53 protein-coding genes, 6 tRNA genes, 1 other RNA gene and 1 riboswitch (2 of these 61 cut by a window edge) are annotated in these 57,671 nt (G+C 46.4%); of the genes, 15 read left to right on the top strand and 45 right to left on the bottom strand.

Annotated elements, in window-relative coordinates:
• Nucleotides 1–46: the 3' end of a PilZ domain-containing protein gene (locus tag HNR50_RS03445; protein ID WP_184743776.1), read on the top strand. Its footprint begins 320 nt before the window's first position; only the last 46 of its 366 coding nucleotides appear in the window; its start codon lies beyond the left edge, outside the window; it ends in the stop codon at nucleotides 44–46.
• Here HNR50_RS03445 and HNR50_RS03450 read toward each other — a convergent pair whose 3' ends face one another.
• Together HNR50_RS03450 and HNR50_RS03455 are read right to left on the bottom strand one after the other, a co-directional pair.
• Nucleotides 47–712 (bottom strand): Crp/Fnr family transcriptional regulator, encoded by a 666-nt coding sequence (locus tag HNR50_RS03450; protein ID WP_184743779.1) that lies wholly within the window; start codon nucleotides 710–712, stop codon nucleotides 47–49.
• Entirely contained in the window at nucleotides 709–1,668 is a 960-nt protein-coding gene (locus HNR50_RS03455; RefSeq protein WP_184743782.1) for a cyclic nucleotide-binding domain-containing protein, read from the bottom strand. Before HNR50_RS03455 ends, HNR50_RS03450 begins: the two co-directional genes overlap by 4 nt.
• A 122-nt stretch (nucleotides 1,669–1,790) precedes the next feature.
• On the opposite strand from HNR50_RS03455, the gene HNR50_RS03460 reads away from it, so the two are divergent.
• The 5 genes from HNR50_RS03460 (at nucleotide 1,791) to HNR50_RS03480 (ending at nucleotide 7,630) form a co-directional block, all read left to right on the top strand.
• Nucleotides 1,791–2,615, top strand: coding sequence for a PHP domain-containing protein (locus HNR50_RS03460; RefSeq protein WP_184743784.1), 825 nt, complete (start codon nucleotides 1,791–1,793; stop codon nucleotides 2,613–2,615).
• Nucleotides 2,612–3,496, top strand: a complete 885-nt coding sequence (locus HNR50_RS03465) for a peptidoglycan DD-metalloendopeptidase family protein (protein ID WP_184743787.1) — start codon at nucleotides 2,612–2,614, stop codon at nucleotides 3,494–3,496. Before HNR50_RS03460 ends, HNR50_RS03465 begins: the two co-directional genes overlap by 4 nt.
• Entirely contained in the window at nucleotides 3,496–4,464 is a 969-nt protein-coding gene (locus HNR50_RS03470) for a hypothetical protein (RefSeq protein ID WP_184743790.1), read from the top strand. The genes HNR50_RS03465 and HNR50_RS03470 overlap by 1 nt, the downstream gene beginning before the upstream one ends.
• A gap of 169 nt (nucleotides 4,465–4,633) precedes the next feature.
• Nucleotides 4,634–7,156: a penicillin-binding protein 1A gene (locus HNR50_RS03475; RefSeq protein WP_184743793.1), complete on the top strand. Its 2,523-nt coding sequence runs from the start codon at nucleotides 4,634–4,636 to the stop codon at nucleotides 7,154–7,156.
• 81 nt (nucleotides 7,157–7,237) lie between these two features.
• Nucleotides 7,238–7,630: a ParB N-terminal domain-containing protein gene (locus HNR50_RS03480; RefSeq protein WP_184743796.1), complete on the top strand. Its 393-nt coding sequence runs from the start codon at nucleotides 7,238–7,240 to the stop codon at nucleotides 7,628–7,630.
• A 38-nt stretch (nucleotides 7,631–7,668) separates the two neighbouring features.
• Here the strand turns inward: HNR50_RS03480 and pyrB are convergent, their stop codons facing one another.
• From pyrB to HNR50_RS03500, 4 genes are read right to left on the bottom strand one after another with little or no spacing between them, the layout of a single operon-like run.
• Nucleotides 7,669–9,261: an aspartate carbamoyltransferase gene (gene pyrB / locus HNR50_RS03485; RefSeq protein ID WP_184743799.1), complete on the bottom strand. Its 1,593-nt coding sequence runs from the start codon at nucleotides 9,259–9,261 to the stop codon at nucleotides 7,669–7,671.
• Between the two features lie 14 nt (nucleotides 9,262–9,275).
• Nucleotides 9,276–10,811 carry a P83/100 family protein gene (locus tag HNR50_RS03490; RefSeq protein ID WP_184743802.1) on the bottom strand — a complete coding sequence of 512 codons (1,536 nt, stop codon included), beginning with the start codon at nucleotides 10,809–10,811 and terminating at the stop codon, nucleotides 9,276–9,278.
• Between the two features lie 22 nt (nucleotides 10,812–10,833).
• Entirely contained in the window at nucleotides 10,834–12,558 is a 1,725-nt protein-coding gene (locus HNR50_RS03495; protein ID WP_343060098.1) for an outer membrane protein assembly factor BamB family protein, read from the bottom strand.
• Complete coding sequence (locus tag HNR50_RS03500; RefSeq protein ID WP_184743808.1) at nucleotides 12,513–13,631, bottom strand: class I SAM-dependent RNA methyltransferase; 1,119 nt, start codon at nucleotides 13,629–13,631, stop codon at nucleotides 12,513–12,515. Before HNR50_RS03500 ends, HNR50_RS03495 begins: the two co-directional genes overlap by 46 nt.
• Nucleotides 13,632–13,830: 199 nt before the next feature.
• On the opposite strand from HNR50_RS03500, the gene HNR50_RS03505 reads away from it, so the two are divergent.
• Entirely contained in the window at nucleotides 13,831–14,469 is a 639-nt protein-coding gene (locus HNR50_RS03505) for a redox-sensing transcriptional repressor Rex (RefSeq protein ID WP_246433754.1), read from the top strand.
• 24 nt (nucleotides 14,470–14,493) lie between these two features.
• Here HNR50_RS03505 and HNR50_RS03510 read toward each other — a convergent pair whose 3' ends face one another.
• Nucleotides 14,494–15,033, bottom strand: coding sequence for an O-acetyl-ADP-ribose deacetylase (locus HNR50_RS03510; RefSeq protein ID WP_184743810.1), 540 nt, complete (start codon nucleotides 15,031–15,033; stop codon nucleotides 14,494–14,496).
• A 106-nt stretch (nucleotides 15,034–15,139) separates the two neighbouring features.
• Between HNR50_RS03510 and HNR50_RS03515 the strand changes: the two genes are divergently transcribed.
• The 5 genes from HNR50_RS03515 to HNR50_RS03535 all read left to right on the top strand — a co-directional run bounded on the left by HNR50_RS03515 (nucleotide 15,140) and on the right by HNR50_RS03535 (nucleotide 19,904).
• The gene (locus HNR50_RS03515; protein ID WP_184743813.1) at nucleotides 15,140–15,934 is read left to right on the top strand and encodes a glycerophosphodiester phosphodiesterase family protein; all 795 of its coding nucleotides are present in this window, start codon (nucleotides 15,140–15,142) and stop codon (nucleotides 15,932–15,934) included.
• A 341-nt stretch (nucleotides 15,935–16,275) separates the two neighbouring features.
• Nucleotides 16,276–17,712 (top strand): IMP dehydrogenase, encoded by a 1,437-nt coding sequence (gene guaB / locus HNR50_RS03520; RefSeq protein ID WP_343060081.1) that lies wholly within the window; start codon nucleotides 16,276–16,278, stop codon nucleotides 17,710–17,712.
• A gap of 26 nt (nucleotides 17,713–17,738) precedes the next feature.
• Nucleotides 17,739–19,295, top strand: coding sequence for a glutamine-hydrolyzing GMP synthase (guaA, locus tag HNR50_RS03525; RefSeq protein WP_184743816.1), 1,557 nt, complete (start codon nucleotides 17,739–17,741; stop codon nucleotides 19,293–19,295).
• Between the two features lie 86 nt (nucleotides 19,296–19,381).
• Nucleotides 19,382–19,612, top strand: a complete 231-nt coding sequence (locus HNR50_RS03530) for a hypothetical protein (RefSeq protein WP_184743819.1) — start codon at nucleotides 19,382–19,384, stop codon at nucleotides 19,610–19,612.
• Complete coding sequence (locus HNR50_RS03535) at nucleotides 19,593–19,904, top strand: YbjQ family protein (RefSeq protein WP_184743824.1); 312 nt, start codon at nucleotides 19,593–19,595, stop codon at nucleotides 19,902–19,904. Before HNR50_RS03530 ends, HNR50_RS03535 begins: the two co-directional genes overlap by 20 nt.
• Here HNR50_RS03535 and HNR50_RS03540 read toward each other — a convergent pair.
• Genes HNR50_RS03540 through HNR50_RS03570 form a run of 7 tightly spaced genes read right to left on the bottom strand, consistent with a single transcriptional unit; the run spans nucleotide 19,877 to nucleotide 26,408 of the window.
• Nucleotides 19,877–20,494: a histidine phosphatase family protein gene (locus HNR50_RS03540; protein WP_184743827.1), complete on the bottom strand. Its 618-nt coding sequence runs from the start codon at nucleotides 20,492–20,494 to the stop codon at nucleotides 19,877–19,879. The genes HNR50_RS03535 and HNR50_RS03540 overlap by 28 nt on opposite strands.
• A complete protein-coding gene (gene cobS / locus HNR50_RS03545) occupies nucleotides 20,491–21,231 on the bottom strand; it encodes an adenosylcobinamide-GDP ribazoletransferase (protein ID WP_184743830.1) in 741 nt (246 codons plus the stop codon). The genes HNR50_RS03540 and cobS overlap by 4 nt, the downstream gene beginning before the upstream one ends.
• Nucleotides 21,228–22,292, bottom strand: a complete 1,065-nt coding sequence (cobT, locus tag HNR50_RS03550; protein WP_184743832.1) for a nicotinate-nucleotide--dimethylbenzimidazole phosphoribosyltransferase — start codon at nucleotides 22,290–22,292, stop codon at nucleotides 21,228–21,230. The genes cobS and cobT overlap by 4 nt, the downstream gene beginning before the upstream one ends.
• 54 nt (nucleotides 22,293–22,346) lie before the next feature.
• A complete protein-coding gene (gene cobU / locus HNR50_RS03555) occupies nucleotides 22,347–22,895 on the bottom strand; it encodes a bifunctional adenosylcobinamide kinase/adenosylcobinamide-phosphate guanylyltransferase (RefSeq protein ID WP_184743835.1) in 549 nt (182 codons plus the stop codon).
• The gene (locus HNR50_RS03560) at nucleotides 22,886–23,989 is read right to left on the bottom strand and encodes a pyridoxal phosphate-dependent aminotransferase (protein WP_184743836.1); all 1,104 of its coding nucleotides are present in this window, start codon (nucleotides 23,987–23,989) and stop codon (nucleotides 22,886–22,888) included. The genes cobU and HNR50_RS03560 overlap by 10 nt, the downstream gene beginning before the upstream one ends.
• A complete protein-coding gene (locus HNR50_RS03565; protein ID WP_184743838.1) occupies nucleotides 23,986–24,915 on the bottom strand; it encodes a cobalamin biosynthesis protein in 930 nt (309 codons plus the stop codon). Before HNR50_RS03565 ends, HNR50_RS03560 begins: the two co-directional genes overlap by 4 nt.
• Entirely contained in the window at nucleotides 24,912–26,408 is a 1,497-nt protein-coding gene (locus HNR50_RS03570) for a cobyric acid synthase (RefSeq protein WP_343060082.1), read from the bottom strand. The genes HNR50_RS03565 and HNR50_RS03570 overlap by 4 nt, the downstream gene beginning before the upstream one ends.
• Before the next feature lie 21 nt (nucleotides 26,409–26,429).
• A riboswitch (cobalamin riboswitch) is annotated at nucleotides 26,430–26,611 on the bottom strand.
• Between the two features lie 89 nt (nucleotides 26,612–26,700).
• On the opposite strand from HNR50_RS03570, the gene HNR50_RS03575 reads away from it, so the two are divergent.
• Nucleotides 26,701–27,078, top strand: a complete 378-nt coding sequence (locus HNR50_RS03575; protein WP_184743840.1) for a RidA family protein — start codon at nucleotides 26,701–26,703, stop codon at nucleotides 27,076–27,078.
• On the opposite strand, the gene HNR50_RS03580 is transcribed toward HNR50_RS03575, so the two are convergent.
• Nucleotides 27,071–28,207, bottom strand: a complete 1,137-nt coding sequence (locus HNR50_RS03580) for a PilZ domain-containing protein (protein ID WP_184743842.1) — start codon at nucleotides 28,205–28,207, stop codon at nucleotides 27,071–27,073. The genes HNR50_RS03575 and HNR50_RS03580 overlap by 8 nt on opposite strands.
• 104 nt (nucleotides 28,208–28,311) lie before the next feature.
• On the opposite strand from HNR50_RS03580, the gene HNR50_RS03585 reads away from it, so the two are divergent.
• Nucleotides 28,312–29,508, top strand: coding sequence for a hypothetical protein (locus HNR50_RS03585; protein ID WP_184743844.1), 1,197 nt, complete (start codon nucleotides 28,312–28,314; stop codon nucleotides 29,506–29,508).
• Here HNR50_RS03585 and HNR50_RS03590 read toward each other — a convergent pair.
• From HNR50_RS03590 to HNR50_RS03620, 7 genes are all read right to left on the bottom strand, one after another.
• Nucleotides 29,458–30,954 (bottom strand): hypothetical protein, encoded by a 1,497-nt coding sequence (locus tag HNR50_RS03590; protein ID WP_184743846.1) that lies wholly within the window; start codon nucleotides 30,952–30,954, stop codon nucleotides 29,458–29,460. The genes HNR50_RS03585 and HNR50_RS03590 overlap by 51 nt on opposite strands.
• A gap of 15 nt (nucleotides 30,955–30,969) precedes the next feature.
• Entirely contained in the window at nucleotides 30,970–32,193 is a 1,224-nt protein-coding gene (hutI, locus tag HNR50_RS03595; protein WP_184744469.1) for an imidazolonepropionase, read from the bottom strand.
• Nucleotides 32,193–33,863: a urocanate hydratase gene (gene hutU, locus HNR50_RS03600; RefSeq protein WP_184743848.1), complete on the bottom strand. Its 1,671-nt coding sequence runs from the start codon at nucleotides 33,861–33,863 to the stop codon at nucleotides 32,193–32,195. The genes hutI and hutU overlap by 1 nt, the downstream gene beginning before the upstream one ends.
• On the bottom strand, nucleotides 33,841–35,409 hold the full coding sequence (hutH, locus tag HNR50_RS03605; protein WP_184743849.1) for a histidine ammonia-lyase: 1,569 nt from the start codon (nucleotides 35,407–35,409) through the stop codon (nucleotides 33,841–33,843). The genes hutU and hutH overlap by 23 nt, the downstream gene beginning before the upstream one ends.
• 19 nt (nucleotides 35,410–35,428) lie before the next feature.
• A complete protein-coding gene (locus HNR50_RS03610; protein WP_184743851.1) occupies nucleotides 35,429–35,914 on the bottom strand; it encodes a MarR family winged helix-turn-helix transcriptional regulator in 486 nt (161 codons plus the stop codon).
• A 75-nt stretch (nucleotides 35,915–35,989) separates the two neighbouring features.
• Nucleotides 35,990–36,472, bottom strand: a complete 483-nt coding sequence (locus HNR50_RS03615) for a PaaI family thioesterase (protein ID WP_184743853.1) — start codon at nucleotides 36,470–36,472, stop codon at nucleotides 35,990–35,992.
• 85 nt (nucleotides 36,473–36,557) lie between these two features.
• The gene (locus tag HNR50_RS03620; RefSeq protein WP_184743855.1) at nucleotides 36,558–36,800 is read right to left on the bottom strand and encodes a hypothetical protein; all 243 of its coding nucleotides are present in this window, start codon (nucleotides 36,798–36,800) and stop codon (nucleotides 36,558–36,560) included.
• Nucleotides 36,801–37,008: 208 nt separating this feature from the next.
• Between HNR50_RS03620 and HNR50_RS03625 the strand changes: the two genes are divergently transcribed.
• Nucleotides 37,009–38,298, top strand: a complete 1,290-nt coding sequence (locus tag HNR50_RS03625) for a glycosyltransferase (RefSeq protein ID WP_184743857.1) — start codon at nucleotides 37,009–37,011, stop codon at nucleotides 38,296–38,298.
• On the opposite strand, the gene HNR50_RS03630 is transcribed toward HNR50_RS03625, so the two are convergent.
• The 23 genes from HNR50_RS03630 to HNR50_RS22680 form a co-directional block, all read right to left on the bottom strand.
• Nucleotides 38,287–40,740, bottom strand: coding sequence for a TIGR03936 family radical SAM-associated protein (locus HNR50_RS03630; protein WP_184743860.1), 2,454 nt, complete (start codon nucleotides 40,738–40,740; stop codon nucleotides 38,287–38,289). The genes HNR50_RS03625 and HNR50_RS03630 overlap by 12 nt on opposite strands.
• A gap of 2 nt (nucleotides 40,741–40,742) precedes the next feature.
• Nucleotides 40,743–42,056: a rod shape-determining protein RodA gene (gene rodA, locus HNR50_RS03635; protein WP_184743863.1), complete on the bottom strand. Its 1,314-nt coding sequence runs from the start codon at nucleotides 42,054–42,056 to the stop codon at nucleotides 40,743–40,745.
• Nucleotides 42,043–43,935 carry a penicillin-binding protein 2 gene (gene mrdA / locus HNR50_RS03640; RefSeq protein ID WP_184743866.1) on the bottom strand — a complete coding sequence of 631 codons (1,893 nt, stop codon included), beginning with the start codon at nucleotides 43,933–43,935 and terminating at the stop codon, nucleotides 42,043–42,045. Before mrdA ends, rodA begins: the two co-directional genes overlap by 14 nt.
• The gene (mreD, locus tag HNR50_RS03645; RefSeq protein WP_184743869.1) at nucleotides 43,932–44,435 is read right to left on the bottom strand and encodes a rod shape-determining protein MreD; all 504 of its coding nucleotides are present in this window, start codon (nucleotides 44,433–44,435) and stop codon (nucleotides 43,932–43,934) included. The genes mrdA and mreD overlap by 4 nt, the downstream gene beginning before the upstream one ends.
• Complete coding sequence (gene mreC / locus HNR50_RS03650) at nucleotides 44,428–45,291, bottom strand: rod shape-determining protein MreC (protein ID WP_184743873.1); 864 nt, start codon at nucleotides 45,289–45,291, stop codon at nucleotides 44,428–44,430. The genes mreD and mreC overlap by 8 nt, the downstream gene beginning before the upstream one ends.
• A gap of 12 nt (nucleotides 45,292–45,303) precedes the next feature.
• Nucleotides 45,304–46,338 (bottom strand): rod shape-determining protein, encoded by a 1,035-nt coding sequence (locus HNR50_RS03655; RefSeq protein WP_484592918.1) that lies wholly within the window; start codon nucleotides 46,336–46,338, stop codon nucleotides 45,304–45,306.
• A gap of 25 nt (nucleotides 46,339–46,363) precedes the next feature.
• Nucleotides 46,364–47,296, bottom strand: a complete 933-nt coding sequence (locus HNR50_RS03660; protein WP_184743876.1) for a tetratricopeptide repeat protein — start codon at nucleotides 47,294–47,296, stop codon at nucleotides 46,364–46,366.
• Nucleotides 47,297–47,314: 18 nt separating this feature from the next.
• An RNA gene (rnpB, locus tag HNR50_RS03665) (RNase P RNA component class A) lies at nucleotides 47,315–47,657 on the bottom strand.
• Between the two features lie 15 nt (nucleotides 47,658–47,672).
• A complete protein-coding gene (locus HNR50_RS03670; protein ID WP_184743879.1) occupies nucleotides 47,673–48,458 on the bottom strand; it encodes a zinc ribbon domain-containing protein in 786 nt (261 codons plus the stop codon).
• Between the two features lie 14 nt (nucleotides 48,459–48,472).
• Nucleotides 48,473–50,485: an RNA polymerase sigma factor RpoD gene (gene rpoD, locus HNR50_RS03675; protein WP_184743881.1), complete on the bottom strand. Its 2,013-nt coding sequence runs from the start codon at nucleotides 50,483–50,485 to the stop codon at nucleotides 48,473–48,475.
• 6 nt (nucleotides 50,486–50,491) lie between these two features.
• Nucleotides 50,492–52,246: a DNA primase gene (gene dnaG / locus HNR50_RS03680; RefSeq protein ID WP_184743884.1), complete on the bottom strand. Its 1,755-nt coding sequence runs from the start codon at nucleotides 52,244–52,246 to the stop codon at nucleotides 50,492–50,494.
• A gap of 6 nt (nucleotides 52,247–52,252) precedes the next feature.
• Entirely contained in the window at nucleotides 52,253–53,287 is a 1,035-nt protein-coding gene (mltG, locus tag HNR50_RS03685) for an endolytic transglycosylase MltG (protein WP_184743887.1), read from the bottom strand.
• On the bottom strand, nucleotides 53,284–53,490 hold the full coding sequence (locus HNR50_RS03690) for a hypothetical protein (protein WP_184743889.1): 207 nt from the start codon (nucleotides 53,488–53,490) through the stop codon (nucleotides 53,284–53,286). The genes mltG and HNR50_RS03690 overlap by 4 nt, the downstream gene beginning before the upstream one ends.
• 10 nt (nucleotides 53,491–53,500) lie before the next feature.
• Nucleotides 53,501–54,448, bottom strand: coding sequence for an MBL fold metallo-hydrolase (locus HNR50_RS03695; RefSeq protein ID WP_184743892.1), 948 nt, complete (start codon nucleotides 54,446–54,448; stop codon nucleotides 53,501–53,503).
• Between the two features lie 60 nt (nucleotides 54,449–54,508).
• Nucleotides 54,509–54,952 carry a YkgJ family cysteine cluster protein gene (locus tag HNR50_RS03700; protein ID WP_221439778.1) on the bottom strand — a complete coding sequence of 148 codons (444 nt, stop codon included), beginning with the start codon at nucleotides 54,950–54,952 and terminating at the stop codon, nucleotides 54,509–54,511.
• 106 nt (nucleotides 54,953–55,058) lie between these two features.
• Nucleotides 55,059–55,139, bottom strand: a tRNA-Tyr gene (locus tag HNR50_RS03705).
• 23 nt (nucleotides 55,140–55,162) lie between these two features.
• Nucleotides 55,163–55,236 (bottom strand) — tRNA-Thr (locus HNR50_RS03710).
• 145 nt (nucleotides 55,237–55,381) lie between these two features.
• Nucleotides 55,382–55,462: transfer RNA gene (locus HNR50_RS03715), tRNA-Tyr, on the bottom strand.
• A gap of 23 nt (nucleotides 55,463–55,485) precedes the next feature.
• Nucleotides 55,486–55,559, bottom strand: a tRNA-Thr gene (locus HNR50_RS03720).
• 146 nt (nucleotides 55,560–55,705) lie between these two features.
• Nucleotides 55,706–55,786, bottom strand: a tRNA-Tyr gene (locus HNR50_RS03725).
• A gap of 44 nt (nucleotides 55,787–55,830) precedes the next feature.
• Nucleotides 55,831–55,904 (bottom strand) — tRNA-Thr (locus tag HNR50_RS03730).
• A 76-nt stretch (nucleotides 55,905–55,980) separates the two neighbouring features.
• Nucleotides 55,981–56,769, bottom strand: coding sequence for a M24 family metallopeptidase (locus HNR50_RS03735; RefSeq protein WP_184743897.1), 789 nt, complete (start codon nucleotides 56,767–56,769; stop codon nucleotides 55,981–55,983).
• Nucleotides 56,723–57,671, bottom strand: the 3' portion of a protein-coding gene (locus tag HNR50_RS22680) for a glycogen/starch synthase (protein WP_184743900.1). It continues 566 nt past the right edge of the window; the window shows 949 of its 1,515 coding nt (coding positions 567–1,515); its start codon lies beyond the right edge, outside the window; its stop codon occupies nucleotides 56,723–56,725. The genes HNR50_RS03735 and HNR50_RS22680 overlap by 47 nt, the downstream gene beginning before the upstream one ends.

Below are 57,671 nucleotides of genomic sequence, written 5' to 3' on the forward strand. Positions count from 1 at the left end.
TCAGATAGCGAAAGAATTGCATTTTCTCAATAAAGACGATGCGTAATTATTCTTCTACAGCTTCCTGACGCCTTCTTTTCGAATCGACCTGTCTTCTGAACTCATTGATATTTTTAACGGTTATCCTGTCGTTATCTATCTCTATCTTTCTCTGAATTGAGAAATTATTCAAAACAGGCTGACATTCGTCAGGTGAAATTCCCGCCCAGTGCGCTATATCATCAATAGAATTGTTAAAGACGACTTTTCCGGAAGCTTCTACGTCTTCCGAGATGTAATTCCCCACCTCGAAAAGCATAAGGAACACATCCATGATTTTCGCATCTATATCATCAAGAGTGAGAATCATGAAACGCCTTTTCTGATCATAAAGCCGTTTGGTAAACAACCGGAGCAGCTTCATTGCCATTTGGGGATTTCCCTTCATCAGGATTTCAAAGTTCTCCTTGTTGAATTCAAGAAGCTTGCAAGGCTCGACAGCGATTATAGTTGCGCTTCTAGGGGCTTCCTCCAGTAGAGCCATCTCTCCGAAAAATTCACCGGGATTGAGAATATCCAGGGTTTTTTCAATATTACCGAAGATTTTGACTATTTTGACTTTCCCCGATTGAATGAGATAAAAGCTGTCTCCCGGTTCATACTCGCAGAAGATGATGTCACCGGGATTATACGTAACGGCAAAGCGCTCGAACATGGAAAGATCAAGTTTCATTTACCCTCTCCTTCCAGTTTCTGTAACGTTTCGGTAATCAGTATGTAAATCTGCTGGGAAGGGTCGCTCATCGATAGTGCTTTTTTGTAAAAACTGACAGCCTTCTCCGTATCCCTGTTCGATTTGTAGCATTCCCCGATATAGTATAGGGCTTCAGGAACGTACTGGCTCTGTCCGTTCTTTTTTATAAAATCCGTGAGCCGTATGGAAGCGTCGCTTCCTCTTCCCAGACGGAAAAGACAAATGCCGATCCTCATAGCCGATTCCTCAGCGTCCGGCGACCGGGATTCCTGTATTTTCGAGAAAAGTTGAAGAGCTTTTCTGAATTCCCCCGATTCATAGTATTCCATGGCTTCGGAAAAAGAAAAGATATCTCCGGAACCGGAAGAGACATCATCATCGGTTGAGGAAGGCGCTTCCGAATACATACTCTTACCGTAATCTATCTTCTGCTTAACATCATTGAGAAATTTTCCCCTGGGATAATGGATGAGATAGCGCTTGAAAGCCGCAACCGACTGCCGGTATTTCTGATTGTTATGATAATATATTCCAACGTTGTAAAGACCTTCTTCAGCATTTCTGTTATCACCGGTTGACAGGAGATTCTGAACCTGCCTGTGAATGCGTCTGAGCTGGGTTGAATAAACCTTCAGCATCTTCATAATTATTCGCGTATTATTGGATGCGACCTGCTCGAATTCCTCAACGGTAAAGGCGAGAACCGTCGAATCGACAAGTGCGAGAGCCTGTTCATCAGTTGTATAACCGCCCAAGGCCGATTTAACACCGAAAAGCTCTCCTGTACGTATCTGATCCTGATCTTCCTGGCCTGTCTGAATATCCTGATAATTCAAGCTTACAACACCGGACTTCAGAACATAAACATAACTGTTTCTGAACCCCTTCATGTATATGACATTACCGGCACGGAAATTAACAGCTCTTGGTGACACATTCGCTCCTGTAGAAATGACTCTTACTATAAAATGATAAGACTGCCGCATAGGCATGTCAACAACTATAAACCATTGCAATCTTGAATCAACAATAAAAAAAAGAGTATTCTCATTTTAATATGATAGATCTACACACTCATTCCACAGAATCGGATGGAACCAATACGCCTTCCGATCTGATGGACCTTGCGCGGGATAAGGGGATAACCACGATAGCTCTGACCGACCACGATACATGCGCCGGCCTGGAAGAAGCTGCCAACCGTGCAGAAGAGATAGGAATTCGCCTGATTCCGGGAATTGAGCTGGAAATAAGCTTCAAGCCCGGAGAATTCCATTTGCTTGGCCTCAATATCACGAAATGGAAAGAGGAAATGGTTCCGGCCCTCCATGGGATAATGAACCGAAGGCTCGAAAGGAACCTTAAAATGGTCAATCTGATAAACTCCGAAGGTATCGATCTCACTTACGAACAGGTTGTTGAAGAGGCGAAGGGACAGGTCATCGGACGCCCCCATTTCGCGTCCCTTCTTGTAAAAAAAGGGCTTGTCAAAAATACGGCCAAAGCCTTTGAAAAATATCTGGCTGTCGGAAGACCTTTTTATATTGAAAAAGAAGCTCTTTCCCTGAGAGAGGGTATAGACCTTATTAAAAGAGCAGGGGGACATCCTGTCATTGCCCACCCCATGTCGCTTTTTATTTCCTGGGGCAAATTACCGGAACGCCTGGCCAATTGGAAGGAAGAAGGTATCGAAGGAATTGAAGTCTGGCATTCCGGCGCCAAACCGAGAAAAAGCAAAAGACTGGAATTGATAGCCGATGATCTCGGACTTTTTAAAACCGGCGGCTCCGATTACCACGGAGATAACAGAAAAGACAGACCTCTTGGACTGGGAACAGGAGGAAAAGCGGTTCCTATTGATCCGGCCATACCTTTTTTGTGAAAAAAATATCCTTTCTCTTTCTCATATATATGCTTCCTCTTGCGCTCTTCGCCAATTATCCGGAAATCGGGCGTTTTCACAGATCTGATATCTACTATGCTCAGCTTCAGTATGAAATCGGAGAATATTATAAAAGATCTCAAGCCGGTCGTTCTTCTATTCCTTTGAATTTCTATACGTACATCGTTAAAGAGAAGGATTCTGTATTTTCCATCAGCTCCATACTCAACCTGAGTTATGACACCATAGTTTCGCTTAACGGTCTCGAGCATCCGGACGACCTGAAGGCTGGAGACATTCTTCTCATTCCCAATAGTCCGGGCGTTTTCGTTTCGGGGTTGCCGGAAACAGGACTGGAGGAAATTATCGCTCTGCGAAAGGAAACGGGCAGGAAGATATATATAACAAAAAGCGGAAGGAAGACTCCCTACTTATTCATGGCGGGATCCTATCTTTCGGGTAAGGAAAGAGCTTTCTTCCTGCGGACATTATTCAGAAAACCTCTTGCTGTAACAGTTGTAACTTCAGCATACGGTTACCGCATTCATCCCGTACTGGGCAACAGGCACTTTCACACAGGTATTGATTACCGGGCCGAGGAAGGAACAGATGTGCTGGCATCGGAAGACGGAGTGATTTCGGGAACAGGAATGTTGGGAAATTACGGTTTATATATTATAATTGATCATGAAGGGGGATACCAAACGGTATATAGCCACCTTAATAGAGTTAATGTTAAAGTTCATGATAGGGTTCTGTCAGGACAGGTCATTGCCGAGTCGGGCAATACGGGAATTTCCACAGGCCCCCATTTACATTTTGAAATAAGGAAAGAAGGCATCCCGGTAAATCCCGCACTCTTCTTTCCCGGAGAATTTTGATGAAAAAAAAGCTGATGGTGTTTTTCTCTACCATTCTCTCTCTTTCTCTCTGGGCGGAAAATGTTAACGGTCTGTTCGTTGGCGAACTCTCCCTTGCAGAAGAAAATACAGTGGAAATGGCACTCGAGGAAATAACCGCTGTCATTTTCGATAAGGAAACGTCCTTTCTCGAGGGAATTGAACTGAAAATTGAAGTGCCCAGAGAACTTCAGCAGTACAGAAATTCCTTTGCGGTCTATATGTATAAGAATGTTACGCCCGAGCCATCGGAAAACGGCCGTTTTTACAGGGGTACAAGGATATTTATGCGCATGCTTCCCGTTCAGAATAATATCTATCTGAGGATACCCGCTTTTGAAGATAATTCCATGGTTCAGAACGCCGATTCCATTTTGATTCCGGGATATACGCCGAGAGGAGAGTATCCGCTTCTCGCCACGATAATACCCATTATGAAAGGTATTCCCGGCAGCGCATTCGCGGAAAAATTCACCTTGACCTGCCGTCCGATCTATTCTCCCAAAGGTTCGTTGTCCCTCAAAGTGGGAAGCAGTCTTGAAGAGGGAGATGAGAGCTTCTCCGTTTCAATAGACGGGCAGCCCGTAAAATGGCCTTCAGGAGATTATATTCTCGACGAAGGGCTCCATGAGCTGATCGTTTCCAGTTCTACGGGAATGTCCAAAACAGCAAGCGTTGTTATAAATGCCGGAGAAAAGCAGTTCCTGGACCTCCAGTTCAATTATTCGGAACCCCAGATTCTGATTGACGCACCGGAGGGAATTGGAATCTATCTCGATGATGAGGAGCTAATCCGGAAAAATCCCGAGGATCCCATTACGGTGGATGCGGGAGAACACTCCATAGTCTTTGAGATCGGGGGATACCAGTACAGCCGGGATTTTACCGTTGTACCGGGCGATTCCCTGACAATTTCCCTTCAGATGGATGTTTTGATACATAAAAATTAAATGATTGGAATTTTGTACCGATTATATTAGTGTCGGCGACGGACATAGTGCCCCTCCCAGTTTACTATTCTGTCGTTGACGCCCTTTGGGTGGGCCGGATCTTCCGGCCCTTATTTCTTTGCCCCCATTCAGCTTGACAAAAAGCACCTGCCAACGTAATTTAACCTATATGAACTTTACAGGATCGAGAAAAATCATTCTCATTGCACTTCTCTCAATGATGGGAGTTGTATCTGCAGGACTGGGAATCAGCCTGGGCTTCGCGCTGGCTATCACAAGAAATACCATTAACACGGAAAATTTCGGAGTCTATCAGCCGGCGATGCCGTCGCAGCTCCTCGATATAAACGGAAACCTTATTACCGAACTTTTCGGTGATGAAAAACGGGATGTCGTGAGCATAACCGAGCTGCCCAAATCGCTGATGAAAGCCCTGATAACCAGAGAGGATTCAGCTTTTTTCCATCATAACGGATTCAATATAGTCGGTTTTTCAAGAGCCCTCTATAACAATGTGTTCGGAAGTTACACTTCCGGAGGAAGTACTCTGACGCAGCAGGTCGCAGGTCACCTCTATGCGGACAGGCGGGATAAATCCGTAACCAGAAAAATACGTGAGCTCTGGTGGGCCTGGCAGCTGGAACGACAGCTGTCCAAGTATGAGATTCTGGAAATCTATCTGAATAAAATGGACCTGGGACACGGGGTTTCCGGCGTCGAAGCGGGATCCCAGTATTTCTTTCAACATCCTGCAAGCGAGAATACCATTGCCGAAAATGTCATGCTGGTTATTCAATACGCCCTTCCCGGCTTGTATTCTCCGATCCGCCAGCCCGAAAGAGCAAAAGTTCAGCAGAGAAATATTCTCAACCAGGTTGTAAAAAACGGCTATGTAACCCAGGAGGAAGCTGACAACTCTTTTATCCTCTTCTGGGATAATTGGGACTGGTCACGGGACAACATTGCCACAGCATTCTTCGACAGAGAAGACCAGGCTCCCTGGTTCAGCGAATATGTCCGCGGAGAACTGGACAACATGCTTTACGGGACTCAGGACATGCTGAGAGACGGTTATACCGTTCACACGACCCTCAATCTTGATTATCAGAAAGACGCCGACGAAATAATCGAACGCAATCTCCAGAACTGGAACAGGATTTATAAGAGCCGACGGGGAACGCGAATGGATTACGTCGATGAGGAATTCGTTCCCATCTTCGATATGCTTTCTCTCGCTTTCAATATAGACAGCATCCGCGTGGCCGGATCGCAGGATATTAAAAACGCTGAAAACCTATACGAAGAGCAGATAGTTCCCACGCTCGATATAGTTTCCCAGATGTTCGGTCTGGACGGAGTTAAATCGGTTGTAGACTTCTCCTATGATAAAATTGATTCCCAGCTCGATAAATCGAGCATTGAAACAGCTCTTATAACTCTGGATAATGAAACCGGATATATACTGGCAATGATAGGGGGAAGCAAGTTCGAAAGAGGAAACCAGCTGAACAGAGCCCTTCAGGGTTCTCTGCAGCCAGGATCGACTTTCAAACCGGTTTTCTACTCCTATGCCATATCTTCCGGTTTGTTTACGACCGCTTCGAGGATATTTGACGGGCCGACGGTTTTTACAAGTCCCGACGGTCAGCCTTATACGCCTTTGAACTACCGGGGCGAATGGATGGGCAATGTTCTGCTGCGAACAGCTCTTGCCAACTCCATGAACGTACCTTCTATCAAAATAATGGAAGGTATCGGTTTCGATGCGGCTATTGAAAGAGCTTCCAGGCTTTATGGAATGACCGATCCCGTTCAGATAAGCGAAACATTTCCGAGAGTCTTCCCGCTGGCTCTCGGCGTTATCGCCATAGCTCCGGTCCATACGGCCAGAGCCTATGCAACATTCGCCAACCAGGGACGGGCTGTTGAGCCGATAGCGATCCGCTACGTTCTGGACCGCGACGGAAATGTAATTTCCAATCCGGAAAAAGAACTCAGAGAAAAGCAGAAAGAAATGGGAGATGAGAGACAGATTCTCTCGCCTCAGGCTGCCTATATTATGACAAATCTTATGGAAACTACTGTCAAGTCCGGAACTCTCCGATGGAGAAGCCATGAAGTCGGCGGTTATGACGGTATGCCTATGGCCGGTAAAACCGGAACGACCCAGAACTGGGAAGATGCCTGGGCAGCGGGATTCTCCCCCTACTACACGACAGTTATCTGGGCCGGCTTCGACAAGAAGGGCGTATCTCTCGGAACAGAGCTTACAGGATCAACGGCGACCGGTGTCGCCTGGGCTCAGTATATGAAAGCCATCCATCAGGGCCTTCCACTTAAAGATTTTTACAAACCGGAAACCGGAATTGTCGAGGTGGAAGTCGATGCCGACACAGGTCTGCTTCCCAGTGAATACAGTGAAGATACCATTACTGAAGTATTTATCGCCGGAACCGAACCGAAAGTGGTTGAGACTTATCACGAAAACAGAGCATACAGAAATACGTTCTATTCAGATAAAATGCTGACGACGATTTCCTATGAATCCTACGATGCCGGTCTTGACCTCACTATAGACGATCCATTTGCCAATAATGATTATGTACTGGAAGGACTCGATATTGATCTCGATTTCCTCAACGATACAGGTTCGGACACTGAGGAGGATTCTGAGAATTCTCTTCTCGATTAAAGAAGTAAACAGGCCGGTTTTTTTACTGAGACCGGCTCTTTACTTTCCATTACGGACGGACGGTTGTAAAGGAGGTTTTCTTTGCAGTTGGACATAAATAAAATTGTAATAAATAAAAGAGTCAGAAAAAATACGGGAGATTTAAGCCAGCTGGCGGAAAGTATGGAAAAATACGGCCAGATGCATCCCGTAATCGTCAATAAAAAGATGGAACTCATATCGGGGTACCGCCGAATGCAGTGCGCCCGTCAGCTCAACTGGAAAACGGTTTTCGCTATTGTCGTCGATATAAATTCCGAGCCGGAAAAACTGGCCATGGAGCTTGAGGAAAACCTCAGGCGTAAGGATTTTACGGAAGAAGAGAAAATTGAAGCCTTCAAGAAGCTTGCGAAACTGAGCCGACCGAATTTCTTCACCCGCCTGTTCAAGGCCATCGCTCTTTTTTTTAAAGGTTTATTCAAACCGGGCAGATAAAGAAAGAGGCTGCCTTCCGGCAGCCCCTGTTCATATGATTAAATATCCCAGATTTCGTGGTATTTGTGCGACGTATCGCAGAAACGGCAGATAAAAGTCGTTTCGCTGGAACGGTAGAAGTCGGTTGCGATATTTTCATGCTCCGAGGGGTGGGAAATACAATTCTCATTCTTACAGGAGATCTCATCAAAATTGTAGATTCTAGGCGGCATATGAAGCCTGTACTTCTTTTTAACCGATGAGTTCTCTATAATATTAAGCGTACATCCCGGCGCGATTGCCGCCAGCTTTTTCAATTCTTTTTCATCAAACGAAAGGACGTCGGGAAGAGAGATAATTCCCTTGAAATCATCGGGATCGGATGTGTGGAAAACACCGTGGGAACTCCTGCAGTTGAGACTGAGGATTCTTCTGATTCTGTCAATCAGATTCCAGATGTGGTCCAGTTCTTCACCTCTTCCGATATGATCGATTACGATGCCCTCTTCAACCGGTTTGATCCCCACCTTGTAACGGTCCTGAACTTTGCTTTTACGGGTGACGGGTATCTCTTCAATAAACTCTTTTTTGATTTTTGCAAAAGATTTTGCTGTTCCTTCAAAATCATTTCCGATCTTACCGGCAACCATTCCGATTTCAATGATTCGGGTAAAATACCCGTTCATTGACTGTTCGTCCCATCCGTTAAGAGGCGTTCTGTCGAGAAATCCCGGAATAACGGGATAAACCTTATGTCGGGGCAGCGGATGATAGAACTTGGTGCCTTCCGGCAGTTTGGACATGAACTCTTCGCGGAACGTGACGGCGGCTCTCAGGTATTTGGCTTTTTCCTTGACCTCGTCTCCCATTCTCTCGAGCTGGAGCCTTGTGAAGTACCAGATATCGGCTACAGATGACTGTTCGAAATAATCATCGATAGAATCAAAGCGCCGGACCTCGTAGTTATTGTCGATCATTCTCTGCTCATAATGTTCGGGCAGGGAAAGATCTTCAGGAGCGATAAGGTCGACCTTAACCTTCTTGAATACTTTCAGTCCGTCGACTTTTGAATGAACGGTCCTCCCGTGGAAGAGATCTCCTGTCAGGGCAATGTGAATTTCGCTATTATCCCAGCCCTTTTTTTCCAGAAAAGTGTATTCATCGAGAAATTCCTGTGTCGGATGCTCGTGCTTACCGTCCCCACCATTGAGAAAGGCAGGTTTGTCATAACCGATTTTCTTTGCGTATTCGCCGAGAAGCTCATCAAGCATGGAACAAACCCCTTCCTGGGCGGTTCTCATAATGAATACCGAGCGGTTGCTGTAGCCGAAAAGCATTTTGATAGTATCGCCGATACTTTCGCTTTTATTGAAGGATGATGTCTGGGCATCGAAGTTGTTGAGCTTCACATTGTGAAAGGCAGCGGCGTTCCGGAAAGATTCCTTGGTTCTTGTGCTGTTCTCAAAAAACATGAGATAAACACCGAGCTCCGGATCGTCAATCCTGAAATCGGAGGTGTCTCCCCCCTCGCGGATAAGTTGTTTCAGCTCTGCGGTTTTGCGGTACAGGTAGAGCTGCTCATCTACGGACAAATCATCAACCACGGATATAGTTCTCCCGTAGAAGTGGCTTTTTCCCTCTTTTTTCGGCATTGTTCCCTCGTAAATTATTTAATCTGATTAAGCGTTTCCAGAGTTTCCGCAGAAAGCTCTACAATACCTCCGTCAGATGTCTGAACATAAATGCTCGACCCCTGGATAAGGGGAGACATATAGGGTTCAACAGAAACAGCTGAAGTTGCTTTGAGGGTGAGTGTCGCATCAAAAAGACCTAATTTCAAGTCGTTTCCTTCGCTGATCACCGCAAAAAAATTATTTTTTGATTCCCAGAGTAGAGTGTCGGGAAATACCGTAACCGGGCTTTCGTTCGCGATCTCCAGAGTCGTCATATCGATCTCGACAAGCTTGACCGCGCCGGGACCGTTCTCCATACCTGCAACGGCAAACAGTTTTCCTCCCAATAACGTCAGAGTTCTGCCGCGTATGGAGTTGAGTTCCGACTCTTCCGTTACGACATAGTTGTCTATATCAACTTTGATCAGCCGCCCATAGGGAACGCCGTCTCCCGTATTCTCGATTTTAAGCATTATGACTTCGGTTCCCACTCCCGGGTCCCTGGAAGTGAAGACACTCTGAGCCGCTTCCTCTTCGTCTATCTGTTTGTTGGCATCGTCGGCAATGTCCTCGCGCATTTTCACGACTTCATCTTTCTCTTCTTCAAGGGCGGCTTTTTCCTCTTCGAGCTGGGTTTCCTGCTCTTCGATCTGTTCCTTCTGCTCTTCCAGTTCGGCGACCTGTTTCTCCTCTTCGGGAGTCAGAGTTTCCTTTTCCGTGCCGTCATCAGCTGTTTTTATATCTTCAATCGCCTCGTCCACCTGCTGTTTTTCTTCAGCCAGCTGCTCCTGTTCCTGCTCGATGGCTTTTTCTTCCTGAGCAATTTCCTCTTCTCTCAAGTCCACCATATCTTTGCGGGTATCGATGGCATCGTCTTTCTCTTCCCGCATGACTTCGATTACATCTTCCGATGTTATCTCACCCGTATCGATGGCTTTGCCCGTTTCCGTGCTGCGGCGTTCCGACAGAGGAATCACTATGGCCGATTTCCCGGCCCATTCGCTGTAATGAGTGGAAAGTCCGGCTTTTTCAGGGGTCAGATACTTTACGACCCCTTCTTTATAGACTCCCTGGTAATAGGGAAGATTCTGATAATAGGCAGCATTGTAGTATGTGATAAACTCCGCCAGGAGAAAAGCATCGTCGAAATCATAGGAATAGGCGCTCTGTAGATAGGAAGCGATGATATACCGGAGGTTCCGGATATGATCGACTGCTCCGTCGCGTCCAACGAAAAATATATCTCCGTCAAATCCTTCAGGTATTTCGGGTTGTACGGAATGAATTACCGAATATTTGTTGCCGATCGTAAAATTTCCGAAGCTGTCGGGATCGACCTGTACTCCGAGCTGAGTTCCCAGTCCGAGGATTTCCTCAAGGGTATTTATGAATTTATAAGGGCCGACATAATTGTAGAACTCGATTTTCTTATCGCCGTAGGATTGCACTTCGTCTCTGTCAACATCGATCGCAGTCAGAGAAACCGTAAAGATCAGTGTCAGAATTATCAGTAATGCCGGTTTTTTCATCATTCTCTCCTGTTATTCCCACCTACTTGAGGCGCGGGCCTCCGGTAAAGTTGTCAAATATTTCTCCAGCCCTTTTCCGTATTCCATAAGGCGCGTTACTGCTGTATATGGATGAAAGGACGTGCAAACCCGACTGATCGGGTATAATTCCATTGTAATAGACAATTTCCTCAAGTGTATCACATATAGTTAATAATACACCATCGTCATTGAAAAACCGCTCTTTTGCCGAGGCAATGGCCCTTGTCGCAGCACCGTCATAATCAAAACCGATCATTGCCAGAGCCCAGATGGCGGAAACGGCCGCAGAGGCACTATCCTCCTGATAGAGGTGGCTGATTATAAACCTTCTTGTCCGTATATCGCCGATATCCCCCAGTAAGTTCAGCGCTTTGATGCGGACAAGGGAACTGCTGTTGGAAACCAGAGAACCGTCGAAGGAAGCATAGCTGATCCCTTCTTCGGCCATATCGATAAGCAGGAGAGGCGCAAAGGGAAATTTTTCAATAAGCTGATTATCCCTTTGCAGCTTTTCAAATCTATCAATTATTTCCAGCCTTTTATCCAGTTCAGGCGATTGGGACATCATTTCGAAATAGAGATACCCCGGATAGCCTTCATAATATTCCTGAAGTCTTTTGAGGCTGGCTCCCGAGTCAACGGCGCCGTTTCTCAGAGGGCCGCCGCGATAACCCGCCCATCCCTGAGCCGAAGCGGGGGTCTTGTACGAGTAGACGATCCAGTTCTCACCGCCGCTGAAGAGATTCGCCGCGGCTCCCAGCAGCGGTGCCGTCATGGGAGTATCGCTTTCGATTTCTATCAATTCATCATCCATAAGCCGGTAGAGCTTTCTGTCGCGGCCGAAAAGATACAAAGCCCCCTTACTGTCGATTGAAGCGAATCCTTCCGTAGGCGGCCCCTGAAAACGGCTTTCCTCACTACCGTCGGGATTTAAGGCGATTACCATTCCGGAGGAATAGACTATGTGGATTCTATCGGGTGAACTGAGAAGAGAAACGGGATTACCCGATGGCAGTGTATCATTTTCCCAGATAAGATTTCCCCTGATGTCCAGGCAGAAAGCCTTTCTCTCCGAAGTTAATGCCAGGAGATAATCACTTCTGAGCGCCAGTATTTCCGCCCGGGCCGGCAGCGTATAGGACCACCCCCCGTTTCCGGTCGGTTTATATGAAAAAATGGTATTGTTATCTCCGGAAATATAAAGGGAACCGTCCTGGTCCACTACGGGAGATGTATAACTGTATGCGGCGGGTTTCTCCCACAGGACACGGCCTCTTCCGTTTATCTTGATCAGCCTGCCGTCCTCCATGGGAAGGATAACAGCACCCTCGGGAGATGCGGCGGGGGAACGGGACAGGGGACTGTTGAACTGTCTTTTCCAGCGGACAGTTCCCCCGGGTGTTACGGCGATCAGCTTCCGGCTCTCCGTGTAGAGATACACGGTAAAATCCGCGCCGACAAAAAGAACGTCGCTGAGCGGCTCGCCCGCGCGATAGGACCAGATGAGAGTTCCCGAATAGGGTTTGATAGCCTGAAGTGTATTGTCATCAGTCAGGACATATACGGTTCCCGCCGGGTCGGAAGCGGGAATACCCAGCACCGACCCGGTAACGGCAAAACGCCAGTTTAATTCGACCTGGGCGAAAAGGGAATGAAAGGCGAATAATAAGAGAAGTAGTCCTACTGTCCTTTTCTTTTTAATAGAGCAACAGCCTCCATATGAGATGTCTGGGGATAAAAATCGAAGAGTCGATAATCCTCCATCTCATAATTATCGGCAAGAATATCCTTTAAATCCCGCGCCATTGTAGCGGGATCGCAGGAAATGTACAGAATTTTTCCGGCATGGGATCGGGAGAGATATTTTCTCACCGGCCTGGATAAGCCTGTCCGGGGAGGATCGATAATGATCGTATCGGCTCCCGGAGATCCGGTGCTCCTTGAAGCCACCCACTTTTCAAGACTGAGAGGGTGAAAAGTGCAGTTACCCTTCAGATTCCTTTTAATATAAGGTGCCACATGACGGTTCAGTTCCACAGCCTCGATAGCTTCGACCTGATCTTCCAAAAGCGCGCTCATCAATCCGACACCGCTGTACAAATCCAGCAGACGGCCGTCCCTGACATGTTCGCGCAGATAATGCCCGAGAGCCGGAAGAATGGAAAGATTGCTCTGAAAGAAGAGGCTGCTGTTGAAATGAATCTCTCTGTCCAGAACAGTAACGGAAATATCCTTTCTGTCCGTTTCGGGAGAAAACCAGTCATCGGTACCGTAAACGGTGATGCGGTCCTCACCGACAGGATATGTGTGGTTTCTCAGAAAGAGATTAATACCTTCCGCGGCAACGGGACAGCTCTCGACAGGAATTATCCGATGACCCGATCTCTCGCGGAAACCCATAGTTCCCCGGGAATAATGAACCTGCACTCTATTTCTGTATCCTTTCTCTTTTGAAGGGGTTACAGATATTTTTTCCAGTTCCAGTCCGGCATTTCTGCTCAGGTGTTCAGAAGCAAAAGATTTTTTGGCTTTAAGCTGCGCTTCATAGGTCATATGCTGCATATTGCAGCCCCCGCAGATTCCGTAGTGGGGACAGAAAGGCTCCACCCGTTCAGCCGAGGGCTCAATGACACGGATAAGGTCCGCTTCGCTGAAACTCTTTTTTTCTTCGGTGATCCGGATTTCAACTTTTTCTCCGGGGAGCACATAAGGCACGAAAACGACTTTGCCTTCCACCCGGGAAAGCCCTTTCCCTCCGGGAATAAGCTTTTCTATCTCGACAGTCTTATTGTTTTGCATTGTATCCATTTTACAGGAATTGGATAAAGTATCACAGTAAAAATGTAATTTTAGTTTGCGGCAAGGATATTTTCATATCTATATACTTTGTTGCTTAAAATGAATTATAGAACTATAATCTATATATAAATATATATACATACTTCTGTTTTTGATATATATTGGCATCTATATATTAAAAAAGATAACAGGGAAGGTTATGCATAAACTAAATAAGAACGTTACTATGAGCTCGGCCAGTATTCCAACTATCCGGCGCTTACCTTCTTATCTTTATCTGGTCAGGAAAGCCAAAGAAGAAGGCATTGAAATCATTTCCGGTACAGTCATTGCCAATGAACTCGATCTCGAGCCGATTCAGGTTCGCAAGGATCTGGCTTCTACGGGTATCATCGGAAAGCCGAGAGTCGGCTATAAGGTAACAGATCTGATCGATGCCATTGAAAAATTCCTGAACTGGGATAAGAAGCACAACGCCATCCTCGTCGGAGCAGGTAACCTCGGATCCGCTCTGCTCGGTTACAAGGAATTCACTAAAAACGGTTTGAACTTTCTGGCCGCTTTTGATGTCGATGAGAAAAAAATCGGTACTTCCATCAACGGAACCAAAGTACACAACATAAGCGAGCTCGAAGCATTTGTAAGAAATGAAGATGTCCAGATCGCCGTACTGACTGTCAGATCGGGAATTGCCCAGGATGTGGCTGACCTGATCAGCGAAGCCGGAATTCAGACTATCTGGAACTTCACTAAAGTAAAACTAAAAGTTCCGAAAGATGTTTTACTTCTTAAAGAGGATCTGTCGTCCAGCTACGCAGTCCTTTCCGTTTACAGCTGACAAGCCGGTTTTAACCGGCTTTTTTTATTTTTCGAAAAGTCTGTCAGCGATCTCCACATACAGGGGAACATAAGATCGACTGAACAGAACCAGGATAATCTCCCTCAGTCCCCGATCGCCTGTTTTCAGAAAATCTCTGATAGTAATCAGAGCTGTTTCCTCTGCCTGATTCATGGGATATCCATAAACTCCCGCACTTATGGCCGGAAACGCCAGGGACTCGACTCCGTTCTTCTCCGCCAGCTCGAGGCTGGAGCGATAGGCCGATGCCAACAATGCCTCCTCTCCCGAATGTCCGCCTCTGTAAACCGGACCTACCGTATGTATGATATGATCAGCGGCTAGGTTATAAGCACCGGTTATCCTTGCCTCTCCTGTCGGGCATCCGCCTATTTTACGGCATTCTCCGAGAAGTTGAGGACCGGCTTTTCTGTGAATGGCTCCGTCGACACCACCTCCGCCCAATAGGCTGTTGTTCGCGGCGTTTACAATGGCATCGACCCTGATCTCTGTAATATCTCCCGTTACGATTTTTATCAGACAGCTTCCTGATTTCCATTCCATATCACCCTCCGGGTCTTTTTGAAAAAAATTCAAACGATTCTTTTGTTTAAAAACACAATTGGTATAATCCTATATATAAGAATATAATCCATCGGGAGGTTCTGCCGTGAAAGATTTCTTTTCCCCCAACCCCGTCGTGCTGGCCCATAGAGGCGATAGTGTGCGATATCCTGAAAATACCATGCCGGCTTTTGAAAGCGCCGTGGCCATGGGTGTCGATGTTATAGAGACCGATGTCCATCTGACAAAAGACGGAGAGGTCGTCATATGGCATGATGACTCTCTTGAGAGAATGAGCGGGGATCCGCGGAAAATCACAGACATGAACTGGAATGAAGTGCAGGAGATAAATGCGGCATATCAGTTTACTCCCGACAAGGGAAAGACCTTCCCTTACAGAGAGTCCCCGATTCCACCTGTGTTGCTGAAAGATCTTTTATCCCGGTTTCCGGAAATGAGATTCAATGTGGATTTAAAAGATAAAAAGAAGGAGCTGGCTGAACAGCACGGAAAGATTCTGGTGGAAACAGAGGCTTTATCCAGAGTGGTTACAGCATCATTCCACGGGAATGTTCTCGCTCATTTTCGCAAACGCTTTCCCCGGGCCCTTACATCCTGCACGTCCTTAGAAGTTATTAAATTCCTGGTCCTGTACCATACACGCCTCCTTTATTTCCCCCTGCCCTGTAAAATGAAAGTTCTGCAGGTTCCGGAGATCAGTGGAAAAATAACAGTTCTGACCCATGGCTTTATATCTGCTCTCCATAAAAGAGGGCTGAAGGTTCAAGTGTGGACAGTCAATGAACAGGATGAAATGCGCCGTTTTCTGAAGATGGGTGTTGACGGTATTTTTACAGACAGGCCGGCACTCCTTCTGGAAACTTTAAAAAAAGGAGAGTAATATCAGAATCTCCCCTTTACAAATCCACATAAATTTGTAAATATCCATTATGGAAAATAACAGATTGAAAAACATTGGACACTTCAATTTTGTAAACAAACCCTTAAGGGGTTATCTGCGTCTGTCCCTTTCCCGGAGACAGCGGTTTTCCGTCATTATGAAAAGACCCGCCTCCGTGCGGATTTTTTTTTACCCGAGTCATTTGCGCCCGACAGAGTGTTCTGCCGGGCTTTTTTTTTATTCCCAGTAAAATCAGACAGATTCCAGATATCTGCTGAAAGATAGAAATAGGGCTTTATGTACAAAAATCAATTTAAACACAGGAAAAAAGGAGTGAAAAAGTGTTAACAATTTCTGAAAAGTACAGTTACGACGATGTTCTACTGGAACCGGCATATTCCGATGTACTGCCGGGCGATGCCGATATCCGGACAAGACTGGCTGGTGATATTTATCTGAATATCCCGATTATTTCCGCAGCCATGGATACCGTAACTGAAAAGGAGATGGCTGTTGCACTGGCACTTCAGGGAGGAGCGGGAGTGATTCACAGAAATCTCTCCCCTCAGGATCAGGCGGCACAGGTCGGCGCGGTAAAGCGCTTTCTGAACTGGGTAATAGAGAACCCCATAACTGTTGAAAAAGGTCAGACCGTAGCCGATGTTCAGGTAATTATGGACCGATACGGCATTTCCGGGCTACCCGTTGTGTACAATGGCCTCCTTTGCGGGATTATTACAGGCCGTGACCTGAGGTTCTGCAGCGACCTCTCTCTCAAAGTAGAACAGTTGATGACAAAAAATCCTGTCGTTGAAAAAGGAAATGTCAATCCGGCATCAGCCCGGGAAAAATTCAATTCCCACAGAATCGAAAAACTACCGGTTGTAGACAATGAAGGTCATCTTACGGGACTGATTACCGTGAAGGATATAGAAAAACATGAGAATTTCCCCCTGGCCGCAATGGACAGCCACGGAAATCTGATTGTCGGAGCAGCCGTGTCACCTATGGATTACGATAAAAGGCTGCCTCTTCTTATGGAAAACAAGTGCGATTTTGTTGTCCTCGACACAGCGCACGGTCTCAGCAAGGCCGTACTGAAAGCAGTTGAAGGAATCAAAACAAAATACGGCATGACCGTAATCGGCGGAAATGTCGTCAATGCTTCGGGAACCAAAGCCCTGATCGAAGCGGGCAGCGATGCTGTTAAAATCGGTGTCGGTCCCGGCTCTATCTGCACGACGCGGATTGTAGCCGGCGTGGGAGCTCCTCAGTTTTCAGCCGTTTACGAGTCTGCCGAGGAAGCGGAAAAGCACAATATCCCCGTTATCGCCGACGGTGGAATAAAATTCTCCGGTGATATAACGAAGGCAATCGGAGCAGGAGCATCGACTGTTATGATCGGAAACCTCCTCGCCGGCCTGAAAGAATCTCCCGGAAAAGAAGTTCTTTACGAAGGCCGCATTTTCAAACAGTATCGGGGTATGGGCTCTGTAGGAGCCATAAAAGACGGCAGCGGCGACCGCTATCAGATGAAAGAAAACGATCAGCCCGTTCCCGAAGGGGTCGAAGGAAGAGTGCCCTACAAAGGAGAACTGGGCCCCTACCTTCAGCAGCTGACTACGGGACTGAAAAAAGGCATGGGATACTGCGGTTGCAAAGATATTGAGACATTGAGAAAATATAAGAAATTCATCAGAATTACCGGTGCCGGACTGCGGGAAAGCCACGCTCACGATGTGTCGATTTCCCAGGATGCGCCAAACTATTCAATTTGAAAGCAGAATAAAAGGATTGGAAAGAAATGGATAAGATACTGATTTTGGATTTCGGCGGCCAGACAAGCCAGCTGATCGGCAGAAGAATTAGAGACGCGGGTGTTTATGCCGAAATAATCCATGGAGATACGGAATTAACAGATCAGATACTGACATCGGATGTGAAGGGCCTCATACTATCGGGTTCTCCTTACTCTGTCTATGAAGAAGGTTCGCCCCGTCCCGATAAAAAAGTGTACTCGCTGGATATTCCCGTACTGGGCATATGCTACGGGCTGCAGGTCACGACCTGGGAAAACGGGGGAAAAGTAGCTCCTCTCCATACGAAAGAATACGGAAGGAGCGCTATCCGATACCGCAAAACCGATTGCCCCCTTCTCAAGGATATTCCCGATAACTTTGTCTCATGGATGAGTCATGGCGACAGTCTGGACGAGCTGGCTCCCGGTTTTGACCTTGTGGCCGAAAGCGAGCACGATCTGCCGGCAATTGTAGAGAATAGAGAGAAAGGTTTCTGGGGGCTCCAGTTTCACCCTGAAGTGACTCATTGCGAATACGGTTCCAGAATTCTGGAAAATTTCGCTGTCCATATCTGCGGCGCATCCAAAGGCTGGTCCATGGACAAGTACGTGGAGGACGCGGCTGAGCGGTTGAAGAAACAGGTCGGAAATGAAAAAGTGCTTCTGCTTATTTCCGGAGGAGTCGATTCCACAGTTGCCGGCGGGCTTCTGCTCAAGTCTCTCGATCCGAAAAACATCTATCTCATGTATATAGATACGGGAATGATGAGAAAGAACGAGACAGAAAAGGTATCTGAAAACCTGAAGAAGCTCGGTGCGGAAAATCTCTTAATCATCGATGCCCGGGACCGGTTTCTGGGACCTCTGGAAGGCATCAGCGATCCGGAAACCAAAAGGAAGAGCATCGGAGACACTTTCATTCGCGTTCAGGAAGAAGAAATTGCCAAGCATATCAGCGGCGATTACTTTCTGGCTCAGGGAACACTCTATACAGATCTTATTGAATCGGGCAAAGGTGTGGGAAATAAAGCCGGTGTCATCAAATCCCATCACAATGTGGGAACGCCGCTCGTCGAAGGGAAACGGAAAGAGGGAAAGATCGTCGAGCCGCTTGATATGCTCTATAAGGACGAAGTCAGACGGCTGGGCCTTCTGTTGGGGATCGAAGAAAAGATAGTCTATCGCCACCCCTTCCCGGGACCGGGACTGGGCATCAGAATTATCGGAGATGTCACTGAGGAGAAATGCGATATACTCAGAGAGGCCGATTCCATTTACATTGAAGAGCTGCACAAGCGGGGCCTTTACAGCCGGATTTGGCAGGCATTTGCCGTTCTGCTGCCGGTTCGTTCTGTGGGCGTAACTGGCGATGCGAGAGAATACGGATACGTGCTGGCTCTGAGAGCTGTCGTTTCCCACGACGGAATGACGGCCGATGTTTTCGATTTCCCCACAAAGGATCTTCTGGAAATATCGTCTCTCATCACCAATAAAGTAAAAGAGATAGGACGGGTCGTGTACGATATTTCTTCTAAGCCGCCCTCCACAATTGAGTGGGAATAGTGTTCAACTTCTGATTCGGAAGGGGTCCTGTAAGGGGGCTCCTTTTTTTTCTTTGCTTTTGGCAAAATGCTGTATAATTTAAAACTATGAAAGGAAAATATCTAATTACCATTATCATTTCAGCAGTATTTCTGGTTATAATCGGCGGATACTTCTCGCTCATCCTTTTCGGTCTTATCGAATCAGGACTGGGTGGTTTGTGGACTTTCATAGTCCTCCTTGTTGCAGCGGGGTTTCTGGGACTGATGATATACACCATGATAGAACGGCTGAAAGAGCAGAAAGAGGAGAATCCTGATGACTATCGTAAATACTGATTACATTACCGGCAAAGAACTGGAAACCCTGGGGCTTGTGAAAGGATCCATAGTACAGTCCAAAAATATCGGCCGGGATCTGATGAGCAGCTTCAAAACAATCGTAGGCGGAGAAATAAAATCCTACAGCGATATGCTGAATGAGGCCAGAGCCATTGCCACCAAAAGAATGGTCGAGGAAGCGGAAGCCATGGGAGCTGATGCGGTCGTCAACGCCCGGTACTCCTCGAGTGCCGTTATGCAGGGCGCCGCTGAGGTTATCGTTTACGGTACGGCCGTCAAATTCAAATAAACCAGTTCGGCGAACCGGGGATAGAGTTCCAATCGGGAAACCGATCCCCGGTCCATCCTGAAATTCCAGAACTTATCCGGTTCAATTCCCAGATAATTGAGCAGGAGGAGCACGAGGGGTCCCCTGTGGGAGACTATCATTATCTCATTTTTGTTTTTATCAGCTATAAGGGGATTGATGAAATTCACAGCTCTCAGAACTCTCGACTCAAGTTCGCTGAGACTCTCACCCCCCGGCGGTGAATTTTCAAAAGGATCTGAAATCCAGTTCCGCAGTATTTCGTTCTCTTCTGTCGAAGCTATCTGATCGTAACTTTTTCCTTCCCAGTTACCGAAGTCACTCTCTTCCAGACCCGGAACGATTCTGTATGGACAGTTCAGGACCTCACTGAGAATATGAGAGGACTGAAGAGCTCTTTTCATAGGAGAAGTCAGGATAATCCCGGATTTAAAAGATTCAGAACCGAAGGATTCAGCCATTTCAGCTATTTGCTGTACACCTTTTTCATCCAACGGTACATCGCTGCCCCGTCCGATATAGGTACCCCTGCCTTCGCACTCCCCATGGCGTATAAGATACAAAGATATCATAGGGGCAGCATGACCAGCAGAGTCAGCAGCTCTGTCCCTTCGGTCATGGCCCCGTAGGTATCGCCGGTCAGACCACCCAGTTTTCCCGTCAGAAATGCGGAAAAAACCAGGGTGAGAACTGTTGCGGAAGCCAGAGCCGCCGCACCGGCAATCCCGCCTATGGGGAGCACGATGAGAAGAGTCAGGATGAGTGCTACAATCAGTTCTTTCAGATATATATGCTTTTTGAAAAAAACCCCCAGACCGTCTTCTCTTGCCGAATCAAAATAAAAAATTGAAAAAACCGAAACCCATCGCCCCACGACGGGAGCAATAATCAAAGCCCGGTATTTATTGTCATCGTAAAACCCGAACAGTTCATTGAGAGTTGCTGTTTTGAGGAGAATAAAGGAAATGAGCGTCAGGACGCCGAAAGCTCCTATGCGGCTGTCTTTCATGATTTCCAGACGCCGCTCCTTTGTCGTTCCTCCCCAGACTCCGTCAGCCGTGTCGGCCAGACCGTCGAGATGAAGTCCCCCAGTGATAAAAATCCACCAGACCGTGACCAGAACAGCGCTGAGGAGTGGGGAAAACAGAAGCCCGGCCAGGAAAAATATACCGAAATTTGTCAGACCGATTATTAACCCGACCAGAGGGAAAAAGGAGATGGATCTGGCCACCTCCGCCATATCTTCACCCTCTTTCCAGGGAATGGGTATGACCGTCATGAATCTCAGCGCATAGATAATCTTTTTCATAACTCCGTTACATCGGTTACACCGGCCTGATCAAAAGTCCGGATCTCTTTTAAAGCCCGAACAGCCGCTTCACAGAGAGATATACCCAGTGCGGCTCCTGTGCCCTCACCCAGACGCAATCCCAGATCGAGCAGCGGTTTCTGCTTCATGAATCCGGCAGCATGGCCATACCCTCTTTCTGCGGAATGGTGAGAGAGGATGAGATAGGGGGAGATCTCCGGGCTCAGCTGATCCGCCAGAAGTGCCGCGGCAGTAGAAATAAAACCGTCTACGACGACAGGGATTCCTTTCGATGCGGCGGCTAACATTGCTCCCGCCATCCCCCCTATTTCAAACCCGCCGATTTTCGCCAGAACATCGATGGGATCTGTTTTATCGGGCTTGTTGACATCCAGAGCTTTTCTGATAACCTCGATCTTGCGTTTGATCGTCTCATCATCGATTCCTGCCCCGGGACCTGTCACTTCCTCCGGATCCGCCCCTGTATATAGCGCGTATATAGCGGAAGCCGGCGTGGTATTTCCGATTCCCATCTCTCCGACTCCAATAATATCCAGTCCTATACCAATCTCTTCGAGAACAGATTCTATACCGCCCTCCAGAGCTTTGACGGCCTCAAGTCTTGTCATGGCCGGTCCCCTGCTGATATTGGAAGCGCCCTTGCCGACCCGCTTATCCTTTACTGAATCTGGACGGTCGTAAGGTGTGGCAACCCCCATATCTATCAGAACCAGCCGTGCCCCGCTGTGGTTGGCAAGGGCATTGACCGCACCGCCACCCGATACAAAATTGAGAACCTGCTGGGCTGTTATTTCCATCGGAGCGCTGGCAATGTCTTCCTCAAATACGACGTGATGATCTCCGGCGAATGTGAATATTGCTTTGTTTTTAATTTCCGGCAAAGCCTGCCGCTGTATACCGGCAATGATTATAGACAGATCTTCCAGTCTGCCCAGACTTCCGGGAGGTTTTGTCAGTTTATACTGACGCTCTCTGGCTTTATCCATAGCCTTTTCGTCGAGAGGTTTAATGTCAGCCAGCGTTTTTTTGAGTAAATCCACAGGATCTCCTTTAATTTTGGTTGCTTTTCTCATTCCGTCTTCAACCGGAAGTACCTATTTCAATTGGAGCGGCAAACCCGCATTCATCATAAAGACTTTATCTGCAGCCGAGGCCAGTTTCTGATGAGCCATTCCGGCAATATCCTGAAACATCCTGGCCCACTGATGCTCAGAGACCAGTCCGTTTTCCACCTGGTTGGAAATAATTATCAGTTCATTTTCACATTGACTGAAGATATCGATAATTCTCTGAAGCTCCTGAAATACCACGTCCTGAGCTTCGCTTGCAGAACAGTTCTCTCCTCTGTCAAAAATCAGGTTTGTCATGAGAAGAGTGAGACAATCCAGAAGAACGACATTGCTCCCTCCGGCCAGCGGCTCAAGGGCTGCACTCACCTTTACCGGTTCCTCGATAGTCTCCCAGTGTGCCGGTCTATGGGCTCTGTGTCTGGCAATTCTTTCGACCATTTCACTGTCGAAGGGTCTGGCCGTAGCGATATAATACACAGGGACATTGTGCGTCTCTGAATACACCGCTGCTCTGTTTTCCGCAAATGATGTTTTTCCTGTTTTCGTTCCGCCAAGAACCAATACTATTCCCATATGCTCCGAGCCTCTCTCATGGCTTCAAGAAGCCTGTTGTTATTACGAGCGTTGTGAACTCCGATGCGGATGTGATCGGGAAGTCCGAAAGACGTACAGTCTCTGATCTGCATCAGCTGCGGCTCCAGCTTTTTCTGAAGCAGAGCGGCGTACCCTTCCATTCCTTCGGGAACGTATTCACGAGATCCGAGTTTTGCCATAAAGAAATTCGATTCCGTATGGTAAACTTTGAGTCCCATTTCAACCAGTTCATTTCTGAAGCGATCTGTTTCATTTCTAACTTTTTTCCAGGTGGACTTGTAATAGTCCCTTTCTTTGAGACAGGCGATTCCAGCTCTCTGGGCCGGTGCGCTGATACTCCATTCCGGCTGATAACGGGCGATTTCTCCGATCAGTTTCGGATCGCCGTGAATGTAGCCGAGCCTCAGACCGGGGATGCCATAATCCTTGGTCATGGAATTGAGTCTGAGGATATTGGTCGATGTGTCTCTGAAACGGATACTGTCCCTTGTGAACGCCACATAAGCCTCATCGATTATCACGATCGTACCGGATTCGACGGCAGCTGATTCGATTTTCTTCAGATCCTCATTAACGACATAAGTTCCGGTGGGATTATTGGGATTGCAGATCCAGAAAATTCCGGGGCGGTTCTCTTTGATTTTTGTTATGATGCGTTCAACCGGAGGACGGAAATCATCATCGGCCAGACTTGTAATCTCTTCGACAGAGCTCTTCCTGAGCTCTGAAATCTTCCTGTACTGACTGTAGGCAGGTCCCGAAATCAGGACATTTGATTTTTCATCGAGGAAAGCCTGACCGATAAGGTGGATCCCCTGCGATGTTCCATTAACGGCCAGAATCTCATCAGGTGTGCACCCTTCATAGTCGGCAATACTCTCACGCAGTTCTCTTGCCACGGAATCGGGATAACGGGTCAGATTGCAGCTTTTGACAGCTGAGAGGACTTTTTTATGAACCGGGAAGGGATTAATACTGACACTGAAGTCGGTTATCTCATCGGGGCTGATCCCCTTTTCCCGCAGTTTTGCGTAATCAAGACCGCCATGAGTTCCGTTTTTAGTTTTTTTCATACCAGGACCTCCAGTAAAGCCAGAAGAAATATCATATACATTCCGGCAGCTGTCACTATAATTCTAGTCGCTCTGCCAATGAATTGAAAATCAGCTTTCTCTTCACCGCCGACAAGTGTGTATTCCTCTCTTTTTTCAAGAGAAATTCCCAGAGAACCCGCCATAGCCGACATGGTCCATCCGGCGTTGGGGCTGCTTGTCTCACCGTGGGATTGTCTCATTGTCTTCCAGGCGTTTTTTCCCTTCTCTCCGTTTACGGCCGCTGCCGCTACAATCAGAAGCCCTGCCAGACGGGCCGGGATCCAGTTGAGTATATCATCGAACCGGGCAGCGAACTTTCCACCGGACTCATACTCCGCAGTTCGGTATCCGATCAGGGAATCGCAAGTATTGACAAATCTGTATGCCCAGGCTCCGGGAATGCCGGCAAATGCGAAATAAAAAAGAGGAGAAACAAAACTGTCTGTCAGATTTTCCGAAACCGATTCGATGACAGCACCGCAGACCTCCTCTTCCGATAAATTTTCGGTATCGCGGCTGACGAGATGATAGGAGGTCAGGCGGCGGGCGTCTTCGAGATCCCCCTCTTCCAGAGCCTTTTTTATCTGTCCGGCGGCTTTAACAAGGGCTTTGAGGGCAAAAACAGGCTTCAGCAGCAGGATGGAAACCAATACACCCGCCATCCCTTTAATAAAGGTATGTAAAAAGTAAGGGCCACACCAGAAAATGAAGCCGCCGCTCAAAACAAGAAAAACTCCCCATAAAAGAAGCGTCCTTTTCTCCCTGCCCGGCCTTCTGCTCCAGAGAAATTTTATATAATGTCCCATGTAGAGGACGGGGTGGAACCTGTCGGGATATTCTCCGAAAACAAGATCGAGAACAAAAGCCGAAAAGACAATGAGCTGCGCTGTATGAGATGCTGTCATAAACCGATAATCCTGTCGATAAGATCCATCTGGCAATTCTCTTCAATGATACCTGCCAGCCTGTCCAGATGTTCTTCCTGAACCTCATTCAACGACCGGGGAATCCCTGAAACAGTCCATCCGATAGACTCGAGCCAACGCCTCCGGAATCCCGGTTCATTGAAAACACCGTGAAAGTATGTTCCCCAGATTCTACCGTCCAGGGAAACCGCGCCGTCCTCTTCTCCGGTGTTCTTGATAAATAGCGGAAAAGCACCTTCTTTCAAAACCGATTCTCCCATATGAATTTCATACCCTGTTACCGGTTCATTGAAATTTTGGAGAAAACCTCTATCCGTAGCGGGATGCCCCTGTACTCTGACAGTCTTTTTTTCCCTGTTAAAATGAGTTTTGACGGGAAGCAGTTTCATTCCTTCCGTATCCCCCGGATCCCCTTCGAGTCCGAAGGGATCCGAAATGGACAGACCGAGCATCTGAAATCCTCCGCAGATACCGGTCACCGGAGTACCGGTCTCTGCCAGATCGATAATTTTACGCTCCATCCCCGTCTCCCTCATCCATTTCAAATCAGCGGCCGTTGTTTTACTGCCGGGAATAATAATGGCCGAAGGAAAACCGATTTCTCCCGGATGGTCCACAAGGCGAATGCCGACCCCCTTTTCCAGAAGAAGGGCATCAAAATCATCGTAATTTGACATGCGGGGAAGCTGTATGACAACGATATCCACCGGACCTCCGCCGAATCGCCGGTTCTTTTCCACAAAAACCGAATCTTCCTGTGCGAGACCGGGATCAGCCATCCAGGGAATGACGCCGACAGTTTTTCTTCCGCCGGTCAAATCCTCAAGCATTTTTAATCCCGGTTCAAGAAGAGAAACATCTCCCCGGAATTTGTTAATAAGAAATCCCTTTATTAAAGCCTTCTCATCGGCATCCAATAGTTCAACCGTGCCATAGAGGGAAGCGAAGACCCCGCCGCGGTCAATATCGGCGGCAAGCAGAACCGGGGCATTCAAATACTGCGCCACGGCCATATTGACGATTTCCGAATCTTTAAGATTAATTTCGGCAGGACTGCCGGCCCCTTCGCAAATGACGAGATCGTATCGGGATGTCAGGCTGTCAAGAGATTCCCGGACGTGGTTCCATAGCCTTTCTTTCGTTTTATAATAATCGGAGGCTTCCAGATCCTTCCAGGGTTTCCCCATGACTACGATCTGCGATTTCATAAAGCCGTGTGGCTTGATCAGAACAGGATTCATTTCAACAGAGGTCTCCAGCCTGGAGGCAGCGGCCTGAAGAGCCTGCGCCCGGCCGATTTCCAGCCCGTCGGGTGTGACAAATGAATTAAGTGCCATATTCTGGGCTTTGAACGGGGCGACGGAAAGCCCTCTGTTGTTGTAAATGCGGCACAGGGCAGCGACGATCAGGCTTTTTCCCACATCGGAGCCTGTGCCCTGAATCATCAGGGTTTTAGCTTTTCGATTTTTCACTACTCCCTCCACGAAGAGCAACAAAGACAGATTTAAGCAGCAGGTCTCCTGGCTTGCGGGACTTTGCCGAAGGCCTTCCCGGAACTGAATCCAGTGGCATCTTCTCCGGCACACACCCGTTTACAGTGGCGGGACCGCTCCGGAATTAAACCGGATTCCCTTTTAAGATCATCATTCTGATCACTGCTGGCTTACAATAGCATAGAAAAAGAAGGTCGAAAAGAGTTTTTTACCGAAGCCTCCTGTATTATACTGTCAGGTAAAGATCAGACATGAAGGACGGTACGTGACTATGAAGAAAATTATATCCACAGATGAGGCGCCCGCTGCAATCGGCCCCTATTCGCAGGCTGTTGAAGCAAATGGAACCATTTATATATCCGGCCAGATTCCGCTCGACCCGACAACAGGGAAAATGGTCGATGGAGGTATTGCCGAACAGACCGACCGTGTTCTAAAAAACATTCAGGCGATTCTGGAAGCTTCGGGCTTAAGTCTTGCTAATGTGGTTAAGTCCACAGTGCTTCTCAAGGACATCGGTGATTTCAAAGCGATGAATGAGGTATACGGTCGTTATTATAAAGAAAATCCCCCGGCCAGAGCGGCGTTTCAGGTAGGAGCCCTTCCTCTTGATGCATTGGTTGAAATCGAAACCATAGCTGTCAGGTAATTTTCTTGAGCTTGCTGATTAATCGGTAGGGAGTATCCTCGGCTTCTTCCTCACACATTCGATAGTAATCGTCTATATGGAGTTCCCGTTTCTTTCCTCCGAGTTTCCGTACCGATTTTATCAGTTTCTTCATTGATGCTCTGTCTTCTCTCGAAAGGCTTGAAAACTGAAGCCCGTATAAATACATATCACCGTTTTTTCTTTTCCACACGACATGACAGCCTACGGAATGAGAAACCTGATTCACGATAAAATGCAGACGGCACCTGGTGCCCGTATCAAGAACCATATTGGTTCCGACTGCGCAACCGCTTTTCGAGATATCGGAAAGCTTCACGGGCTGAGAATGTCCCCCCCATTCCAGGGCCAGATCAAAGGACATGATAAAACGCCGGCTCGATCGTCTTTCATCTCCTTCCCCTCCATCGTTATCGAAAGATGCGGCTTCCCTGAGCCTCTCAATAAGATGGTCGAGCCCCTCCTTCTGTACATCATCAACTTTTAAGAACATCAGCCCGTATCCGTAGTATTTCTCGGTTTCCCTGGCTATGCGCATAACTCTGGCATGGAGAGATATATGAAAACTGCCGCAGACGATAAGTACGGGAACTTCGACCCCGACATCAATCAGAAAATCGGCAAAGAGATAACAGCCTCCCCGGGAAATATCGGAAATGATAACATTACGGTCCATTCCCAGAAATTTCAAATATATATCGATCTCATAGCGCTGATCCTGCTCCCACCATCGCAGACGGGGATGAAAATAAGGCGCGATAAGATGACGGCGGAAAAAAAGAAGCGCTACGAAAAACAGGGCCCCGTTCATGGCCAGAACAAGGAGGGCCGAAGCGAAGGGATTAAAAAAAAGAGCCGCTATATTATATAGAATCATTATGAGGGCTGAAGAAATGAGAACCCACCAGCCCCACTTTTTCACCATCCAGATGGACAGGGCACAAACCGGATACAGAACCAGGATTATGATGTCATATAAAGGGAGTCGGCTGAGAATACTGCCGTAACCGACCAGAGGAACCATGCTTAATGCGGCATTAAAAACGAGAATCGCAACAGGTGAAATGAGAAACAGAACTGAAATAAGAACAATACTGAGTGGCTTTCTCATAATGACAACCCCTTTTCAGTTTGATTTTAACATAATGAAATCCAATTATCAAATATGATATGGGAATGACTTGAAAATCGATAAGCAGGTTTTACAATTTAAATATGGGATACAGATTTTATTCCTTTTTAATCTTTATCATGCTTCTGCCGTTGTCCGGTTGTTCAGTCATGATGCTCGATCCTCTTCCGGCGGATACAAGCCCGTCGGAAATACTGCTTGTCATAGAACAATCCCGATTCGCCGAACTTGAAGATTCGCTTAACCAGTATGCCCGGGATATCAGTGCCGAAGGCGGTTCTGTTGAAATTCGGACATTTCCCTCCAGCGGCGATCCCGCTTCATTGCGCGCTATGATATCAGACCGGGGAGATTCGATCAGCGGTTCTTTTTTTGTCGGGGATCTGCCGGCGGTGTGGTATGAACAGAACGCTTTCGGAAAACTGGAAGAGTTTCCCGTGGATCTTTACTATATGGATCTCGATGCGGTCTGGACTGACAGCGATGATGATGGTAAATATGACGATCACAGCCCTCTGGAAATAACCCACTATGTCTCAAGGATAACAGGCGATAACCGGGAACTCATTTCCTATTTCTCCAAACTGCACAATTACCGCACAGGTAATTACTCCTATCTGGGCGGCGCTTTCATTTTCAAAGATGAAGACTGGTTCGACACTTACCGCGGTTCCTCTTTCGGCCTGGATCGTATGTACGAGTCGGTACGAATCAGAGAGAAGGCTGCGGAAACACTCAAGGACGATTATCTTTATAACGTCGCCTATGAGGGGGCTGATTATGTCTACCAGTGGATACATGCGACACCCACGTCCCTTTATATCAGCGACGGCTCATCCTACAGCACTTTCCGTTACAGTGAGATTGAGCAGTACAATACAAAAGGGCGTTTTATTAATATGTTCAATTGCAAAGGTGCCCGATTTACCCAGGCCAATCTGGCTATGGCTTATCTTAACGGAACCGATACAGGCCTGGCCGTTACGGGATCTACGAAAGTCGGGGGCAATTACTATCCTCTGGAATTCCATCGGACGCTCACAGCCGGCAGCAGCTGGGGAAATGCCTATAAATCATGGTATAATTATTTCGGCAGGAGCGATGACGAATGGTTCCTCGGGATGATAATTCTTGGCGATCCGACTCTCCGGATAATCGACGCTGAAGTCGACCGTACAATCACGCGCAACTCCTTCAGCCAGCTCGTACCACCTGACGATGAAACGAAATCAAGACTGGGAGAGGTCCTTATCCTTTTTGATGATATTAATCTCGAATAATCTCTTTTTATTTAAATGATTGGACTCAAAACAATAAAGAGTCATTCTACCGGTCCGTTTATATATATAATCTCTGATAACCGTTCTGACGCTTTCCATAGCCAGTGGACCGCTGACTGATAAAATCAGTCCCGCGGCATTTCCCCGGCGCAGAGCTTTATAGAGAATCCGGCTTTTTCTGTACAATTTGTATGTACGGTAACTCTCTCTGAAACGGGGAAAACGCGTTGAAAACCATTCTCCCGCCAGTTCATCTCCAATATTCTTTGCCGTTATGAGAAAATCGAGGGAAATATTGTCGAGTAGAAAAGTGCCGAAAAGAATCCTGCTGTAAGCCAGGAGAGATATCATGTAAAAAGAATCAAACAGATCGACAAGTCTCAATCGGTGATAGAAGTTTTTGCTTCTGCTGTAGGGTCCGGCGATGGCTAGAAACATATGATAAAGCTGCTGCCTGTCGGATACACCTTTCGGGGCGGCCGGATTGTACTGACCGGCGGTACGGACCGGTATCTGCAGAAGCCGTTTCATGAAGTTTCTTTTTTTATTGAACCGGTATTCAACACCGTTAAAATCAAGATCTTTTTCAGGACTGATTCCGTATTTTTCGAGATATTGCTGATAAATCAGATAAGCCTCTTCAAATAGGGCTGAACGGTATATGCTGTTTTCCGGATCAATTAGTTTTTCGATTTCCGCTGCCTCTGTGCGGATTCTATCACGGGAGAATGACTCGAGTTTCTTTTCGAGAATCGCATTCCTTCCGCCGTAGAGAACCATAATGTAATAGAAGCTTTTCGTGAGTATGAGGGAATAATAATGGCGCCAGATTAATTCTGTAAAAAAGAGGGAAAAAAGTGAAGCGCCCATACTGATAAAAATGGAAGGGAGACCTATGAGGGGAATAAAAAGCAGCCTGATGATCTTTCCCGTAACGCGCCCCTTTCTGAAGACCCTGAGAAAAGGGATTTTTCTGTATATGAGCCCGTAGTATTCCCCTATTCTGTTAACCCGTAGAAACCAGGATATTCGGGTTCTGGATAATCTTTCGACTCGTCTGTTCCCTTTCCACAATTCCTCCAGATCATTCATAAGAAGAAAAGAGCATTTTATGAGATCCGATAAAGAGAAGGAAAATTTCAGCTTATCGTTTTTTTCCCTGCTGTAAGCTGTCTGCGCAATAAGAAGAATGGTCCTGAAATCGTCCCGTATATGATTGGAACTGACAAATGGTGTTTGAATCTTTTTTTTCAGAAATTCTTCAAAAACAGCGAAAGCTTCCCTCTCTTCCCCCTTTTCGGGAAAATCCTGACGAAGCTTTTGAAGGTGTTTCAGCCTGATTCTGCGGATTATAAGCTTTCCTATAAAGAAGCGGATAACAAGCGGAATAATTATGAGAGCAAAGAGAAAGGGGAGTACAAGTTTAAAGATAATTACGGGCTCCATACTGTCAGCAGTATGTCACACCTTTACCCCTTTTTTCCAGATGGCAGAAGGCTTGATTTTCCCCTGATTGTATAGGATTTCTCTGTAATCATCTGTCGGGAACATAATAAAATCAGCAAGCAGACCTTCTTTGAGGATGCCTCTGTCTCCAAGATCCAGAGCGGCTGCGGCGCGGCAGGTGATTGCGGCAAAAGTCTCCGCGCTTGACAGCTTTTCCGCTGCGCTGATTAGCGATGCCTGCATCAGCAGATCGCCCATAGGCGCAGAACCGGGATTCCAGTCAGTCGAGATTGCCAGCGAAGCCCCTTTATCGAGAAGTTTGCGGGCCGGCGCATAATTCATTCCCAAACCGATTGAACAGCCTGGCAGAGCGACAGCGACTGTTGTTGAAGCCGCGAGGAGATCAATATCCTCTTCGCTTATGCTCTCGAGATGATCTGCGCTGAGAGCATGGGCGGAAACAGCAATTGAACTGGTGCCGGAAGAAAACTGGTCGGCATGTACGGTCAGCTTAAACCCCATATCGGAAGCCTGCCTCAGAAAATAGGCGCCATCATCTTTTGAAAAAGCCCCCCGGTCGATAAAGATATCGGCCCTATCGGCGAGATTCTCTTTTTTCACATCGGGCAGAATCTCATGAAGGACATAATCGATATACTCTCTATCGGTTCCATCAAAATCAAAAGGCCTGATGTGGGCCGATAAAGCTGTGGGTATCAAATCTATCGGAAGTTCCCCATCAGCCCTGCCAATTACCCGGAGAACTTTCAGTTCACTTTCCCGGTCAAGACCGTAACCGCTTTTGACCTCGCAAGTCGTAACGCCTTCTCTCAGATGCCTGAGAGCCCGTTTCCGCAATCCCTCAAACAGTTCTCCGGAAGAAGCTTTCCTTGTGCCTCGGACAGAGACATTGATTCCGCCACCCTCTTCGGCAATTTCAAGATAGGTTTTTCCGGCTATTCTCGAAGCATAATCCCCGGCTCTCGATCCGCCCCAGCAGATATGTGTGTGTACATCAATCAGGCCGGGAAGGCAGACCGCATCGCCTTCGATAGTTTGAACCGCCGCCGAAGGGTAGTCTCTTTTAAGCTCATCGTAGGCTCCGACTGCCGAAATCCGGTCACCTTCAACCACCAGCGCTCCGTCGCGAATTATTTGCAGCTGAGAATCGGACACAGCCCCTTTCAGTGGAATCCCGTCCAATGTCAGAAGCTGAGAAAAAGGTCCGATAAGCGTCATCACCTTTTAACGCCCTGCGATTCCGCTGTTTGCAGAGCCAGATCGTACCCCGCATCGGCATGGCGGAAAATACCCATTGCCGGATCGTTATAAAGCACCCGTTTCAAGCATCGATCTGCCCTTTCCGTACCGTCTGCTACAATAACCATACCCGCGTGCTGGGAGTATCCTATACCCACACCGCCTCCGTGATGGAAGGAAACCCAGGTGGCACCTCCGCTGGTATTGGACATTAGATTGAGCAGAGGCCAGTCAGAAACAGCATCCGACCCGTCTTTCATACCTTCCGTTTCCCTATGGGGAGACGCAACGGATCCGCAATCCAGATGATCTCTTCCGATAACAATCGGCCCTTTCACTTTTCCGCTTCTTACAAGTTCATTGAAAATTAGACCGGCTTTCTCCCGCTCTCCCAGACCAAGCCAGCAGATTCGGCTTGGAAGCCCCTGCCAGGCCACTTTCTCCTCCGCCTGATCGAGCCAGTTGATGAGATGTTTGTTTTCGGGGAAAGCTTCTCTCAGCGCATCATCGGTCGCTTTGATATCGGCAGGATCGCCCGACAAAGCCACCCAGCGGAAGGGGCCTTTACCCTCACAGAACAGAGGTCTGATGTAAGCGGGCACAAATCCCGGGAAATCAAAAGCATCAGCCTCTCCCCCCTCTCTCGCAAACTCTCTCAGATTATTCCCGTAATCAAATGTTCTGGCTCCCCGCTTCTGCAGTTCAAGCATATAGCCCACGTGACGAGCCATACTTTTAATCGACCGTATGCGGTATTCGGAGGGATCCGATGACCGCAGAGCATCTGCCTCGGCCAGAGACAATCCGTTGGGAATATATCCGTTTACCGGATCGTGCGCCGAAGTCTGGTCTGTCAGAACATCGGGAGTGATATTATCGGCGATAAGCCTTTCCAGCATGTCTCCGACATCGCTGACAAGCCCGATAGAAAGGGCTTCACCCTTCTCTTTCGCTTCAAGAGCCCATTTCACGGCTTCTTCATAAGAGTCAGTCATTTTATCGACATAGCGCGTATCAAGTCTTTTCTTTATTCTTTCGGGATCGACATCAGCGCAGATACAAACCGCTCCCGCCATTGTCGCGGCGAGGGGCTGGGCGCCGCCCATTCCACCGGCTCCCCCTGTGACAAGCAGCCTTCCTTTCAGGTCTCCCCCGAAATACTTGGCGCCGCAGGAGGCGAAAGTTTCATAAGTCCCCTGAAGGATTCCCTGCGTTCCTATGTAAATCCAGCTCCCAGCGGTCATCTGGCCGTACATCATCAATCCCGCATCTTTCAGCTGATTGAAATGGTCCCAGTTAGCCCAGTGAGGAACAAGGTTACTGTTCGCAATAAGCACCCGGGGCGCTTCATCGTGGGTTCTGACAATGCCGACGGCTTTTCCCGATTGTACGAGAAGGCTTTCATCCTCTTCCAGTTCCAGGAGATGTTTAATGATTTTCTTCGCATCTTCCGGAGTTCTGGCCGCCTGTCCGGTTCCGCCGTATACGACCAGATCTTCCGGCTTTTCCGCAACTTCCCTGTCCAGGTTGTTGAGAAACATACGCAGGACAGCTTCAGTCTGCCAGCTTTTTGCGTGAAGTTCCGGTCCTCTGGGAGCTTTATACTCAGGATGTTTGGCATATTTTTCAATAAAGTCCGAATAATTCATTATTTCCTCCATGGATATCTATCTCGAAATCTTCCGATGCTTTTTCAGCCGTTTCCACAAGCTTTCCGCTGGCAATAATTTTTCTAGCAGCCTCCAGATCGTGGGCAAATACTCTGTCGACTTCCGCATGGTCTATCACTTCCCTGACGGCATGATGACAGCTTTCCAGCACAGGAGCTGATTTCAGAGGTCTCCTGTAATCGAAAGCCTGAGCGGCGCAAACAAGCTCGACAGCCAGTATCTTTTCAACATTGGTGATAACTTCGTTGACTCTCCGTCCGCTGATAGACCCCATGCTCACATGGTCTTCCTGTCCGAGAGAAGTCGGAACGCTGTCGGCGCTGGGCGGAAAACAGAGACTTTTGTTTTCCGTAACCAGAGCTGCGGATGTATACTGGGGTATCATAAAACCCGAGTTTATGCCCGTATGCTCCATTAGCAGTTTGGGCAGACCCTCGGTTGTCCCTTCCAGTAGCAGATAAGTTCTTCTGTCGGAGATATTACCCAGCTCGCTTGATGCCAGCGTCGAGTAATCAAGAGGAAGCGCCATAGGCTGGCCGTGGAAATTTCCACCGCTGATGGTCTCTTCCGGATTGAGGATGATGGGATTATCGGTAACGGAGTTCAGTTCCGTCGTCAGCTGTTCTTTCAGATGCTTCCAGGCATTTCGCGAAGCGCCGTGCACCTGCGGCATGCAACGGATAGAATAAGGGTCCTGAACCCTTTCGCAATGTTCGTGGGATTTAAGTATCTCCGAGCCGCGAAGCATATGTTCAAGACGGTCAGCCACATAAATGGTTCCCTCATAGGGACGGATCTGATGGAGCTCCTTCTGGAATGGCTTGGCCGAACCTAAAAGAGCTTCAAGAGACATGGCCCCGATAATATCGGCGCAGTCGAGGATATTTTTCATCCTCTGAAGCGCTTTGACCGCATGAGCGGCAATAAACTGGGTTCCGTTGATAAGCGCCAGGCCTTCTTTCGGCCCCAGAAGGACAGGACTGAGATTTTCTCTCTCGAACAACTCGGCTCCGGTAATGATCTCACCTTTATAATGGACTTTTCCCAAACCGATAAGAGGCAGAAAAAGATGAGCCAGAGGCGCGAGATCCCCCGAAGCTCCGACAGATCCCTGAGAGGGAACAACCGGGAAAGCCCTGTTCTCTATATGCCAGTTTATCCGTTCCAGAGTTTCCATCTGGATTCCCGAATACCCTTTTGACAGAGCGTGCATTTTCAGGACCAGCATAAGAGCAGATATTTCCTCATCGACATCATCGCCCATACCCACGCTATGGCTTTTTAAAATATTATATTGAAGAGTCTTTGTATCTTCTTCTGAAATGATCGTCGTGCAAAGGGGTCCGAATCCCGTATTCACCCCGTAGACGATTTTCCGGCTATTTACGATTGTCTGAACGTCATCACTGCATTTTCTGATCCGGGCTTCAGCTTTCTCAGAGATGACACCGCGGATCTTTCCTCCGGCCAGCTCGAGAGCCAGACCTGGACTGAGGAGATCCTCACCATAATGGAATTCTTTCATTCAAGAACTCTCCTTGCTATTACATTTTTAATTTATCCAATACAGAATCGCCGAAACTGAATTTGTTTAATTTCTGTTCCAGCTGATTAAAGCTTCTGACGACATCAAATCCTTCGCTTCCATCGTGAAACAGTTCAAACATACTCGATTCCAGAGTTTTCCACACGGGAATGAGTTCTGAGAGCAGCTCCTCGCCTTCACTTGTGAAACTAACAATTTTTCTCCGCCTGTCAAAACTGTCAGCTTCCATTGCGACAAGCCCTTTGCGATTCAAAAGAGAGACAATCTGACTCGCCCCGGGCTGGGAAACATTGAGTTCATCGGCAATTTCAGTTACAGAGAGAGAGCCTTTTTTATGGAGCAGAAAAAACAGGGGAAACCATGCGGGCTCGAAGCTGATATCAAGTTTTTCATATATTTTTCCGACTTCAGATAGAAAACGTTCACTTAATCTTTTCAATCTGGTTCCGAGTATCAGTATTCCCGTTTCCTCATAAAATCCCATAATCACCCCATTTTTGCATAAGCACTTATGTATTTTACATCCACACTTTTCTGCTGTAAAGAAAATAAGGGAAAATTACTCGTAAAAACTATCTATTCCGGGATAATTCATCTTGGCAACAGCAATTTTCTCAGGCAATGTGAAATAACTGGCCACTCCTTCGCTACAGAGATTTTCTTCACCGTCATAAAGAGAAACCTGAACATGGGCAATGTTTTTCTCCATCTCCTTAATGGATGCTCTCAGCGTAATGCGCCCTTTATCTATCATTACAGACTTCAGATACCTGACCTGAAGCTCCGATGTGAAACCGCCGGTTTTTAATTTGACAAATACAACCCAGCTGGCAATTTCATCGATCAGAGTAGCCTGAATTCCGCCATGGAGAATATTGAGAAAACCCTCGAACTTTCTGTCCGGGTTCCAATGGGATACAATCTCATCCCCCTCCTCGAGGAATTCCATTTTCAACCCATTATTATTGGAAGGGGAACAGCCGAAACAGCTGTATCCAGTAGACTGTTTCAGATCAACGAAAGGATTTATAATTTTTTTCATGAAAATATAATCTGAGATAAGACAGAACATGTCAACAGTGAAAAAAGAACCGCCCCCGGTAAAGGGGGCGGAAGAAAGGACAAATCTATGAAACCTTCTTCAACTTGTTGCGGCGGTGGAAATCTTCATTCCCATAGTGTTCCTGCAGCGAGTTTCCGATCAGGGAAAAAGCTTTTCCAAGACCGCCCAGTACGAAATTAGCTACAGGGCTTTTTTTTTCAGATTTACCCGTAACACCTTTATATGTTCTCAATTCCCGCATCTCTTCCAGAATTGTTTCATGCTTGCTATTAGCCATATCCATCAGTTCAATCCAGTTGTCAGCCATTATATTTCCTCCATGGCAGTTGCCCAATTGAAATTCTTCAGGTTATGTTAACCTGAACTACCCATCTACCCGTTTATGCGGGTTATGGATTAATTATATGAATTAACTTGCGGGAAGTCAATAGATTTCATTCACTTTTCTCCTTTTTTTTGCACAATAATCTCTTTTTGTGCTATTACTTGAGTAGTTGAAGTGAAGGAGTAAACTGTTGAAAAGTGAAAAAGAAGCTAAGAATATTCTGAAAATTGCCTATTTCTCCGATACTTTTTACCCACAGATAAATGGCGTTGTCTCTTCACTGATCAACCTGGCCCGTTCATTGGCGGACAAGGGTCATAAAATATACATCGTTGCTCCTAAAGTTGATAAGGATTTCGAGGAATTCTCCTATCCCGGCATCACGATTTTGCGCATATCGTCCGTAAAAGCGTCATTTTATGAGGATTTCCGCTGGGCTAAAATCATCAGTTTGAAAACCTATAAAGTTCTTAAGGATGCAGACATTGATGTAATCCATTTTGAAACCCCGATAGGGCTGGGAATTATGGCCATAAATATGGCCAGACTTCTCAATACGCCGCTTGTTGGCACTTATCATACATTCATTTCCGATCCCCGTTATATAAAACATTGGAAATTATTCAAACCAACTGTTCTGTTGCAGAATATCTCCTGGTTTTATTCAAATCAGTTTTACAATCGGACGGATCTGACAACAGCGCCGTCTCAGAGCACCATTGTGGAACTTAAGGAAAACGGATGTAATCCTCCCTTGATGAAAACAATATCGAACGGTATCGATCCGGCGATTTTTGATAACAGCCGATCTGACGAAGTTCGGAAGACATACGGACTAGAAGGTAAAACCATTCTCTATGTCGGCAGAATCGCCCATGAGAAGAGCATCGATATCCTGCTCACTGCTTTTTTTAAAGCGGCGGAGATCGACGGGGATATGAAAATCATGATTGTCGGACACGGACCGCAGATGGATGATATTAAAGAGATGATCGACAGGTCGCCCTATAAAAGCCGTATTATACTCACCGGAGCCATTCCTCATGACGAACTTGTCGTCAGCGGGATCTATGGCGCCTGCGAAGTTTTTGCCACAGCTTCGGAAACGGAAAATCAGCCGATGACGATACTCGAAGCCCAGGTCAACGGTTGTGTTTGTGTGGGGGTTGATGCGAGAGGCGTCCCCGGAATGATTGAAAACGGGCAGAGTGGAATTATTGTTGAAAAAGGTGATACGGAAGCAATGGCCAGAGCCTTCCTGACAATCCTCGGGTCAGAGGAAAAGTTGTCATCTATGAAAAATAAAACCCTTGAAAATGTGAAAGAGCATTTTCTCCCCTCTGTAGTGGAACAATGGGAAAGAGAGTACAGAGCTCTCATATCCGGTTTTAAAGGTCGTTATTTTAAAGATAAATTATTCTATCCCTTTAAGAAAGCGGGAGAACTTCTCTCCCGCCCGACAGAGATTTCACAGGAATAAGGATTTCCCCTCTTTTTCTTTTTTGTAAAGCTTCAGCCTGGTCAGCTCAACCCCCTCTTTGAGAGGATTTTCTCCCAGAATCAGCTCCAGCAGACGGATGATATTATTCATTTTTTTGTTATTCATTTGAGAAAGGAGCTCAATTGAATCGCCATTCATTTCAAAACGGTAATCATCTGCAACATTCTGCACTTCAGCTTGTTCTTTAAGCTTCTCATAGAGCTCAACAGGTGAAATATTCGATTCTGCCGTGTTCAATCTGTATAAACTCCCCCAGTATTGCGCCATGAGGGATTTATATTTCCTCCCTTCATCGGGAACCGGCAGCAGCTGACAGTCGGTAAACTCGAATCCCGCGGGGAGAACCTGATTCAGCCTGGATACCAGATCTGAGAGTTCCTCTCCATCGTAATGGATTTCAACTCCCATGACTTCGCCCTCCGAACTGATACCCAGAGTCAGAGGATGAGGGAATTCCATTTTTGGTTTCGGGTTGAATCCCTGTGTAAAGTTCATCAGGATACCGGCACGTTGAAAAGCCATTTCAAACATATGCATAACATTGAGGTGGCCTAGAAAAATCGCAGGACCGAATTTTCTGAATTTGAGGATAATCCGCCTGACCGGACCTTTCTCCCGAGCTGGAGGAATGGGTTCCGAAAGAAAGTCAAATCCTTCAGGATATCGCACCTTCTGATCTTTTGAGCAGACACCGCAATAGTCCCGGCAGGGATTGTCACAGGAATCAGTAAGATCATAACTCATGGCTCTGTTGTATTCTTTTTTGAACTGCTCCTTGCCGACGCCCATAGAGATGGTATCCCAGGGAAGCTCGGATTCGGGATCAAGCGGTGAGCAGATTTCTTTCTCGACATCCCAATCTGCTTCATCAATCACTTCTTTCCAGAGATCTCTTTTAAAATACTCATCCCAGGCATCAAGGCGGGCACCTTTTGCCCAGGCGGCTTCAATCAAATCTCCGGCGCGGCGGTCTCCCCGGGCCAGAATCCCCTCTACAAAAGAGACAAAAGGAGAATGAAAACCGAGTTTAATATTCCGGCCTTTCAACCCGTCCCGCAACCTTCTGATCTGCTCCATGGCAAACTCATCAGTGAATTGAGCCCCCCACTGAAAAGGAGTATGCGGTTTCGGTATAAAAGTCCCCACATTGACATTGAAGCGCATTTTTACCTGATCCTGAAGATTTGTCAGAAAATCAATTATGGGCTGAATCTCATCTTCACCCGAGGCGGTGGGAAGTCCGATCATAAAATAGAATTTCGCCTGCTTCCATCCCTGCTCTTTCGCTTCTTTGAGAATGGAGACAATCCTGTCGAGGGGAACTTCTTTATTCATCCCTCTCTGCCAATCCTCGCGAGGTGTTTCCACGGCAAAAGTAAGACTGCTTTTTCTCACTTCGGATATCTCTGCGAGCAAAGGTAAAGTCACGGAGTTCACACGCAGCGAGGGAAGCTGAAAAGACACTCCTCGATCTTTAAATCGCTCATTCAGGTTCCTCACCAGGGGGAGCAGGTTTTTATAATCTCCCGAGGAGAGGGAGGAGAGCGTAATTTTTCTATATCCGCATTTGTCAATAATATGCTCTGCTTCTTCGACAATGGTTTTATAATCTTTCTGCCGAAGCGGTCTGTAAAAATACCCGGCATGGCAGAAACGGCAGCCATTGGGGCATCCGCGCATGATTTCTATGACGCCATGGTCCTGAACCGTATCAACAGTTGGTACGGGAAGCATGCTTCCCTTGTCATAATCCCTTCCGAAGTCTCCCCAGACAGCCCGGGAAACCACATCAGATTTTCCTTCTGTCCAGACAGAAGCATCAGAGCGTAGGGCTTCGAAAAGATCGGAACGGCTTCCGCCCTTTTTTTTAATTTCCACAAGGCGGGGAAAAAGCGAAGCGATCTGATGCTCACCTTCACCGATAAACACTGCATCGAGAAAGGGAGCAAAGGGTAAGGGATTCGTCACGGCCGGCCCGCCCGCGATGATAAGCGGACTGTCCTCATCTCTTTCGTTGACTTTCAAAGGAATCTTTCCCAGCTCGAGAACGGTCAGCACATTGGTCGCAGACAATTCATAGCCGATGGAAAATCCAATAATATCAAAATCTTTCAGAGGAATACCCGTTTCAAGAGAGTAAAGGGGAATATCTTTGTCTCTCAGGATTTCCTCAAAATCGGGAGCCGGAGCGAATACCCGCTCGCATTGAACCCCCTCTATATTGTTAAAGTGATTGTAAAGGATTTTTATCGCGTTGTTAGACATTCCGATTTCATAGAGATCGGGAAAACAAATGGCCACTTTGAGGGGTTGATCCTCATCATAAAAACGGCTTCCGTATTCGCCGCCCACATATCTCCCGGGCTTCATAACGGATAATAGTTCCCGTCTTAATTCGCCGGAAGGATTTATTTTTTTCATATTTAATTCCTGTATCGTCTCTGGTAAATACTAAGTAGAATACCGATTCCCATCGAAGCAGTCCACAGGGAAGACCCCCCGTACGAGAGAAAGAACAAAGGAATTCCCGTAATAGGCATAACCCCGATAGCCATGCCGGTATTTATAATAACATGAAAGAATATCATGCCCACGATACCGCCGCCCAGAACGACTCCGAAGCGGTCATTGGATCTATCAATGATGATCAAACTGCGTACGAGCATTAATATATAAAGTGAGAACACGACAATTGCACCGACGAAACCCGCTTCTTCGGAAAAAATGGAAAAGATAAAGTCGCTGCTCTGCTGAGGTAGATAGCGGAGATGAGACTGGGTTCCCTGAAGGAACCCTCTGCCCCAGAGACCGCCCGCTCCTACGGCAGTTATAGACTGAATCATATTCCATCCCGCCCCCTGGGGATCGACCTGTGGATCGATAAAAATAATCAGTCTCATGATCTGATATCCCTTGAGAACCATTCTCCCGCCCATTGCGCCGAGTAGAGAAATGAAAAAAGAAGAGGAAAAATAGATAATCCAGTAGTAATATCCAGCTCTGAATAAAAGCTGTCCCGCTCCCGCCAGAGCCATTATTACAATCAGAGCTATGAGAACATACTTCATCGTGGCCATTTCGGTAAAAACCTTGACGAGCATAACTTCCTCCTGGATGATATATTCGCTCCAGGCGGGAAGAACTGTGAAATAGATAATGAGAGAACCGGTAATGACCAGATAGATAATATGTTTGAGCCGTGCACCTGCGAGAAATAACATGACGAGAAATATCGGCACATTGACGATTGCTGAACCGAAATCCGGCTGCGCGAGAGTCAGAAGCATCGGTATGGCAATAATAACCAATGCCTGAATGAATTTTTTAAGCGTATGTATGGTTTTGTAATTATTATCGAGAAAGGCTCCCAGATAAAAAATTACCGCGATTTTAGAGAACTCTGCGGGCTGTATGCCGAAAGGACCGACTCCCAGCCAGGAACGGGCTCCGTTGACATACCGGCCGAAGAAAAGTGTGAAAAGGAGCAGGATAACCATAACGAGATAGATGTAAAAGGAAACCATCTTGAACCTGGCATAATCATATAATGAAAAGAAGATAATAATTGCCAGACTGGAAACGACCCAGATTATCTGTTTTATCCATTCGTTGGAGACGCTGACACCGGAAGAGTTCACTCCGCTGGAATAGATAAAAAAGATGCCTATCAGCATTAAGGCCAGTGTCGTGGCAAAAAGGATAACATCAAATTTCAGAATATCTCTATTCCCCGCCATTATCATCCTCCTCCAAGTGAGCGTCCCAGGAATACCAGACACGTCTTTTCCGGAAATCACGGACAACTTCTTCATAGGTCTTGTTGCCGAATATCCCTTCATATATGATATCCGCCGCTTTCGGCGCCCACCATTCCCAATCGTTAGTCGCTTCAACCATAGTGAGAACGACAACTCTTTCTTCAGGATTATCCGTATCATAAGGTCCGTATGATGCGAACCAAGAGTGCCAGTTTTCGTCAGAACCGACTTCTCCCGTTCCCGTTTTACCGGCGATTTCCACCTGCTTGTTGAGGATGACAACATTAGATGTCCCGTCGGTAATAACGCCCCGCATATTTTCTTTAAGAGTCTGAAAGGTTTCGTAACGGATCGGCGATGTCCTGAGAACTTCCGGCTCCATTCTCTCCAATACTTCACCCGATAGAGGATCAATGACCTCTTTGAGAATATGCGGTTTGTAGGCAATGCCGTTATTGACTATCATGGCGATTTCATTGGCGACCTGAAGAGGTGTCGACGTCACGAACCCCTGGCCGATAGCTGCGTTGTAAGTATCTCCCAACTGCCATGAATTGTTATAGACACTCTGTTTCCAGGCTTTCGTCGGAATATTCCCCGAGACTTCTCCCGGCAGATCAATTTCCGTTGCCGCCGCCAATCCCAGGTACTGGGCATAGGTGGCGATGTTGTCTATTCCGAGAACTTCCATACCCATCGTCCCGAAATAAATATTGCAGGATTCCGCGAGGGCTTCTTTAAGATTCACGGGGCCGTGACCACTTTTCTTATGACAGTATGTGGTCCTGTTCCCTATTGTGATTTCTCCTTCGCAAGTGACAGTTTTTTCCGGATCAACGGCATCAAGATCGAGCAGCGCTGCAGATAAAACCAGCTTGAAAGTAGATGCGGGAGGATACTGGGACTGAATAGCCCTGTTTAAAAAAGGAAAGTCCGGGTCGAGGCTTAAAACACCGAAGTTAGTCGGTCCCGGAAGCGAAAAGAGATTGGGATTAAAGTAGGGATAAGACACAAGAGCCAGAACCTCTCCCGTAGACGGTTGCAGAACAACAACCGAACCCTTTCTCTTTCCCAGAGCTTTTTCCGCGAGCAGCTGGATATTCCGGTCTATGGTCAACCTGAGATTCATTCCATTCTCGGGTGGCTCTATCGAATCAGCCTGGTCTGTATTCCGCCCTTTGACATCGACTGTTTTGATTCGGCGGCCGTCTGTTCCTCTGAGAATGCGGTCGTACTGCTTCTCAATCCCGCTTTTCCCGAGGACGGAATCATAGGAATACCCCTCATTGTAGAGAACCTGTAACTCAGATGTCGTAATCCCGCCGATATACCCCAGTACATGTGAGATGGATCCCGTTTCGTTATACCATCGCAAAGGCTTGCTGGTCCAGGAAATACCGGGAAACTCATCTATATGCTCGGCAATATAAGCGACGTTATCAAAGGACACACCGGAGACAATTTCAACGGCCTGATACCGGTTGGAGGAACTGCGGGGAACTTTACGCATCAGTTCAGATGCCGAGACATTTATGATCGAACTGATCCGCTCAATCATTTCCTCTATGGATATGCCTTCCACTTCAGCAGGTGTCAGCGCCAGAGCGAAGGAATCGACATTCATTGCCAGAGGATAATCGTAGTTTCTGTCGTAAATTCTCCCTCTCTGGGCTGGTATGATATCGGAACGCTTACTTACGTCCCGCGCCTGTTTCTGATAAAAAAGGGTATTGATAACCTGCATGGAAAACAGATGAATCAGATAAGCCAGGAAAATTGAGGCGAAGAGAACTCCAACGCCGATGAGACGGAACCGGTTTACGTTGGAACCGGCACCGCTGCCCATAAATCCCTTCATAAGCCGCGCCTCCCGTCAAGGCGATCCTTGATTTTATGAGCTATAAAAAAAACAGGAGGCGTCAAAATCGTATTGTAAACGATTTCAATAAGAAAAAAACGGGAAAAAACACTGTGTACAGGTACCGATAGATTAAACAGCGAAATAACACCGAAAGCCAGGAGTCGATTCAGAACTGTAGCAATGAGAACAAAAGCCATTGGCATAACAATGCGGTCCAGGATAACCAATCCGTTGAAAGAACTGTAAACTGAGCCGATTATAGTCTTGATGATACTGTGGAACCCCAGAGGGGAAATACTGACGGCATCTTCTACCAGCCCCGTTGCAAATCCGCAAACAGTCCCGTGGAGTCCGCCATTGTAAAAAGATGTAAAAACAAGATAGATCAGATACAGGTTGGGAATAACCTCATATATGGCGATATAGCGGAACAGGGTAGATTGAATAATGATTATCCCGAATAAAAAAGCCGAGCTTATTAAAAGTCTTTTAATCATTTTCCTGTCCGGTTATTACAAACACATATTCAAGCTTGGAAAAATCGATGACCGGTTTAAGTTCGATTCTCAATGACGTCGCATAATCATCGGAATATATTTCCGAGACCCGTCCTATATTCAGACCTTTCGGAAATACCGTCTTCATGCCTGAAGTTATGATCATATCTCCAAGCGCGATTTCACTTCTTGCGGATTTTGTAACATACTTCATAAGAACGTAATCACCCGAACCGCCGGTTCCTTCGATCAGACCTTCGTAGCGGCTACCCTGCAACCGGGCGGAAATGAAACTTGTGCTGTCGAAAAGAGGCATAATCAAAGAAGAGGAAAGACCCACATTGATAACCTTTCCCACAAGGCCGTATATTCCGTCCTGATAAGCCGTAACGGCCATATTTCTGGCGATTCCATCCTTGGAACCCTTATTGATTACGAAAGAGGCGAAAAAGTTTTCCGGGTCGTTGCTTATGATTTCGCATGGGATATGCCGCGTTTCAAGATTCCCCGAAAAATCAAGTTGCTCTCTGAGAATCTCATTCTCTCTTTTCAGTTCCGCGACATACCTCTCCACTCCCGTGTATTCGTTTAATAGAGCGAGAGCTTCATCGTATGCGTTCTGTAATTCCCGCAGCTCACTGATGGCATTGATCTGGCTTCTGACCCCTCCGGCCAGGGATGTCACACCTTTCTGGAAAAAAGAGACCACAGTAAGGCCTCCATTTTTCACTGCACCGAGAATGTTGGATTCGGTAAATGAGATAAACAGGGATGCTGAAACGATCATGGCCAGAGCTATGACGATTTTCAAAGCTCTGCTGTTTCGCTTGCCTCCCCAATTTTGTTTTTTCGGCATGACAGGGATACCTTATCCGTTCAGATTATTGTAAATGCTTCGGCTCTGATTGGCGTCTCTCGCATGATCGAAATACATACCCGCTCCCAGGGCGACACAAAGCAGCGGTTTTTCAGCCAGAATAACCGGTACTCCTGTTTCCTTGGAGATCAGTTTGGTCAATCCTTTGAGGTTTGAACCGCCGCCGGTCATGACAATACCGCGTTCGACAATATCTCCCGCCAGCTCCGGAGGAGTCTGCCCCAGTGTTTTCTTTATTTCTTCACAGATGAGGTTGATAGGTTCCTGAAGTGCTTCGCGGACTTCCACAGAGTCAATTTCCAGACGTCTGGGTAATCCCGTTATCGCATCAGTCCCTTTAATTTCCATTTTTTCGATCTTCTGTTCCGGGGAAGCGTTCCCGATATTCATTTTCAGCTTTTCAGCTGTCTGCTCTCCGATTATGAGGTTATGAACATTCCGCACATGCTTGATTATGGAAATGTCAAAAGCATCGCCCCCGACACGGATCGCATTGGTCACGACCATTCCTCCGAGAGAGATGACTGAGATCTCCGATGTTCCCCCGCCGATGTCACAGACCATATGACCGGCTGGTTCAAATATGGGAATATTGGCGCCGATGGCCGCGGCCAGAGATTCTTCAATGATCTCAACCTCACGGGCTCCGGCTTTGTAGGCACACTCTTCGACGGCCCTCTTTTCAACCTCGGTTATGCATGAGGGAACCCCGATAACGATACGGGGTTTGACAAGCCAGCGCTTAGGAAGAACTTTCGCGATAAAATAACGGATCATTTTTTCCGTTGTTTCAAGATCGGCGATAACTCCGTCCCGCAAGGGGCGGATGGCGATAATATCGTCAGGCGTTCTCCAAAGCATTTTTTTTGCATCGGCGCCCACGGCAACAACCTTTTTCGTCCCCCTTTCAACGGCGACGACAGAAGGTTCGCTGCAGACAATCCCCTTGCCTCTGATATATATAAGAGTATTGCATGTACCCAGATCAATTCCGATATCTGTCGAGATGCTTTTAAACATTTTCATAGCTGATTACACTCCAAAATCCTGATCAACCGTACAGCCGCGTCAGCGCACCGATATGTTTCGGATTAATTCTCGTCGTTTTATGCCACTGGGAACGGGCATTAGGGATATCGTCCATGAAAAAATAGACTTCTCCCAGTAAAAAGTGATAGTTTTCGTTGCCGCTCTCCAGAGCAATCAACTCTTTAAGCACTATTTCCGCTTCCCGGTAGTTTTTCATATCATAATAGAGATTTGCCAGTTGAAAAAGTCCTTTTTTCTTAAGCGGTTCATCTCTGGTATTTTCTATCATTAATTTGAGATATTTCTCACTATCATCGTAGTCCCCCCGATTGTAAAAATCATCAGCCAGACGCAGATACAAACGATCGGTCTTGTTGCGTTCCAGGGCTTTCATGTAAAAATCAATGCTCTTATCATAATCCTTTAGAAGGGAATAAGCCTGACCCAGATATTCATAACTGTCATCATTAATAAAACCGTCTTGAATCGATTTTTCCAGATGCATGGCCGCCTGATCGGCATAGTAATAATTTTTATGGAGATAAGCCTTTCCCAGAACATAGTGAATTCGCGATTCCATAGGCACACTGTCCAGCATAAGCGCTTTTTTCAAAAGAAAGATAGATCTGTCGATCATCGGAAGGGAACGCTCCACAGAAACCTGAGACACGCCTTTGTAAAAATAGGAAAAACCGCAATAAATAAGCGAAACAGCATGAAGCGGTTCCTCGTCGAGCTTGTTCTCCGTCAGCTCGATTATTCTGTCATACTCCTTCTCCTCCCAGAGAAGAGACACATCGACACTGTTAATATTGGATGTCAGATTTCTGTTCAGTCTGTCAGCGCCATATATGAGCGCTGCCAGAAGGGCCAGCAGGATAATTGCTGTTGAAGGGATAACCAGATGAATCCCCTTGCGGGAACTGCGTGTTTTTGTACGGACAGTTTTTTTCATACTTTATCCAGAAAAAGAAAAAATAACAGGACTGTAAGCCGGGTTCTGTAATCGATTGCCATCTATCTGACACTTCCTTTGCAGAAAGCGATTCCAGCGATCCACCCGCAGACTTAAGAACGAGAAATTCATCTGCTGCTTGATCTTGCTCCTGATGAGGTTTACCATGCCCCCTCCCTTACGGGAGGAGCGGTGGGCTCTTACCCCGCCATTTCACCCTTACCTCCGAAGAGGCGGTATATTTTCTGCGGCACTTTCTGTCGGTTTTACAACCGCCCGGGCGTTACCCGGCATCATTCTCTATGGAGCCCGGACTTTCCTCTACAGACAAAATGTCTGCAGCGGCAATCCGTCCTGTTATCACTATTTACTATATTTATTCGAAATCATCATCAACGAGATCGGCAAGCCCTCCGACAAACTCTTCTTCGTCATCTACCACATCGGTGAGTTCATCCTGAGTTCCAAAATAAAGGATTCTGCTGCAATAGGGACAAAAGAGAATTCCCTCTCCGGCCCGGACATCGTTGACAAACTGACCGGGAAGCATCATATGACAACCGGTACAGACACCGTTATTGACAGGAACGATACCTAAACCGGATTTATTCTTAATAATTCTTTCGAATTTAAAAAGAATGTCCTCATCCATTCCGGGAATTATGGCTTTCTCTTCGTCTAACAGCTGGTTGAGATCAACCTGCTTCGATTCGCTTTCGGCCTGGATTTTCTCATTTTCCTCTTTGAGTTCCTGCTCTTCAGCAGCAATCATCTCTTCGTCTTTTTTAAGCTGCTCGGTCATTTCTTCAAGAGCTCTTTCTTCTTTCTGAATTTCTCTTCTGAAGAACTGCTCTTTTTCAGTGGCAGATTTTATTTCCTTCTCAAGAGCTTCATATTCTCTCTGAGTGGAAATGACATCCATTTTCTTTTCGCTGTCTTCCCGGAGTGATTCCGCTTCGGCAAGCTCTCTTTTTAACTCGAGAAGACCCGATTTGGTCGTTTCAAATTTTTCATTGCTTTCTATATAGGACTTCTTCAGCCTGTTTAACAGTTCCTGTTTCTTTGCCAGAGCCCTCGGAATCTCATGAATTTCGTGCTCCAAATCAAATTTCTTCGATAGAATATCCTGCAACTGCTGCAATTTTTCAAATGTACTCTGCATATGGTAAAAACCCCTTAATTCTCCAGATAATCCTTAAGCCGCCTGCTTCTCTTAGGATGCCGCAAACGTCTGAGAGCCTTCGCTTCAATCTGCCTGATTCTCTCTCTGGTTACATTAAAATACAATCCAACTTCTTCCAATGTCAATGAGTAGCCGTCTTCAAGACCGAATCTCATTTTAAGAACTTCCTGTTCCCTCGGAGGAAGGGTTTCCAGAACATCCTGAAGCTGTTCCTGGAGTATGGTGAAGGCTGTCTGATTTTCAGGATTCTCCACCACTTTATCTTCAATGAAATCACCGAGAAGCGAGTCTTCCTCTTCCCCTATTGGTGTTTCCAGAGAAATCGGTTCGCGGGCCACATTTTTAACTGACTTAACCCGCGCAACGGTCCAGCCGAGTTTTTCGGCGATTTCCTCATCAGTCGGCTCACGCCCTTTAACCTGCATAAGCTGTCTGGATTCCCGGACCACCTTATTGATCTGTTCAATCATATGCACGGGAACCCTGATCGTTCTGGCCTGGTCAGAAATGGATCTGGTAATGGCCTGACGTATCCACCAGGTAGCATAAGTGGAAAACTTATAGCCTTTCCGGTACTCGAATTTTTCAACAGCTTTAATAAGACCGATATTCCCTTCCTGAACCAGATCAAAGAAATGCAGGCCTCTGTTGGTATATTTCTTGGCGATGCTGACAACAAGACGGAGGTTGGCTTTAATCAGCCGGTCTTTGGCGCTCTTCATCATGAAGCGGCCGCGATCGATATCGTCTGCCTTCTCAAGGATTTCTTCCACGGAAGTATCGAAGTCGATTTCTATATCGCGGATTTTCTTTTCAGCGACCTGAACAAGCCTGATCTGCTCCTTGATCTCATCAGCGGAAAGTCCCAGCTCCTCCTCGATCTCACGACGTTTGGAACTCGAAGCCAGACCCCGGCCGAGAGACCGAAGCTCCCGCATATTATTAACGCGAAGAACTCTTTCGATTTTCTCCTGAATCTTCGTGTTTTTCTTTATTTTATTAGCCGCATCAACGTATTTCTCAGAAAACGACAGGATTTCTTCCTGATGCATATCTATTTTCGATATGAAGGACATCAGTTCATCTCTTTTCTTCTGGAGAGATTTATCAGAAAGAATATCACCATCGGTAGAAACAACTTTCTGCTTCATCTCAAAGTACTGTTTCAAATTGGCCATTATCGTTTTTAAAGGCTCACGGTAATACTGATTGAGACGTCTTCTCTCTGAGAGCATTTCAGAGATTTCCTTCTTTGACAGTCCCATGTTATGCGGATCGTCTTTGGAAAAAGCTCTGTGGGCCAAATCAAAAAATTCGGCAATTATCATTCCGGAATCTTTAAGGATGTTCTTGATGATATTTTCACCATCCTCCATTTTCATGGAGAGCTCGACTTCCTGTTCTGCCGTCAGAAGATTCTCTTTTCCGATTTCCCTTAAATACAGCCTGATGGGGTCATCAATTGATGACTCCTTCTCATTAACGACGAGTTTTCTCTTTCCTCCGGAGGATACGACATCGGCGTCGAGCTCATCATCACTGTCCTCATCGTCATCCTCATCCTCATCTTCATCATCAAGATCCAGAGTCGTTATTGACTCGTCTGCATCTTCATCGGATGTGACGCCGGCAACAGGAATGGGAGCTCCGCTGAAATCATCCAGATCATCGTCAAGCTCTTCATCCATGACATGATCGTCTTCGTCTGGAATCTCTCCATCAATGGATATTTCGACATCGACATCATCTTCCTCATCGAGGTCTTCCTCTGTTTCATCATCCGGGAGAGAATCAGAAGTATCGTCGCTGACCTTTTCATCATGGTCAGCTTCGTCCTGAAGTTGAATATTATTCTCCTCCAGCAATGTAATTACTTCTTCTATTTTATCGGAGTTTGTTATGTCCTCCGGAAGGAAGTCATTAACTTCATCATAAGAAATCCGCTTTTTTTCTGAAGCATACTCAAGCAGCTTTTTTATGGCGGGATCAGCCTTGATATCTGTCATCGACTATCACCTTTTCAGTTCTTCTATTTTTTTATCTAAAGAGAGCTTTTCAGAAATCAATCCCTTCAAATCCTCTTCTGAAGATGTTGCGGATAAACCGAAATTCCGTATATCCGACTCAATCCGAGCCCTGTTTTCCATCATGTTTCTCAACATAATAGTCTTAACCGAGTCCCGAATAACATCTTCCGGATTAATGAGAAACTGAGACGAGGACAACTTTTCCACCAACAGGCTTTTAAGAGGTCCTTCTCCAATGCGCATCAATAACGATTCTACAGTTTCTTCTCCCGCTTCCTCACAACCCATCACCGCGCTGAACAACAGGACGGCATTTTTATCCTTTAAATCATCGATTCCCAGGCTGCTGGATATTATATTAAAATAATCCCGATTGGCAGCACCGGCAAGCATTAGATACAATTCATCTGAAATCTTTATGGCCTCGTCTTTTTTTACTACATCGCGACGGACTGGAGCTTTTTTTTGGCGCAAAAAATCACTCAGTATGGATTCTTTACCAATACCGAGCTTTTCAGCCAGTCTGCTCAGACACACATCACGCTTAACATCGGACCGAATCGAAGTAATATAGGGGAATATTTCCCTTACAACCTTCTCCATCCCTTCAGGTGATCTTACATCATATGCTCTAATCGCACATTTATACAGATATTCAAAACTAGTTATAGGATATTTCAAAATTTTATGCAATGATTCCACACCATCTTTTTGCATTATATCCGCAGGGTCCCTTCCCTGAGGTAATTCGGCCACGGAAACTTCAATTCCGAAAGATTCACAGATAATTATCGCCTTGGATGTTGCCTTTATCCCGGCTTCATCACCATCAAAGACAATGATGCCCGAATCAGCATATCTTTTCAGAAGTTTCGCTTGTTCCGATGTAAATGCAGTCCCCAGTGGTGCGACAGCATTCGTATATCCCGATTGATGGAGCGCCAGAACATCAATATTTCCCTCACAGAGTATAAATTGTTTTTTCTTTCTCATATCTGAGAGAGCCTGGCTGATACCATAAAGCTGGGAACCTTTGTGAAATATCAAAGTTTCGGGAGTGTTGATATATTTCGGCCCCCTGTTACCGAGCTCTCTGCCGCTGAAGCCGATCACTTCATTCCGGACTGAAAAAACCGGGAAAATCAATCTGTTGATAAAAAGAGGGAAGTTTTTTTTATTTTTGGAAAAAAGGCCCGATTCTCCGAGAAATTCGAGCGAGTAGTTCTTTTTCTTCAAAAAATTGAAGAGCCAGTTGAAATCATAGGGGGCAAAACCAAGCTCAAATTTCTCGGAAGTCTCCTGATTAATTCCTCGTGCGGCTATGTACTCTCTGGCCTGCCCTGCGCTTTCACTGTTTTCAAGAATATAACGGAAACTGCCGGAAACCCGTTTGTACAGCTCCAGCATGGCATCCCGCTTCCCGCTGTATTCACTATTGTCATTCTCTGACAAATCAAGCGTCACTCCGGCTTTTTTAGCCAGCATTTTTACTGAATCTATGAAATCAAGCTTTTCAATTTCCATAAGAAAATTGATCGCTCCTCCACCTTTGTGACATCCGAAACAGTAATAGATATTTTTATCGAGAGTCACAGAAAAAGAGGGCGTTTTTTCATTGTGAAAAGGACATAATCCCCAATAACGCCCCCCCTTCGGCTTTAAAGAGACATACTCCGAAACGAGATCAACAATGTTAACTTTATCGTTGATTTCCTCGATTTTTGATTCCGGGATTCTCATCTGGCTTTATTTGCTCCTGAAGTTGCTGATGTAATCAGCTCTGGCTTTATTGTGATCGCTGAGACTTTTCGTAAAAATATGAGTTCCCTTTTCGATGTCATCGACAACAAAAAACATATAATCTGTCTGCGCAGGGTTAAATACGGCATTTAATGCGACCCCCCCCGGGTTGGAGATGGGCGCAGGAGGCAACCCTCGATTTTCATAGGTATTGAATTTCGAATCAATTTCCAGGTCTGTAAAGAGAATCCTTTCCGGATGCGGCCGATTCTGCTCTTCCGTAATAATATAGACTATTGTCGCGCAGGACTGCAGAGGCCACCCCTGATCGATCCTGTTATAAAAAACAGAAGCCATCTTGGGAGCTTCCTCCGGAACTCTATACTCCCGTTCGATTATTGAAGACAGAATGACTTTTTCATAAATCTGCTCACCTGTAAGCATGGCATAGTCAGGGTAAACCTCTTCGAGTTTATCGAAGAAGACATTAACCATGTGTTCAGCCACTTTCTCAGCGGGGTAATCCTTCTGAAAGCTATATGTGTCGGGAAAGAGAAATCCCTCCAGCGTCTCGCTTTCAATACCGTATTTTTCAAGGTAAGTACCATCGGAAACAGCTGCTCTGAATTCGCCGGATCCGGTAACCCCAGCCCGTGCGAAGATTTCATCCATACGGCCCGAGGTTACACCTTCGGGAATGACAACGGCCAGCAGCTTCTGCTTTCCCTCTTCCAACTGTCCTATAATCTCCAGGGATGTCAGACTTTCAGCGATATTATATGATCCTTTTTTTATTAGGATTCCCGACCCTGTTACTTTGTTATATATCTTCAGGAACAGTCCGGAACGAACTAGTCCGGCATTTTCCAGATTGCTGACAATCGTGTTGAACGAAGCGCCTTCATCAACAGAAAAAACGACACTTTCATCAGATTCGGGATCAGGGCTGCTGTTGAGATAAAAAGCAAGCACAACAGCTGTTCCTGCAGCTATAACGAAAAGCAGCACAAACGTTGCAGCCATAACTCTGAATATTTTCACCTGAGCGATTCCTCCATAGTACTTTCACCGGCTTTTTTACGAAACTGCTCTATTTCATCAATAGAGAACCGGGAAAAGATTAGAGCTTCCATCTTTCCGGCCAGTTTTTCCATCACGGGATTCTCCAGGCATTTTTCATCCTGTTGTATATAGAAAAAAAGTGTAGCCAGTTCATCATTTTCAAGATCCAGCGATAACGCCATCACATCTCCTTTATTCAATTACAATTTCGCAATCTTCTCTGGCCAGCTCAATTCTGAGAGGATGTTTGTTTTCCGCTCTCTCACAATACCAGCGCGAAGACCGCAAAATGGCTTCCAGTTTCTTATCATCATATTGGGGATCATGATGAAAAAGGTACAGCGTACCGATTTCATGTTCCAGAGCAAAATCCACAGACATGCTGTAGGAAGTATGCCCCCAATTGAACTTCTCAATCGATTCCCCAAGAGTATACTGACCATCGAGGATAATTACATCAGCCTTTTTAAAAAAGCCTGCGGTCTTTTCCGTATTTCTGAAATCCGATTCAGTGAGTTCCGTATCTGTAGAATATATCACCTTTTTTCCTTTTTCCTCTACAGCATATGCATAACACTCATCGGGGTGGTTACGATCAATCCAGGAGACGATAGCGTCGTCCAGATAAAGATGGTCCTCTGTCAGTTCGATAAATTCTATTGAAGCGGAAAAGGAATCCATACCGACGGGATGATAGGGCTTGGACAAAAAACGGGAGAGAATCTTATCAAAACCCTTTTGGGGGCTGTAAAAACGGAATTTCATCTTCGGATCGAAAAGAAAGCTGAAAAAAGGCAGCCCCGCTATATGATCGTAATGAAAATGTGAAAAAAAGATATGTATTAAATCAGGAGTCTCCCCGGTTTTTCTCATATCTTCATCGAGTGTTCTCAAACCGCTGCCGCAATCAAAAATCAATAACTGATTATCGGCGAGGCGGATTTCAACACAAGCCGTATGGCCGCCTACGGTCCCGAATATCATTTCCGGCAGAGAATGAAGAAATCGCTCACGGCTTTCCGGATTTTTCAGATTGTCCGGCTTAGCTCTCTGAACCGTTGCCGATATTTTTCTTTTGATATCACGGGGTCGCAAAGAGCGGGAGTAAGATCCGCGAACACCTCTGAACTGAACTTTCATACAGTTTATTATAACCACAGAGAAGCCAAACAGCAAAGCCCGGCTTCTCTCTTTCGTTATTTATGAATTTATAAGCGGATCATTCAGCCTCTTTTGAAGCCATTCTTCTATTTCTTCCGCGCTGTGAACTTCACCCTTGCCGATTCCCGGACAACTCTTTGATTCCTCGAGCCAGGTTCCGGAATTCTCAACGACATGACTCCAGAAGGGATAACTGCGGCACTGCAGAGGCCGGGCTTTATAGACCGCACAGCCTCCTTCAGACCAGAAAATACAATCATTATTTTCCTTTTCGATTAAACTGAGCCTTTTAAAAAAACCGATATCCACCCAGGTACAGTATTTATCAATGAAAGATTCGCGTTTCATTCCCAGCTCTTTTACCATTTCCATAAGGTCTGTTTCCGATAAAAAAACATACCCCGGTTCATGTCTGCAACAGAAGCTGCATCTCTGACATTCAAATTTCAAGCCGTCGCTATAAAAAGGTTTATCCACAATCATACCTCTGAAGACAAAACAGGCTTTTCATGTTCATCATGAAAAGCCTGAAGATTTCGAATTAAGCCTGCGGACACGATGCTTGCGCATGACCCGCGATTATCTATATTGGGGAGAGAAGGATTCGAACCTTCGAAGCCGAAACAACAGATTTACAGTCTGCCCCCTTTGACCGCTCGGGAACCTCCCCAAAAGCATTATCCAATGCCGTAAAGCCAACTGTCGGATTCGAACCGACGACCCCGAGATTACAAGTCACGTGCTCTGGCCAGCTGAGCTAAGTTGGCATATATGTCGACCGCTGTTTTAAGTCCTGCGGACATTATGACTCGAGGATAAATCAGCGAATCGGGCGCTTTAGCGCTACAGCAGATTATCCTATTAGAATAAGTGATGCAAACCAATGCTTCGCATTAACATCATTATCTATATTGGGGAGAGAAGGATTCGAACCTTCGAAGCCGAAACAACAGATTTACAGTCTGCCCCCTTTGACCGCTCGGGAACCTCCCCAAAAGCATTATCCAATGCCGTAAAGCCAACTGTCGGATTCGAACCGACGACCCCGAGATTACAAGTCACGTGCTCTGGCCAGCTGAGCTAAGTTGGCATATATGTCGACCGCTGTTTTAAGTCCTGCGGACATTAAGACTCCGGGATAAATCAGCGAATCCGGCGCTTTCGCGCTACAGCAGATTATCCTATTTAGAATAAGTGATGCAAACCAATGCTTCGCATTAACATCATTATTTCTATTGGGGAGAGAAGGATTCGAACCTTCGAAGCCGAAACAACAGATTTACAGTCTGCCCCCTTTGACCGCTCGGGAACCTCCCCAAATAAGCAAAACAGCATTGCAAAAACGAACTGTTCACTCAATCAGCCAACTGTCGGATTCGAACCGACGACCCCGAGATTACAAGTCACGTGCTCTGGCCAGCTGAGCTAAGTTGGCGTTTATGCTTACCGAAAAAGAAGATATGATAATCTGTAAAAACAGTCAATACTTATTATTTAAAAAGTGTCAAAGCTCAGACTAAAATCTCAAGCCCTTCTTCCTGCACCGCAACAGTGTATTCAAACTGGGATGCGACAAATCCTTCTCTGACCATAGCCGTTCCGAGTTCATCATAGAAGATATCATATGGACAGTTTGTGAAGACCGGTTCGAGTGTGAATACCATTCCAGGCTTGAGGGGGCATGATCTTCCGCTGGTGACATATTGGACTAGAGGTGATTCGTGAAGCTCCCGGCCGATTCCATGGCCGGCCCCTTCCTGAAGAACACGAAGCCCTATTTCCCTGCTTTTTTCACTGATAAAATCCCCCAGAACGTCCAGATCCTGTTTTTGTTCCAGGATTTTTACTGAATCAAAGACTATTTCTTTGGAAAACCTGACAATATCCATAATTTCGGGAGGACAATTTCCCACTGGGTAGGTTTCTGCCCCATCACCGTACCAGCCGTCTTTTCTAAGCACGATATCCACTGTTACGATATCGCCTTCCCTTAGAACATAATTTTCCGGTATGCCGTGATAAGCTTTATTATTTCGGGAGATCAGTGCTGAATACTCATAGAGACCAGAGCTCTTGAGAAAAGGGTCTCCGTTTCGCAGCAAAATATAGTTTTCACAGAAAATATCGATATCAAGCTCGTTGACTCCGGGCTTAATGATTTTTTCAAGCTGACGGAGCAGATCGCGGACCAGAGCTGCCGCCTGAGAGATGTAAAACCTCTCTTCTCTGCTGTAATAGGAGATCTCACCTCTTTCATGCTCTTCCCGTGATGGACCTGTACAGAGGGATATATCTCTCATCAAGAACTTGCCGCCATGTATATTTCTCATTAATGATATTAACGGCATTCTTTCTGATTTGATGTAGAATCTCTCTGTCATTGCCATAGAGATAGATAGCTTCACGGACTTTTTCCGCAAGCCTTTCCGGTGTATTCGGACTATATGAAAAGCCGTTCAATCTATCCTTTGTTTTTACAAGTCCTCCTGTTTCATGGACAATGGGGATATTTCCGTTCAGCTGGGCGATAAAGTCCGTCAGGCCGCAAGGTTCCCATTGCGATGGAACCAGAAAAAAATCACCACCCGCAAAGACATCGGCAGAAAGTGAAGGATCGTAATACCTGAAATAAGCGAAATTCCCTATTCGTCCGGCAATACCGGCCAGCCTGGCTTCCAGATCCCGGTCGCCCTCTCCGAGAACGAGAAAACGGGCATCGAGATCAGAAGCATACCTTTCCAGAAAATCCGCCAGAACATCGATCCCTTTCTGATAGGCGATCCGGCTTTGAAGGGTGAATAACGGTCTGTCATCGTCAATCATTGCTCCGTAAAGATAACCGCTTTTTTCAAGATCAGCGATTCTTTTGATAAGCAAGGCTCTGCATTCTCTCTTTTTTTCTGTAAAGGAATTGTGGGTTCCATTTTTCAGAACAGGCGAATGTGAGCAGCGGTCGTGATGATCCGGATCTATTCCATTGGTTATACCAATCAGCTCGATTCCGGCTGAGTGAAACAACTCTCCGATCAGTCCGCTATTGATATCCTTTCCCGACATGACATCTTCCGCATAACGCTCAGAGACTGTATTGATTTTTCCATAGAGACCGGCGCAGAGAAGAGGATTCCAGCCCATGGGCGTGTGGAAAGACTTGAGAACACTATGGGATAATCCTGTCAACTTTTCAACTTCGTGAAAGTCT

It is taken from the genome of Spirochaeta isovalerica (assembly GCF_014207565.1).
GTDB lineage: Bacteria > Spirochaetota > Spirochaetia > DSM-2461 > DSM-2461 > Spirochaeta_F > Spirochaeta_F isovalerica.

What these genes read in the sequence shown, in the direction of transcription:
- HNR50_RS03585 (WP_184743844.1), top strand. Translation starts at nt 28,312, where the DNA reads ATGGGATACAGATTTTATTCCTTTTTAATCTTTATCATGCTTCTGCCG.
- HNR50_RS03610 (WP_184743851.1), bottom strand. Translation starts at nt 35,914, where the DNA reads ATGGGATTTTATGAGGAAACGGGAATACTGATACTCGGAACCAGATTG.
- HNR50_RS03655 (WP_484592918.1), bottom strand. Translation starts at nt 46,338, where the DNA reads ATGAAAATGTTTAAAAGCATCTCGACAGATATCGGAATTGATCTGGGT.
- HNR50_RS03695 (WP_184743892.1), bottom strand. Translation starts at nt 54,448, where the DNA reads ATGAAAGTTCAGTTCAGAGGTGTTCGCGGATCTTACTCCCGCTCTTTG.
- HNR50_RS03500 (WP_184743808.1), bottom strand. Translation starts at nt 13,631, where the DNA reads ATGCAAAACAATAAGACTGTCGAGATAGAAAAGCTTATTCCCGGAGGG.
- HNR50_RS03540 (WP_184743827.1), bottom strand. Translation starts at nt 20,494, where the DNA reads ATGATATCTTTGTATCTTATACGCCATGGGGAGTGCGAAGGCAGGGGT.
- HNR50_RS03510 (WP_184743810.1), bottom strand. Translation starts at nt 15,033, where the DNA reads ATGGAATGGAAATCAGGAAGCTGTCTGATAAAAATCGTAACGGGAGAT.
- hutU (WP_184743848.1), bottom strand. Translation starts at nt 33,863, where the DNA reads ATGAATTATTCGGACTTTATTGAAAAATATGCCAAACATCCTGAGTAT.
- HNR50_RS03615 (WP_184743853.1), bottom strand. Translation starts at nt 36,472, where the DNA reads ATGAAAAAAATTATAAATCCTTTCGTTGATCTGAAACAGTCTACTGGA.
- HNR50_RS03470 (WP_184743790.1), top strand. Translation starts at nt 3,496, where the DNA reads ATGAAAAAAAAGCTGATGGTGTTTTTCTCTACCATTCTCTCTCTTTCT.
- HNR50_RS03535 (WP_184743824.1), top strand. Translation starts at nt 19,593, where the DNA reads ATGACTATCGTAAATACTGATTACATTACCGGCAAAGAACTGGAAACC.
- HNR50_RS03475 (WP_184743793.1), top strand. Translation starts at nt 4,634, where the DNA reads ATGAACTTTACAGGATCGAGAAAAATCATTCTCATTGCACTTCTCTCA.
- mrdA (WP_184743866.1), bottom strand. Translation starts at nt 43,935, where the DNA reads ATGAAGGGATTTATGGGCAGCGGTGCCGGTTCCAACGTAAACCGGTTC.
- HNR50_RS03505 (WP_246433754.1), top strand. Translation starts at nt 13,831, where the DNA reads ATGCATAAACTAAATAAGAACGTTACTATGAGCTCGGCCAGTATTCCA.
- HNR50_RS03690 (WP_184743889.1), bottom strand. Translation starts at nt 53,490, where the DNA reads ATGGCGTTATCGCTGGATCTTGAAAATGATGAACTGGCTACACTTTTT.
- HNR50_RS03580 (WP_184743842.1), bottom strand. Translation starts at nt 28,207, where the DNA reads ATGAGAAAGCCACTCAGTATTGTTCTTATTTCAGTTCTGTTTCTCATT.
- HNR50_RS03565 (WP_184743838.1), bottom strand. Translation starts at nt 24,915, where the DNA reads ATGACAGCATCTCATACAGCGCAGCTCATTGTCTTTTCGGCTTTTGTT.
- HNR50_RS03575 (WP_184743840.1), top strand. Translation starts at nt 26,701, where the DNA reads ATGAAGAAAATTATATCCACAGATGAGGCGCCCGCTGCAATCGGCCCC.
- HNR50_RS03620 (WP_184743855.1), bottom strand. Translation starts at nt 36,800, where the DNA reads ATGGCTGACAACTGGATTGAACTGATGGATATGGCTAATAGCAAGCAT.
- mreC (WP_184743873.1), bottom strand. Translation starts at nt 45,291, where the DNA reads ATGCCGAAAAAACAAAATTGGGGAGGCAAGCGAAACAGCAGAGCTTTG.
- HNR50_RS03735 (WP_184743897.1), bottom strand. Translation starts at nt 56,769, where the DNA reads ATGAGAGATATATCCCTCTGTACAGGTCCATCACGGGAAGAGCATGAA.
- mreD (WP_184743869.1), bottom strand. Translation starts at nt 44,435, where the DNA reads ATGATTAAAAGACTTTTAATAAGCTCGGCTTTTTTATTCGGGATAATC.
- hutH (WP_184743849.1), bottom strand. Translation starts at nt 35,409, where the DNA reads ATGAAAGAATTCCATTATGGTGAGGATCTCCTCAGTCCAGGTCTGGCT.
- HNR50_RS03590 (WP_184743846.1), bottom strand. Translation starts at nt 30,954, where the DNA reads ATGGAGCCCGTAATTATCTTTAAACTTGTACTCCCCTTTCTCTTTGCT.
- HNR50_RS03530 (WP_184743819.1), top strand. Translation starts at nt 19,382, where the DNA reads ATGAAAGGAAAATATCTAATTACCATTATCATTTCAGCAGTATTTCTG.
- guaA (WP_184743816.1), top strand. Translation starts at nt 17,739, where the DNA reads ATGGATAAGATACTGATTTTGGATTTCGGCGGCCAGACAAGCCAGCTG.
- rpoD (WP_184743881.1), bottom strand. Translation starts at nt 50,485, where the DNA reads ATGACAGATATCAAGGCTGATCCCGCCATAAAAAAGCTGCTTGAGTAT.
- HNR50_RS03660 (WP_184743876.1), bottom strand. Translation starts at nt 47,296, where the DNA reads ATGAAAAAAACTGTCCGTACAAAAACACGCAGTTCCCGCAAGGGGATT.
- rodA (WP_184743863.1), bottom strand. Translation starts at nt 42,056, where the DNA reads ATGGCGGGGAATAGAGATATTCTGAAATTTGATGTTATCCTTTTTGCC.
- HNR50_RS03460 (WP_184743784.1), top strand. Translation starts at nt 1,791, where the DNA reads ATGATAGATCTACACACTCATTCCACAGAATCGGATGGAACCAATACG.
- pyrB (WP_184743799.1), bottom strand. Translation starts at nt 9,261, where the DNA reads ATGCCGAAAAAAGAGGGAAAAAGCCACTTCTACGGGAGAACTATATCC.
- HNR50_RS03490 (WP_184743802.1), bottom strand. Translation starts at nt 10,811, where the DNA reads ATGAAAAAACCGGCATTACTGATAATTCTGACACTGATCTTTACGGTT.
- cobU (WP_184743835.1), bottom strand. Translation starts at nt 22,895, where the DNA reads ATGGGAATAGTATTGGTTCTTGGCGGAACGAAAACAGGAAAAACATCA.
- HNR50_RS03560 (WP_184743836.1), bottom strand. Translation starts at nt 23,989, where the DNA reads ATGAAAAAAACTAAAAACGGAACTCATGGCGGTCTTGATTACGCAAAA.
- HNR50_RS03450 (WP_184743779.1), bottom strand. Translation starts at nt 712, where the DNA reads ATGAAACTTGATCTTTCCATGTTCGAGCGCTTTGCCGTTACGTATAAT.
- HNR50_RS03670 (WP_184743879.1), bottom strand. Translation starts at nt 48,458, where the DNA reads ATGCAGAGTACATTTGAAAAATTGCAGCAGTTGCAGGATATTCTATCG.
- hutI (WP_184744469.1), bottom strand. Translation starts at nt 32,193, where the DNA reads ATGACGCTTATCGGACCTTTTTCTCAGCTTCTGACATTGGACGGGATT.
- cobS (WP_184743830.1), bottom strand. Translation starts at nt 21,231, where the DNA reads ATGAAAAAGATTATCTATGCGCTGAGATTCATGACGGTCATACCCATT.
- HNR50_RS03630 (WP_184743860.1), bottom strand. Translation starts at nt 40,740, where the DNA reads ATGAAAAAAATAAATCCTTCCGGCGAATTAAGACGGGAACTATTATCC.
- HNR50_RS03700 (WP_221439778.1), bottom strand. Translation starts at nt 54,952, where the DNA reads ATGATTGTGGATAAACCTTTTTATAGCGACGGCTTGAAATTTGAATGT.
- dnaG (WP_184743884.1), bottom strand. Translation starts at nt 52,246, where the DNA reads ATGAGAATCCCGGAATCAAAAATCGAGGAAATCAACGATAAAGTTAAC.